Consider the following 57,671-nt stretch of genomic DNA (forward strand, 5'->3'; position numbering starts at 1 on the left):
GGGCGGGGCGGGAGTCCGGGGGAGTGGGGCCGGTGTTTCGGTGCGGGCCGGGGCTGGGTGGGGTGAGATGCGGAGTGCGGGTGTGGGCCGGGGCGTGGTCCGGGGACCGGCGCCCCCGCTCACCCCACGCTGTCCCGCCACGCCCGGTGCAGGTCGGCGAAGCGGCCGCGGTCGGATATCAGGGTGGTGGGGGTGCCGTCCTCCACGATCCGGCCGTCGGCCATCACCAGCACCCGGTCGGCGATCTCCACCGTCGACAAGCGGTGCGCGATCACCACCGCCGTCCGGCCGCGCAGCACGGTGTCCATCGCCCGCTGCACCGCCCGCTCGCCCGGGATGTCCAACGAACTGGTCGCCTCGTCCAGGATCAGCACGGCGGGGTCGGCGAGCAGCGCCCGCGCGAAGCCGACCAACTGCCGCTGGCCCGCGGAGATCCGGCCGCCCCGCTTACGGACATCGGTGTCGTACCCGTCCGGCAGCGCGGCGATGAAGTCGTGGGCGCCGATCGCCCGGGCGGCCTCCTCGATCTCCGCGCGGGTGGCGTCCGGCCGCCCCAGCGCGATGTTCTCGGCGACCGTCCCGGAGAAGAGGAACGCCTCCTGGGTGACCATCACCACGCCCCGGCGCAGCTCGGCGGCGGACAGCTCCCGCAGGTCCACCCCGTCCAGCAGGACCCGGCCCTCGGTCGGGTCGTAGAAGCGGGCCAGCAGCTTCGCCAGCGTCGACTTACCGGCGCCGGTCGAACCGACCACGGCGACCGTCTCGCCCGCGGCCAGCCGCAGCGCGAAACGGGGCAGCACCTCGCCGCCGGTCCGGTACGCGAACCGCACCCCCTCGAAGACGACCTCCCGGCCGGGCCGCCCGTCGGAGGCGGGTGGCAGCGACGCCGGGGCGGACGGCTCGGGGACCGACGGGCGCTGCGCCAGCAGACCGGCGATCTTCTCCAGCGAGGCGGCCGCCCCCTGGTAGGAGTTGAGGAACATCCCGAGCCGGTCGATCGGGTCGTACAGCCGCCGCAGATACAGCACCGCGGCGGCCAGGACGCCCAGCTCCAGCGCGCCGGTCGCCACGCGGTAGGCGCTCCACAGCACGATCGCGGCGACCGCGAAGTTGGCCACCAGCCGCGACCCGACGACATACCGGGCCATCTCCAGCAAGGTGTCGCCGTTGACACCCTCATGGGTGCGGTTCAGTGCGGCGAACGCCGCGTCGTTGGGCCGCTCCCGGCGGAACGCCTGCACCGGGCGGATGCCGTTGACCGTCTCGGTGAACTTCACGATGACGGCAGCGACCGCCGACGACTTGCTGCTGAACACCCGGATCGAACGCCGCTGGTAGGAGCGGATCAGCAGGGCCAGCGGCCCGGTGGAGGCGAGCGCCGCGACGCCGGTGCGCCAGTCCAGGTAGAGCAGCATCACGGTGATCGAGACCGTGGAGAGCACGAAGGAGATCAGCTCCTCCAGGCCCTCGTCGAGGAGTTCGCGCAGCGCCTCGACGTCCGTGGTGGCCCGCGAGATCAGCCGACCCGAGGTGTACCGCTCGTGGAAATCGAGGCTGAGCGCCTGGGCATGCCGGAAGATCCGGCCGCGCAGCTCCAGCAGCACGTCCTGGCTGATCCGCGCCGAGCACCGGATGAAGAGGTACTTCAGCCCGCCCGACGCCACCGCGCACAGCGCCGCCCCGGCCGCCACGGCGACCAGCGGACCGTGGTCCCCGGCGCGCAGCGCGGGCACCGCGCGGTCCAGCGCGAACGCCACCAGCAGCGGTCCGGCCTGCACCGCGGCCTGTTGGAGCAGGAGCATCACGGCGGAGAGCGTCACCCAGCGGGCGTGCGGCGCCAGCAGCGACCGCAGCAGCCGCCGCGACGCTCCGGGCGGCGCCGGGAGGACGTCCCGGGCGAAGGCGTCCCCGTCACCGGGCGGCGGCCCGGGCGCGGGCGGATCGGCGGGTACGGCGCCCGGTGCGGGGGCGGTCGTCATCGGGTGCCTCCGGAGGCGTCGCGGGGCCGGGGCGCGGGCCCCGCCGGGACGGGGTCGGTGCCGGACATCAGCCCGGCGTACTCGGCGTTGTCGCGCAGCAGTTGCTGGTGGGTGCCGACGGCGGCTATCCGGCCGCCGGAGAGCAGCGCCACCCGGTCGGCCAGCAGGACCGTGGACGGGCGGTGCGCGACGACCAGCGCGGTGGTGGTCGCCAGGACCTGCCGCAGCGCCGCTTCGACCAGCGCCTCGGTGTGGACGTCGAGGGCGGAGAGCGGATCGTCGAGGATCAGGAAACGCGGCCGTCCGGCGACCGCGCGGGCCAGCGCGAGCCGCTGCCGCTGGCCGCCCGACAGACTCATGCCCTGCTCCCCGACCTGGGTGTGCACCCCCTGGGGCAGCGCGGCGACGAAACCGTCGGCCTGCGCCACCTCCAACGCCCGCCGCAGGTCCGCCTCCTGGAGGTCCACGCCGCCCATCAGGACGTTCTCGGCGACGCTCGCGGAGAACAGCGTCGGCTCCTCGAAGGCGACCGACACCAGACCGCGCACCTCGTCCCGGGAGAGCGCGGTGAGGTCGCGGCCGTCCAGGGTGATCCGGCCACCGGTCGGGTCGTACAGCCGCGGGACCAGCGCGGTGAGCGTCGTCTTCCCGCTGCCCGTGGCCCCCACCAGCGCCATCGTCTCCCCGGACGCGATACGCAGATCGACACCGCGCAGCGTCGGCGGGGCGTCCGCGGACGCGTCGGGGTAACGGAACGCGACACCGGAGAAGACGAGTCCGCCGCAGACGCCCGGGCGGTCGGACGAATCGGAGCGGTCCGACGAATCGGAGCGGGCGGGCGAATCGGAGCCGTTGGACGCGCCGGGGCGGTCGGACGGTCCGGGGCGGTCGGCGGCGTCGGTACGGCCTGCGCCGGAGCCGTCGCCGGGACCGCCACCCGAGACGACGTCGGCGGCGTCGTCGGCAGCCGCCCGCGGCCCGGGGAGCAGGGCCGCGGCCGCCGCCTGCCCCGGCAGGGCCTGCGCCTCCTCCGCCGTCGGTGCGTCCAGCACCTCGAAGTACCGGTCGGTGGCCATCGCCGCCTCGTAGCTCATCGCCAGCAGGAAGCCGATGGAGTCCACCGGCCAGCGCAGCGCGAGCGCCGTCGACAGGAAGGCGACCAGCGTCCCGGCCGAGAGCGCGCCGTCCGCCACCTGGAGGGTGCCCAGCACCAGCGCGGCGCCGATCGCCAGCTCCGGCAGCACGGTGATGGCGGCCCAGAGCACCGCGAGGTACCGGGCCTTGCGCAGCTCGGTGGTGCGCAGCTCATGGGTGAGCCGACGGAACATCCGGGCCTGACTGCGGTGGCGGCCGAAGCCCTTCACGATCCGGATACCGAGGACCGACTCCTCGATCACCGTCGTCAGATCGCCGACCTGGTCCAGCGCCCGGCGGGCGGCCAGCGCGTACTTCGCCTCGAAGACCGAGCAGAGGACCATCAGCGGCAGCACCGGCGCCAGCAGCACCAGCCCCAGCGAGAAGCGCTGGCTCAGCAGGATTGCGCAGCCCACCACGATGGTCGCGCCGTTGACCAGCAGGAACGTCAGCGGGAACGCCAGGAACATCCGGAGCAGCTGGAGATCGGTGGTGGCGCGGGAGAGCAACTGGCCCGACGCCCAGCGGTCGTGGAAGGCGACCGGCAGCCGCTGGAGGCGGGTGTAGAGCCGCTCCCGCAGAGCCGCCTCGACGCCCGCCAGCGGCCGGGCGACCAGCCAGCGCCGCAGCCCGAACAGCCCCGCCTCGGCCACCCCGAGGGCCAGGAGGAACCCGCCGCCCAGCCAGACGCCGCCGGGCGCGCCCGCGGCGACCGGACCGTCCACGATCCACTTGAGCACCAGCGGGATGACGAGGCTGATGCAGGACGCGACCACGGCGACGACCGCGGCGGTGAACAGCCGCGCCCGCACCGGCCGGACGAACGGCCACAGGCGCAGCAGCGACCGTACGGCGGAGTGCCGCGGGGGCTCGGAGGACGGTGGACGGGCGGGTGTGCTCGCGGTGGCATCCATCACAGGCGAGAGTAAGGGCGGCCACCGACAACGCTCATGTCCTTTTCCCGTCGCACGGCCCACCGCCCGACCGCCCGCCGCGCCCCCACCCCCGCTGACCTGCGCCTCCACCCGCCCGGCGGTACTTCGGAGCCACACCGTCTCCCCCAAGGGGCGCCCGGGCCGCCGCCCGACCGCCCATCACCCGCGCGGCCCGGCCCGCTCCCGCGCCGCCCCGCACTCCGCCGCTCGGCCCGGCGGACGCCCTCGGCCGCCCCCGTACCACCGCAACGCCGTATCCCGTACGGGACACGGACCTGCCGGGCCGTCACTTCCGGGGCGACAACCGTCGCATCCGTCACAATGCGCCACATGTCCGGTGATGAGAAGGACCGCACCCCCCGTCCGCCGGCCCGCCGCCCCGTGCGGCTCCGGCGCCTCCTCCGTCTCGCCCTGGTGCCGGTGTGCGCTCTGACCGCGGCGACCGGCTGCGCCGTCCCCGACCTCTTCGGCAGCGACAAGCCGCCCGGCGCGGAACGCGGCATCGACGTCGAGCCCGGCGACGGCGCCCGCGATGTGAGCGAGAGCGGACGGCTCCTCATCCGGGTGCCCGACGGGCGCCTCCAGCGGGTGACGGTGCGGCGTACCGGCGACGGCGGCGCGGCGCAGGTCCCGGGCCGGATCTCCCGGGACGGCCTGACCTGGCGGCCCACCGCGCACCGGCTGGAGGCGGCGGCGACGTACACCGTGGACGCGGTGGCGATGGACGGCGAGGGCGACCGCAGGACCCGCCACACCACGTTCACCACCGGCCCCGCCAAGCTGGCCGCCGGTTTCCTCCCGGAGGACGGCGCGACCGTCGGCACCGGCATGATCGTCTCGCTCCAGTTCAACCACCCGATCCCCGACCTCGCCGCCGTCCAGCGGGCCGTCCGGGTCACCGCCGATCCGGACGTCGAACTGGCCCCCCACTGGTTCGGCGACCAGCGGCTGGACTTCCGCCCGAAGGAGCGCTGGCGGCCCGGCACCGAGGTCACCGTCGAGGTCCGGCTGGACGGCGTCCGGGCCGGTCCCCGCACCTTCGGCACCCAGAGCGAGACCGTCCGCTTCCGGATCGGCAGGGACCAGACGAGCGTCATCGACGCGGCCCGGCACAGCCTGACGGTCACCCGCCAGGGGGAGAAGCCGGTGACGCTGCCGGTCACCGCGGGCGACGAGAAGAACCCCACGTACAACGGGAAGATGGTGATCCTGGAGCGGCTGCCGAAGACGCGGATGGACGCCCGGACCGTCGGCTTCGGCCGCGCCTACGACATCCCCGACGTGCCGCACGCGATGCGCCTGACGACCTCCGGGACCTTCCTGCACGGCAACTACTGGGCCGACCCCGACATCTTCGGCGACGAGAACACCAGCCACGGCTGCGTCGGGCTGCTCGACAACAAGGGCGGCAAGGGCGCCACCCCGGCCGGTTGGTTCTACGCCCAGTCGCTCATCGGCGACATCGTGGAGGTCGTCCACTCCCGGGACCGCGTCGTCGCCGCGGACAACGGTCTCGGCGGCTGGAACATGCCCTGGGAGCAGTGGCGGGCGGGGACGGCCCTGTAGCGGCCCGGTGGCCGTCCGGCCCTCGGCGAGTGCGCCGGGCCGGACGGACCCGGTGTCCGGTGCGGGGCGCTCCCCAGCACCCCGTACCGGACGGAGCGTCAACGTCCATACGTATCAATCGATTTGACGCCCGTTTCTTCTGCCCCGTCCCGTCCCGCTTTCCCTGTTTCTGTCCGTCCCGGGGGCGCCGTGGTGTGCGCCCCGAGCCGCCCTTGCCGGGCAGCCCGCTGTCCTACCCATGTGGTTATCTACACGCAGGACGCGGCCGCCCGGCGGTGCCGCGTCGTACGGCGGTGTTCCGTACGCAGGGGAGTGCGTGCGGGGCGAGGGGAAGAGGGGCCAAGGGATGCACCAGGCGATATCCGCAGAGCCGAGACGGCGGTCGGCGCCTCCGCGGGCGATACGGCGGCGGGCCCGGCGCGGCGCCGTCGTCGCCCTGGCGCTCGGCTCCGTCCTGCTCGCCGCGGGCTGCGGGGACGGTCCGGACGCGAAGGGCGCGGCCGACCGGGCGCGCGCCGCGCACGGCCCCTCGAAAGCCGTCGTGACGATCGCCCCCAAGGACGGCGAGAACTCCGTCGCCACCCGCGGCGCCCTCGCGGTGACGGCCCGGTGGGGCAAGCTCCGCTCCGTCACGGTCAAGGACGCGAAGGGCAAGGAGATACCGGGCCGCATATCCGGCGGCGGCACCGGCTGGCAGCCCACCGGACACCTCGGGACGGCGACCACGTACACCGTGACGGCCGAAGCCGCCGACGCGGAGGGCCGGAAGGTCACCCGCCACGCCCGCTTCACCACGCTCAGGCCCGAGGCGACGTTCACCACGACGTACACACCGGACGGCGGGGAGAAGGTCGGCGTCGGGATGCCGGTCTCGCTGCGCTTCAGCCGCGGCATCACCGACCCCGCCGCCGTGGAGAAGGCCGTCCGGGTCACCGCGGAGCCCGCCGTTCCCGTCGAGAGCCACTGGTTCGGCAACGACCGGCTGGACTTCCGCCCCGAGAAGTACTGGGCCCCCGGCACCAAGGTCACCCTCCGGCTCGCCCTCGACGGCGTCGAGGGCCGCCCCGGCGTCTACGGCACCCAGTCCCGGAAGGTGTCGTTCACCGTCGGGCGCAGCCAGATCAGCACCGTCGACGCCCGGTCGAAGAAGATGACGGTGGTCCGCGACGGCAAGAAGATCAAGACCATCCCGATCTCCGCCGGGGCGCCGGGCACCGAGACGTACAACGGCCGGATGGTCATCAGCGAGAAGCTCCGGGTGACCCGGATGAACGGCGCGACCGTCGGCTTCGACGGCCAGTACGACATCGAGGACGTCCCGCACGCCATGCGGCTGAGCACCTCCGGCACCTTCATCCACGGCAACTACTGGTCGGGGCAGGGCGCGTTCGGCAACCGCAACGCCAGCCACGGCTGTGTGGGCCTCTTCGACCGGCGCGGCGGCGGCGATCCGGCCACCCCCGCCGCCTGGTTCTTCCGCAACTCCCTCGTCGGTGACGTGGTCGTCGTCAAGAACTCCCACGACGAGACGATCCGGCCGGACAACGGCTTCAGCGACTGGAACCTCTCCTGGAAGGAGTGGAAGGACCGACGGCGCTGACGCGGCGGCACCCGGTCCGGGGTGGCGCGGGGCACGTCGGCGTACCGTACCCAGCGCCGTTAACGACGGCTAACCTTCGCGGTATGACTGTGAACTTCGAGATCGCCGACGGTGTCGGGACCATCCAGCTCGACCGCCCGCCGATGAACGCGTTGGACATCGCCACCCAGGACCGGCTGCGGGAGCTGGGCGAGGAGGCCACCCGCCGGGACGACGTCCGCGCGGTCGTGGTGCGCGGCAGTGAGAAGGTGTTCGCCGCCGGGGCGGACATCAAGGAGATGCAGCGGATGGACCACGCCGCCATGGTGGTGCGGTCCAAGGCGCTGCAGGATTCGTTCAGTGCCATCGCGCGCATCCCCAAGCCGGTGGTCGCCGCGGTCACCGGCTACGCCCTCGGCGGCGGCTGCGAGCTGGCGCTCTGCGCGGACTTCCGGATCGCGGCGGAGAACGCCAAGCTCGGCCAGCCGGAGATCCTGCTCGGCGTCATCCCGGGCGCCGGCGGCACCCAGCGGCTGGCGCGGCTGGTCGGCCCGTCCAAGGCCAAGGACCTGATCTTCACCGGGCGCCATGTGCGGGCCGACGAGGCGCTGGCCATCGGTCTGGTCGACCGGGTGGTCCCGGCGGCCGAGGTCTTCGAGGCGGCGCACGCCTGGGCGGCGCAGCTGGCGAAGGGCCCGGCGCTCGCCCTGCGCGCCGCCAAGGAAGCCGTCGACGCCGGTCTGGAGACGGACCTCGAAACCGGCCTGGCCATCGAACGCTCCGTGTTCGCCGGGCTGTTCGCGACCGAGGACCGCGAGATCGGGATGCGCAGCTTCGTCGAGGACGGCCCGGGGAAGGCCAAGTTCCGCCGCTGAGAAGGTGGTTGGCGGGGCGGGTGGGCGGCCGGTGTGCGGTGCCCCGTGCGGGGGAATCGCGCCGATCCGGCCCCGTACGCGCCCGCCCCGCGCCGCCGCTCCGGCGGGCGCCGCCCGGCACCGTCGCACCGCAGCTCAGGCAGGTGACAGTGGTGTCATGAACGCCGCCGGAACGGCCTTTGCGGTGACCGGAATCCGGTGTCCGCCAGGGTGGGATTCCGCCGGATCCGGTCCCGTGGTGGTGGCGCAACGGCCATGATGGGGGCATGGCGGGCCTGGAGGAGTCGGAGCAGTCGCAGCCGCTGTGCGGCACGGCTGCCACCTGCCGGGGAGTCCCCGGCGCAGCGGAGAGCGGCGGAGCGGCGCCGGACGCCCCGGGACCCCTGGTGCTCGATCTGCTCGGCGACCCTTCCGTGGACGAGGTCCCGTTCCCCTCGCGGCCGGAATCCGCCGGTGCCGCCCGCCGTCTGACCCACCGGGTCCTCCATGAACAGTGGGGTCTGCCCCCGCACCTCACCGAGAACGCCGTTCTGCTGGTGTCGGAGCTGGTCGGCAACGCCGTACGGCACACCGGCGCGCGGCGGTTCGGGCTGCGGATGCTGCGGCGGCGCGGCTGGATCCGGATCGAGGTGCGCGACCCCTCGCGCGGACTGCCGTGTCTGATGCCGGTCCGGGAGCTGGACATCAGTGGCCGGGGTCTCTTCCTCGTCGAGACGCTCTCCGACCGCTGGGGCGTCGATCTGCTGCCGCGCGGCAAGACCACCTGGTTCGAGATGCGCACCGGCGACCGCTGACCCGCGGCGCCCGCCCCCGGATACGCGACTGGGGCCTCCCGCAGGGTTGTGCGGGTGAGGCCCCAGTGTCGCCCCTCGGCGGACGGAAGGGGTGTGTCCGCGGGGGTGGAACGACCTGGCCCGGGTCAATGGGGGTCGTTGCGAACGACTATGACAGGTCCGGCCTCCGATGCCAAAAGTGCATTGCGGACAATATGGGTCAGTGAGGGAGGAAGTCCTGGGGGATCCCAGGTGAGGTACGCCACCGACCTTGTAAACGACGGTTCGTTAACCGGTTGCCTCGATAAATATGCGGCGTTGCCGCGGTCGCTCCGCCCGGTGCCGCGGCCTCTCGCGCCGTCCCGCGCCGGGGGCCGTACCGGGCCCGCGGACCTGGTCGCGCCGCGCCGGGCGCCCGGCGCCGTGTCTCCTCCGGATGGCGGTCCGTGCTCGGGAGGCGGCGCCACGGTCCGTAGGATGGGGCCCGCCCGCGGACGGTGAGTGCCTCGCCGCGCGGGCCGACCGCGACGGCGGTGTGCGCCGGGCCCCGCGCACGCCGGGACGAGGAAGGAGGGCCATGACCACCACCCGCCGACCGGCGGCCGTGATCTGGCTGCTCCTCCTCGCCGTGACCTTCGGCCCGCTGCTCTGCCGCACCGGCGGCGACCAGTCCTGGCGGGCCGCACCGACCGCCGCCACGACCGCCCTCCCGGCCGCCGCCGACGCACCGACCGCCCCCGCCCCGCGCACCGCCGCGACCACGGCGGACGCGGACACCGCCCCCTCGGCGGACGCGGACGCCGCCGGGCCCCGCGCCGACGGCGCCCCCGACCCCGCCCACCGGCTCACCGCGCGGACCGACCTCGTCGACGTCCCCCGGCGCTGTTCGGGGCGGCATGCGCCGGGGCCCGACGAGTCCGCGCCGCTGCCCGCCCCGCACCGCGGGGAACCCCTCGCCCCGAGCGTCGCGGTGCCCGTCACGACCGCCGCCGCGCCCCTCGGACGGCCCGTCCCGGTGCGCTCCGGCACCGGACCCGCGGGGCCCGCCGACCCCGCCACCCTCCTGCCCGTACTGCGGATTTAGCGGCGCCCCACGGGAGCGCCGCCGTGCCCCCGTGTGCCCGTGTCCGGACCGGCCCGCCGCCGTCCGGCCCTTCCGCCATCCCGGTACGACTGGAGAAACTGTGTCCACCACCCTCAGCTCACCCCGCCGCAAGCTCGCCGCCGTCGGCGCGATCATCGCGCTGCTCGTCGCCGTCGTCGCCATCGGCATCGCCGCCGGACGGGCCGTCGAGGACGGCCGCGCCCCCAACGAACCGCAGGGCGCCGCCCAGGCTGCCGGGGAGGACCCGGAGCAGCAGCGCGTCTACGACAAGCTCGCCGAGCGCACCAGCCGCCGCGAGGCCGATGACGCGCTGGCCGTCGGCAAGAAGGACGCCCCGGTGGTCCTCGTCGAGTACGCCGACTACCAGTGCTCGTTCTGCGGCCGCTTCACCCGCGAGACCCAGCCCGAACTGATCAAGAAGTACGTCGACGCGGGCACCCTGCGCATCGAGTTCCGCAACTTCACCCTCTACGGCGCCGACTCCGAACGCGCCGCCCGCGCCTCCTGGGCCGCCGGACGCCAGGGCCGCTTCTGGCAGCTGCACGACGAGCTGTACGCCAAGACCCGTAAGGGCGACGCGCTCGCCGAGGAGAAGCTCGTCGCGATGGCCCGTACCGCCGGGGTCCCCGACCTCGACAAGTTCCGCACCGACCTCGACAGCGAAGCCGCCCGCAGCGCCCTGAAGAAGGACCAGGAGGAGGGGTACGAACTGGGCGTGCAGTCCACGCCGTCCTTCCTGGTCAACGGCCGCCCGGTGTCCGGCGCCCAGCCCACCGCCGTCTTCGCCGACGCGATCGAGACCGCCGCGAAGGCGGCCCAGGAGAAGAAGGGCGGCGGCAAGTGACGGACATCGGGTACCTCGCGGCGTTCCTCGGCGGCGCCCTCGCGCTGGTCAGCCCGTGCAGCGCGCTGCTGCTCCCGGCGTTCTTCGCGTACTCGCTCTCCCACCCCGGACGGCTGCTCGCCCGCACCGGCGTCTTCTACCTGGGGCTCGCCACCACGCTGGTGCCGCTCGGCGTCGCCTCCACCGCCGCCAGCCGGCTCTTCAACGGCCACCGCGACCTGCTGATCACCGTCGGCGGCTGGGTGGTCATCGCCATGGGGCTCGCGCAGCTCCTCGGCCTCGGCTTCGCCTCCCGCCGCGCCCAGGCCGCCGCCGCCCGGATCACCCCCCGCTCGGCCGTCTCCACCTTCCTGCTGGGCTGCGTCTACGGGCTGGCCGGGTTCTGCGCCGGGCCGATCCTCGGCGCCGTCCTCACCGTCACCGCGGTCAGCGGCTCGCCGGTCTACGGCGCGTCGATGCTCGCCGTCTACGCGCTGGGCATGGCGCTGCCGCTGTTCGTCCTCGCCCTGCTCTGGGACCGCTTCCGGCTGGGCAGCCGCGGCTGGCTGCGCGGCCGGGAACTGCGCCTGGGCAGGCTGCGGCTGCACACCACCTCGCTCCTGTCCGGCCTCTTCTTCATCGCCATCGGCGTGCTCTTCCTCCGCTACAACGGGACCAGCGCCCTGCCCGGCGTCCTCGACGCGGAGTCGGAGTTCCGGGTCGAGGAGTGGGTGGCGTCGATCGGCAACGCCGTGCCGGACTACCTCCTGATCGCGCTGGGCGCCCTCGCCGTCGCCGTGGTCCTCGGCCGGATCGCGCTGCGCCCGGAGAAGGCGAAGACGCCGCAGCCCCGGCCGGAGCAGGAGCGGGAGCGGGAGGGCGCCTCGGAGTGACACCGCCGTCGGCGGGGACGGCACCCGGAGGCCCCGGATCGGCGCGCGGAGGCGTCGGCCCGGGGCCTCGGCGCATCACCGCGGCCCCCGGAGCCCCGGCCCGGCCTACGCGCTGCGCCGCCGACCCGGCTGCGGGCGGCGCTGGTGCAGCCGGATCGGGGCGTCGGCGCGTCTGCGGCGGTCGTTGCAGAGCAGGCACTTGCCGTACCCGGGCGGCAGCGGGTCCTCCGGGTCGCCGTGGAGGGGATCGACCGCGCCGTGCGGATGGAGCGCGCAGCCGGTCGGGCCGGTGGCCTCGCCGAGCGAACCGGCGGCGGTCAGCGCCCGGCGGAGCGCGTCGACGAGCTGGTCGGCGTCCCGCCGGGTCGGCGTGGCCCGCAGGGACGAGGCGATGTCGGAGGCGGTGGTCAGCGCGGTGCGGAGTTCGCGCAGCTGTGCGTAACCCATGCCTCGGAGCGTAGGCGCCCCCACTGACAGTGGATCTTCCGCGCGTGCTTCGTGGTCTCCCATGGCCGCATCCCTGCCCGCCGCGGCCGACGTCTTAGCCCCCGCGACCTTGCTGTCGCCTTACCGGCGCATGACAGCTCCGCGACCGCCCGGACCGCGCGGACGGACACAGCGAAGGGCCCGCCGGATCCCCTCCGGCGGGCCCTTCGCCCCGTACGCGGTCCGTCACGGTGCGAGCGGCAGCTCCCGCTTGTGGGCGGTGAAGCGGTAGCGGCGGACGATGGCCTCGCGCACCACCTCGTCCATCGGCCGACCCTCCAGGAAGTCGTCGATCTGGTCGTACGTCACACCCAGCGCGACCTCGTCCGGCTTGCCCGGGTCCAGCGTCTCCAGGTCCGCCGTCGGCACCTTCACGACCAGCTCCTCCGGGGCGCCCAGGGCCGCGGCGACCGCGCGCACCCGCCGCTTGGTCAGACCGGTCAGCGGGACCACGTCGGCGGCGCCGTCACCGAACTTGGTGAAGAAGCCGGAGACCGCCTCGGCCGCGTGGTCGGTGCCCACGACCAGACCGTCCTGGGCACCCGCCACCGCGTACTGCGCGATCATGCGCTGCCGGGCCTTGATGTTGCCCTGGACGAAGTCCTGGTGGGCGGCGTCGCGGAACTCCAGCCCACCGGCGACCGCCGACGCCAGCGCGGCGTCGCTGGCCGGGCGGACGTCCACCGTCAGCAGCCGGTCGGGCCGGATGAAGTCCAGCGCCCGCTGCGCGTCCTTCTCGTCGGCCTGGACGCCGTACGGCAGCCGCATCGCGAAGAACGTCGCGTCGTGGCCCGCCTCCCGGGCGCGCTCCACGGCCAGCTGGCACAACCGGCCCGCGGCCGTGGAGTCCACGCCGCCGCTGATGCCGAGCACCAGGGAGCGCAGGCCCGTGGTGGTCAGCCGTTCCGCGAGGAACGCGACCCGGCGCTCGATCTCGTGCCCGGCGTCGAAGGACGCGCTCACCTGGAGATCCCGGGCGATCTCCTGCTGGGCCATGGACGCCGGGTCACTCACGGCTGCTCCTCGTACTGTCGGAATCCGTCGGCCGGGGAAACGACCGGCCTGCGGAAACCTTATGCCGGGTGCGCCCACTTCTTGAGGGCGGCCTTGCTCGCGAAGTCCGCGACGTCCTTGTCGAGCGGCCGGTCGGTGTACTGGTGGATCCGCCACTTCGCCTTGATCCGCGGATGCCCGGCCTGTACGTAGTCGGCGACCCACAGACCGTCACCGGCGTACGAGGTGGTGTCGTGGTTCAGCCAGAAGCTGCGGTTGCAGTAGAGCATCACCCGGTGCGTGGGGCGGAGCTTCTTCACCTCTTTGATGAACTGGTCCTTCTGCGCGTTGCTCGCGTAGGTGCCGCTGCCGGTGGTCTCCCAGTCGGCGGCGAGGATGTCCCCGCCGACCGAGGCGCACTTCTCGACGAAGTACCGCGCCTGCGCCGCGATGTTCCCCGGCCACAGGAAGTGGTAGAACCCGACCACACACCCGGCCTTGCGCGCCTTCGCCGCCTGCGCCGACTGGTGGGGGTTGATGTACGAGCGGCCCTCGGTGGCCTTGATGATCACGAAGTCCAGCCCGTCGGTCGAGAACGACGTGTTGTACGAGCTGACATCGACACCGTGCAGCATGAGCGGCCTCCCGCCGTTGCGACCTGCTTCTCCGAACCGTCCACTGCGTTCCAGCAGTTCAGCACGTTCACCGAGGAAGACGCCAGATCACTACCGAGAAGTTCCGCAGCGTGACGAGCAGTTGACACGGAGGAGGGGAACCCCGGCGGCGTGCGGCGGTTGGGGCGGGGGAGTCGAAAGGGTGACCGGGGATCAGGTGCTGGGCTGCGTGGGGTGGCGCAGTTGTTCGGCGGCGTCCGAGACGCGGTGCAGCAGCTCGACGAAGAGGGTCTGCTCGGACGGTGCCAGCGGGGAGAGGAAGAGCTGGTTCATCCGCGCGGAGCGGACCGCGAGCTTGCGGTGGACGCGGACGCCCTCGTCGGTGGCGCGCAGCGCCGCGCGGCGGCCGTCCCGGGGATCGCGGATCTTGTCGACCATCCCGCGCACCACCAGCCGCCGGATCACCTCGGCGATGGTGGAGCGGTCCAGACCGACCCGCTCACCGACCGTGCGCTGATCCAGTCCGTCCTCACCGACCAGGGAGTTGAGGACCGCGAACTGCGGGGAGGTGACCTCCTCGGAGACCATGGTCGTCCACAGCAGGGTGTGGGCCTGCTGGAACCGCCTGGCCAGGGGGCCCGGATGGCTGCTGAGGTCGAGCGTGGTCACGCCGCCCCTCCTTCCCGGTCGAAGCTCGGGCCCGTACGCACTGCGCGTCCGGAGCGGCACTCATTGTAGCGGCGCGCCGGGCCGTGGATGAGCGCTTTGACCAGGGGGGATGTGATACCGAAACCCGGTTCGCGGGTAGGTTTCCGCCCGCCCCGCGGGGCGGGCGGCGGGTGGTGCGGCGGTGGCCCCGGACCGCCGCGCGCGGCACCGGTCCGGGGCCGTCGCTCAGCACTCGATGATGTTCACCGCGAGCCCGCCGCGCGCGGTCTCCTTGTACTTCACCGACATGTCCGCGCCGGTGTCCTTCATCGTCTTGATGACCTTGTCCAGCGAGACATGGTGGCGCCCGTCGCCGCGCAGCGACATCCGGGCGGCGGTGACGGCCTTGACGGACGCCATGCCGTTCCGCTCGATGCACGGGATCTGCACCAGACCGCCGATCGGGTCGCAGGTCAGGCCGAGGTTGTGCTCCATGCCGATCTCCGCGGCGTTCTCCACCTTCTCCGGGGTGGCGCCGAGGACCTCGGCGAGCCCGCCCGCCGCCATCGAGCAGGCCGAGCCGACCTCGCCCTGGCAGCCGACCTCCGCGCCCGAGATGGAGGCGTTCTCCTTGAAGAGCATGCCGATCGCACCGGCGGCCAGCAGGAAGCGGACCACACCGTCCTCGTCGGCGCCGGGCACGAAGTTCACGTAGTAGTGCAGGACCGCGGGGATGATCCCGGCCGCGCCGTTGGTGGGGGCGGTCACCACCCGGCCGCCGGCCGCGTTCTCCTCGTTGACGGCCATCGCGTAGAGGGTGATCCACTCCATGGCGTGCGCCTGGGCGTCGCCCTCGGCGCGCAGCGCGCGGGCGGCGTTGGCGGCCCGGCGGCGGACCTTCAGACCGCCCGGCAGGATGCCCTCCCGGGTCATGCCGCGCTCCACGCACGCCTGCATCACCCGCCAGATCTCCAGCAGCCCGGCGCGGATCTCCTCCTCGGTGCGCCACGCCTTCTCGTTCTCCAGCATCAGCGCGGAGATGGAGAGCCCGGTCTCCTGCGTCAGCCGCAGCAGTTCGTCGCCGGTGCGGAAGGGGTGCGTCAGGACGGTGTCGTCGAGCTTGATCCGGTCCTCGGCCGCCGCGTCCTCGTCGACGACGAAGCCGCCGCCCACCGAGTAGTACGTCTTCTCCAGCAGCGGCGCGCCGTGCTCGTCGTAGGCGAAGAGGGTCATGCCGTTGGCGTGGTACGGCAGCGAGCGGCGGCGGTGCAGGATCAGCTGGGTCGCCTCGTCGAAGTCGATCTCGTGGGCGTCCCCTATCTCGGCGGCCAGCAGGCGCAGCCGCCCGCTCTCGCGGATCTCGGCGACCCGGGTGTCGGCGTTCTCCACGTCGACGGTGCGCGGGGAGTGGCCCTCCAGGCCGAGCAGGACGGCCTTGGGGGTGCCGTGGCCGTGGCCGGTGGCGCCGAGCGAGCCGAAGAGTTCCGCGCGCACCGAGACGGTCTGGGCGAGCAGCCCGTCCTTCTTGAGGCGTCCGGCGAACATCCGGGCCGCACGCATGGGGCCCACCGTGTGGGAGCTGGAGGGGCCGATGCCGATGGAGAAGAGGTCGAAGACGGAGATGGCCACGGTGGCGGACTCCCTTGTCTGCTCGTGAGGGGCGGTGCGGGCGGAGAGGGGGTGATCGGGAGGTTGGTGCGGGTTTCGGGGTGTATCGGTGCCGACGAACGAGCGTAACCCGGACACGGTGCGGGCCGTCGCCCACGGCCCTACGGGCGGCCGTCGGCCGGAGGAACGGCGGGTGCCGGGGCGGTGACGCACCGCGGGGACGGCCGCACGGAGCGGTCGGCGCGGGGCCCCGCCGTCGGTGTACGCGGCCGGTGCCGTACCCGTTCTGCGGCCTTCCCACCGGATCGTTCCGTGTCGGAGGGCAGGCAGACGGCGAGCCCGGGACCCGGGGCCCCGGGCTCGTGGCCCGTACCGCCCCCGGGCACCGCGTGGTGCGGCGCCCGGAGGCCACGGCGCGCGGCGGTGCGCCGCGCGCCCCCTCTCAGAGCGAGGGGTAGAGCGGGTGCTTCGCGGCGAGGGTGGCGACCCGCGCCTTGAGCGACTCGACGTCGTACGACGGCTTCAGCGCCTCGGCGATGACGTCGGCGACCTCGCGGAAGTCGTCGGCGTCGAAACCGCGGGTGGCCAGTGCCGGGGTGCCGATCCGCAGACCCGAGGTGACCATCGGGGGCCGCGGGTCGTTCGGGATGGCGTTGCGGTTGACCGTGATGCCGACCTCGTGGAGACGGTCCTCGGCCTGCTGGCCGTCCAGCTCGCTGTGGCGCAGGTCCACCAGGACGAGGTGGACGTCGGTGCCGCCGGACAGGACCGAGACGCCCGCCTCGGTGACGTCCGGCTGGATCAGGCGCTCGGCCAGGATGCGGGCGCCGTCCAGGGTGCGCTGCTGGCGCTCCTTGAACTCCTCGGACGCCGCGACCTTGAAGGAGACCGCCTTGGCCGCGATGACGTGCTCCAGCGGACCGCCCTGCTGACCGGGGAAGACCGCGGAGTTGATCTTCTTGGCCAGCTCCTGGGTGGAGAGGATCACGCCGCCGCGCGGACCGCCCAGGGTCTTGTGGGTGGTGGTGGTGACGACGTGGGCGTGCGGCACCGGGTTGGGGTGCAGCCCCGCGGCGACCAGACCGGCGAAGTGCGCCATGTCGACCATCAGGTACGCGCCGACCTCGTCCGCGATCTTGCGGAAGGCGGCGAAGTCGAGCTGACGCGGGTAGGCGGACCAGCCCGCGACGATCAGCTTCGGGCGGTGCTCACGGGCGAGGCGCTCGACCTCTGCCATGTCGACCAGGTTGGTCTTCTCGTCGACGTGGTAGGGCACCACGTTGTAGAGCTTGCCGGAGAAGTTGATCTTCATGCCGTGGGTGAGGTGACCACCGTGGGCGAGGTTCAGGCCCAGGATGGTGTCGCCCGGCTTGATCAGCGCGAACATCGCGGCGGCGTTGGCCTGCGCACCGGAGTGCGGCTGGACGTTGGCCGCCTCCGCGCCGAAGAGCTCCTTGATGCGGTCGATCGCGATCCGCTCGACCACGTCGACGTGCTCGCAGCCGCCGTAGTAACGACGGCCGGGGTAGCCCTCGGCGTACTTGTTGGTGAGAACCGAGCCCTGCGCCTCCATGACCGCGACCGGAGCGAAGTTCTCCGAGGCGATCATTTCGAGGGTGGACTGCTGACGGTGCAGCTCGGCATCGACGGCGGCGGCGACGTCGGGGTCGAGCTCGTGGAGGGAGCTGTCGAGAAGCGACATGGATCTTCTCCTGGAGGGTCAGGGGGCGCGGAGCGCTTCCGGTACGGGCGGCGGCCGAGCGGCGGACTCAGCCGGCGGTGAAGGCGGTGTACTCGTCCGCGGAGAGCAGGTCGTCCGGCACCGCGGTGACCTTCACCTTGAACAGCCAGCCGCCCTCGAACGGGGCGGTGTTCACCAGCGAGGGGTCGTCGGTGACACCCTCGTTGACCTCGGTGATCTCGCCGTCCACCGGCGCGTAGAGATCGCTGACCGACTTGGTCGACTCCAGCTCGCCGCAGGTCTCGCCCGCGGTGATGGTGTCGCCGACCTTCGGCAGGTCCACGTAGACGACATCGCCGAGCGCGTTCGCCGCGTGCTCGGTGATGCCGACCGTCGAGACGCCGCCCTCGGCGTCCGACAGCCACTCGTGCTCCTTGCTGTAACGCAGGTGCTGGGGGTTGTCCATGGGTCGATTCTCCTGTACGCGAGGGTGTGGTGGTGAAAGGGGTCTTGCACAGTGAGACACACCGGTGGCGGCCGGGCCGCACCGGCCCGGCGCGGCGGTCCCACCGGTGGTGAGGTGTCCCGCTACGGGCTACTTCGCCCGCCGGGAACGCGGGCTACTTCTCCCGCTTGTAGAAGGGCAGCGCCACGACCTCGTACGGCTCGTGGCTGCCACGGATGTCGACCTTGACGCCCTCGGTGCCCGGGGCGGCGTGCGCGGCGTCGACGTACGCCATCGCCACCGGCCTGCCCAGCGTCGGCGACGGCGCGCCGGAGGTCACCTCACCGATCACGGTGCCCGCGGCGTCGACCACCGTGTAGCCCGCGCGCGGCACCCGGCGGCCCTCGGCGATCAGACCGACGAGCTTGCGCGGCGGCCGCTCCTCGGCGCGGGCGGCGGCCGCCTCCAGCGCGGCGCGGCCGACGAAGGCGCCGCCGTTGGAGGTCTTCTCGAACTTCACGACCCGGCCCAGACCCGCGTCGAACGGCGTGGTCGCCGTCGTCAGCTCGTGGCCGTAGAGCGGCATGCCCGCCTCCAGGCGCAGCGTGTCGCGGCAGGACAGACCGCACGGCACCAGACCCACGCCCTCGCCCGCCGCCAGCAGCGCCGCCCAGAGCGCGGGCGCGTCGTCCGGCCGGACGAACAGCTCGAAGCCGTCCTCGCCGGTGTATCCCGTACGGGCGATGAGCGCGTCGACCCCGGCGACCGTGCCGGGCAGTCCGGCGTAGTACTTCAGCCCGTCCAGGTCGGCGTCGGTGACGGACTTGAGGATGCCGGGGGACTCCGGGCCCTGCACGGCCAGCAGCGCGTAGGCGTCGCGGTCGTCGCGGATCGCGGCGTCGAAGCCACCGGCCCGGGCGGTCAGCGCGTCCAGGACGGTCTGCGCGTTGGAGGCGTTGGCGACGACCATGTACTCCGTCTCGCCCAGGCGGTAGACGATCAGGTCGTCGAGGATGCCGCCGTCCTCCTGGCAGATCATGGTGTAGCGGGCGCGGCCCGGCTTCACGGAGCCGATGTTGCCGACCAGCGCGTGGTCGAGGAGGTCGGCCGCCTGCGGGCCGGTGACGGTGATCTCGCCCATGTGGGAGAGGTCGAAGAGACCGGCGCGGGTGCGGACGGCGACGTGCTCGTCGCGCTCGCTGGCGTAGCGCAGCGGCATGTCCCAGCCCGCGAAGTCGGTCATGGTCGCGCCCAGCGCGCGGTGGACGGCGTCGAGCGCGGTGCGGCGGGGGGCATCGGTCATGGTGGGCTCCCGGACAGGATGAGAGGACATGTCTCCCCATCTGTCATCGGAACCTGAGAGGTTCACCGGAATCCCGCGAACGGGCCGGTTTGCACCTTGGGTGGAACCGCCTCCCGGACCGGGCCGCGGCTCGCTTTTCAGATCTGCCTCGCCCGCGCGGTATAGGGGCCTGAGAGATTCAAGGGAGGACTTGCTCCTTCGGCGCCCCGGCGCACGGCCGGGGACTCTCCCGCGCGGATTCAAGCGGCCGGTATGCAGTTGACCGTGCACGGCGGAACACCGAAGTGCACGTGGCGCCGACATCATTGCACGGGAACGCCGCACGTAGGAGCCCCGGTCCGGAACCCGCCCGGCCGACCGGACGGAGCACCTCCGTACGACCCCTGCCGCACCGGGCCCCGGCACCGGAACACCCCACGCCTTGAAGCGCATTACCTTTCCTTGACACTGTGCGGGGAGGGGACGGGGCGCCGCCCGGACCCGCCGAGGGGGAGGGGCGATCACGGTGCAGAGCGAAGCCATGCGCACGGCCATGCCGGGGACCGGGGGCACCGCGCCCCCCGGCCTCGTACCCGCGCCCCGCACACCCCGGGAACCGCGCGGGACGCGGCCACGGCGCCCGGACGGCCCACCGGCCCCGGCCCGCGCCGCCGCCCCGGACCGCTCCGCCGTCACCGATCTGCGCTCCCGCCCCGCCGCCGCGCTCCCGGCCGAACTCCGGTTCCCGGCGGGCGCGGTCGTCGTCGTCTCCGGGCTGCCCGGCAGCGGCAAGAGCACCCTGATGCACCGCGCCGTCCCGGCGGCCGACGACGGCGGGGCGCCCGTCCACCGCGTCGACTCCCAGGACGTGCGCGAACGCTGGGAGCGCGGCCGGTTGCGCCGGGTGCCGTACGTCCTCTACCGGCCACTCGTCCGGGTGGCGCACTACCTCGGGCTGCGCCGGGTGCTGCGTTCGGGACGGGGCGCGGTGGTGCACGACTGCGGGACGCAGCGCTGGGTACGCCGCTGGATCGCCCGCGCCGCGCGCCGCGGCGGACGCCGTCCGCATCTGCTGCTGCTCGACGTCCCGCCGCAGGTGGCCCGGTGCGGCCAGCGCTCGCGCGGGCGCGGGGTGTCCGGCTACGCCTTCGCCCGGCACCGCGCGGCCGCCCGGCGGCTGATCGGGGACGCGGCGGCGGGCCGCCCGCCCCGGGGTTTCGCCTCCGCCGTGCTGCTGGACCGGGCCGCGGTGGACCGGCTGCGCGCGCTCCGTTTCGGCGGTGGCGGTCCCGCGGCCCGGGCGGCGGACGCGGCGCCGCCGTCACTCGTCTAGGGTCGGTCGTCACACCCCCGTGCCCGCCCTCCGGGCGACGGCGGGGGTGTGACGACAGGCCCTAGGCTCGTCGGCCGGAGTGCGCGGTACGGAAGCGGATGGATGGACATGAACTTTCCCGAGCAGGGGATCGAGCAGGGAATACCGCGGCTGGCGTGGCCCGCCAACGAACTGGAGGAGGTCCTCTCGGCCTCGGTCGGCCACCCCGGTGCGGGCGCCCGGATCGTGGAGGTGCTGGGCCGCAGCCGCCTGTGGGTGCCGCTGCCCAACGGCGGCGGCCCGGACGCCGCGGGCCCCGGCGGCCGGGGTCTTGACCTGCCCACCGTCGTGATCGACGACGTGGCGTACGTCCCGGTGTTCAGCTCCGAGGAGGAGTTCCTGCGGACCGTCGGCGCGCACATGTCCTTCGCCGTCGCCCCGGCGCAGGAGTTCGCGCGCGGGCTGCCGCCGCTGCTCGGTATCGCCGTCAACCCCGGCGGCACGGTCGGCACCACGCTGCCCGCGCCCGCGGTGGCCGAACTGTGCCGGGAGACCGGGACCGGGGCGCCCGCGCCCGTCGGCGGCCGGGTGCGGCTCTTCGAGCCGGACTGGCAGGAGGAGCCGGTGGACTTCCTCGCGGCCGCCGGGCTGGAGTTCTCCGCCGTCGGAATTGTCCGAACTGCCCGACGTGCCCTGGCCAGTGTGGAGGGCGACACGCCCGCACTCTTCGTCGGAGTCGAGATCGACGCCACCCTCGCCGACCCCTACGACGACACCACCCGCGAGGCGGCCGTCGCGGCCCTGGGGCGCGCGCTCGGCACGGTACCGGTGGCCTGGCCCGTCCAGTTGGTGCTGCTGGACGTCGCCCAGGGCGACCCGGTCGCCGACTGGATGGGCGCGCGCGTACGGCCCTTCTACTCCCGCGACCACTCGTAAGCTGGACGGACGACGGGCGGACGTACCCCACGCGGCCGCCGGAGAAGGGACGGACCACGTGAGCGCGGGTGCGCATCAGGGAGCGGCGGCAGGCCGGGTCGAGCAGATGCTGGGGCAGGTCACGCCCGGTCGCTACGACGCCTACGAAGCGCTGCTGCACGCGCTCGCCGCCGGTCAGGTCTGGATGCTGCTCTGGCACGGCCGCGCCGGGATGCCCGACGCGCAGTACGGGAACATGGAGGTCGACGGCCTGGGCTACGCGCCCTGCGTCACCTCCGCCCCCGAACTGGCCGCCTCCGGCTGGAACCGTGACCACGAGTTGGTCACCGGTGTCGAGATCGCCTCCGCCCTCTTCCCCGACCGCTGGGGCCTCTGGCTGAATCCGCACGCCCCCGGTGGCGGCGTCGGCATCCCCTGGCTGGATCTGCGCCGGATCGCCGGGGGCCTCGACCGGCTGCCCGCCGGACCGCTGCGGATCACCGAACCGGTCATCGACCTCCCGCAGTTCTACGCCCTGCTCGCACAGAACGCCCACCGCACGCCCGCCGTACGGTCGTTGCGCCGCGCCTGGGTGCAGCCCGCCCTCGGCGCCCCGTACCTCGCCCTCGGTCTGGACCTCTACGACGCGGGCCAACAGGGCGTGGAGGCCGCCCGGTTGATGGCCCAGCAGGCCATGGGCGCGGTCCCCGACGGGCTGCCCGTCTCGACCGTCGCGATGCACGACGAGTACGACCCGGTCGCCATGTGGATGCGGGCCTGCGCCCGCCCCTTCTTCGACCGCGAGGGCTACGGCGTCCCGGCGCAGCCGCCCGCCCCCGGGTACGGCTACCCGCGCCCCTACTGACCCGGACGGCGTGCCCTCCGGGCCGCCCCCGGGTGCTCCGTCGTCCTGGACACGGCGCCGCAAATCACCCTGTTCGCCCGCGAGTTGACGGGCGTTTTCCCGCCACCGAATTCTCCGCTCAGACGCCCGTTGCGTCCGGATAGCGGAGGCTTGTGGACCAGATCACAGTTGCGCATCCATTCACCTTGGGGGCTGGTGAGTGATCGCGAATCGGATGAAGACTCCGGCAGCAGGGCATCGGCCCTGTGTACGAACACCATCCGGACACCTGCCAGGTGAACGCGCAGCGTTTCGTGTTGCGAACGTTCCGTGGCAACCCGTACCAGGCGTGCGGCGGCGATGGGGACCAGGCCGCGAGTGCGGCGGGGTGTGAGGCCGGCCACCGTCGGCCGAGAGGGGTCAAAAGCACTGTGACCGCACCGATCGAGACAACCGGCGCGGCTGCCCAGACGCAGCCGGAAGCGGTGCTGAAGGGCGTGGAGGGCAAGCGGATCGAAGGCCGTTCGCTCGGCCGTATCGCACTGCTGCGCTTCCGGCGCGACAAGGTCGCGGTGGCCGGTGCCATCGTTGTCATCCTGCTGATCGCCGTCGCCGCGCTCTCCCGCCCGCTCCAGGCGCTGCTCGGTCTCGACCCGGACAGCCCCAACCAGTCGCTGATCGACCCCAACACCACGCTCCCCAAGGGCGATCTGGGCGGGATGAGCGGTGCCCATCCGCTGGGCGTGGACCCGAAGTTCGGCCGCGATCTGCTCGCCCGGGTGCTGGAGGGCTCCTGGGTCTCGCTGATCGTCGCCTTCGGCGCCACCCTGCTGTCCGTGGCGATCGGCACGGTCATGGGTGTGATCGCCGGTTTCTACCGCGGTCGGGTCGACGCGGTGATCAGCCGGCTGATGGATGTCTTCCTGGCGTTCCCGCTGTTGCTGTTCGCCATCGCGATTTCCGCCTCGCTCCAGGGAGGCGCTTTCGGCCTCACCGGACTGCCGCTCCACCTCTCCGTACTGATCTTCGTCATCGGCTTCTTCAACTGGCCGTACATGGGCCGGATCGTGCGGGCACAGACTCTGTCGCTGCGGGAGCGGGAGTTCGTCGACGCGGCGCGCGGTATGGGCGCGCGCGGTCCGTTCATCCTCTTCCGCGAACTGCTGCCCAACCTCGTCGGCCCGATCGTCGTCTACTCGACGCTGCTGATCCCCTCCAACATCCTCTTCGAGGCGGCGCTGAGCTTCCTGGGCGTCGGCATCCAGCCGCCCCAGGCGTCCTGGGGCGGCATGCTCAACCAGGCGGTCAAGTACTACGAGGTCGACCCGCAGTACATGCTCGTCCCCGGTCTCGCCATCTTCGTCACCGTGCTCGCGTTCAACCTGCTCGGTGACGGTCTGCGGGACGCACTGGACCCCCGCGGCGGCCGCTGAGCCGGCCCCCCGCCCGCCGCACCGCGTCCGGTCGTTCCGAAGTTTTCCGAAGTCATCTCTCGAAGTGTTCGACGATTGAAGGGGAGCGCCACCAACATGCGAAGGTCAGTTCCGGTCGCGGCGATAGCGGCCATCACCAGCGCGGGCCTGCTGGCAGGCTGCACGGGGGGCGCCGGATCCACCGCCTCCGGCAAGGCGAACGCCGCCACCGAGGGCATCGTCAACGCCTCGGACGCGAAGGGTGGCACGGTCACCTACGCGATGAGCGACGCCCCGGAGTCCTTCGACCCCGGCAACACCTACTACGCGTTCGTGTACAACTTCAGCCGCCTCTACGCGCGTTCCCTGACGACCTTCAAGCCGGCTCCCGGCCCCAAGGGCAACGAGATCGTCCCGGACCTCGCCGAGTCGATGGGCAAGTCCTCCGACGGCGGCAAGACCTGGACGTACAAGCTCCGCAAGGGGGTGAAGTTCGACGACGGCACCGCCGTCACCTCGCAGGACGTCAAGTACGCCGTCGAGCGCTCCAACTTCGCCCGCGACACGCTCTCCCTGGGGCCGAACTACTTCCAGCAGTTCCTCAAGGACAACGACGGCGACGGCTACAAGGGTCCGTACAAGGACAAGAGCAAGGCCGGTCTGAAGTCCATCGAGACGCCGGACGACCACACCATCGTCTTCCATCTGAAGAAGGCGTTCGCGGAGTTCGACCAGCTGGTCAGCGCCCCGCAGACGGCGCCGGTCCCGCAGGCCAAGGACAAGGGCGCCGACTACACCAGATCCGTGGTCTCCACCGGCTCGTACAAGTTCCAGGACTACCAGGAGGGCAAGCAGCTCACCCTCGTCCGCAACCCGTACTGGTCGGCCAAGACGGACCCGCTGCGCAAGCAGCTGCCGGAGAAGATCGTCCTGAAGCTGAAGGTGGCGCAGTCCACCATCGACAAGGACCTCCTCGCCGGGAACACCATGGTCGACATGGCGGGCAAGGGCGTCGACGCGCAGACCCAGGCGCAGTTGCTGACCGACTCCAAGGAGAAGGGCAACACCGACAACGCCCTCGGCCAGCGGCTCAACTACCTGGCGATCAACACCAAGGTGAAGCCGTTCGACAAGCTCGAATGCCGCCAGGCGATCGAGTACGCCGTCGACAAGAAGGCCGTCCAGACCTCCCTCGGCGGCCCGATCCGCGGCGACATCGCCTCCACCGTCCTGCCGACGGACATCCCCGGCTACCAGAAGTTCGACCAGTACCCGCAGAAGTACTCGGGCGACAACCTCGACCTCGGCGACGCCAAGAAGAAGTGGGCCGACTGCGGTGCCGGGAACGTCTCCACCACCATCCTCGCCCGCAGTGACCGGCAGGAGGAGGTGGACGCGGCGACCTCCGTCATCTCCTCGCTGAAGAAGATCGGCGTCAACGCCAAGATCCAGCAGTACCCGAGCAGCAAGTACTTCTCGGACTACGCGGGCGTGCCGTCCTTCAACAAGAAGAACGACGTCGGTCTGATGATGATGCAGTGGGGCGCCGACTTCCCGACCGGCTACGGCTACCTCCAGCAGATCCTCAACGGCAAGGCGATCTCCCAGTCCGGCAACACCAACCTCTCGGAGACGGACGACCCGGAGATCAACAAGCTCCTCGACTCCGCCGTCGCCGACCCGGACAAGGCCGGGCGCGAGAAGGCGTACGCCGAGATCGACAAGAAGGCGATGAGCCAGGCCCTGATGGTCCCGCTCACCTACTTCAAGGTCCTGAACTACCGCTCCCCGAAGGCCACGAACATGGTGGCCACCTCGGCCTACAGCGGGCAGTACGACTACCTCAACATCGGCGTCAAGAAGTAAGTCCCGGAAGGCAGGTGAAGGCATTGGTGCCCGCGGCCGGCCCCCTCGGCCCCGCGGGCACCGACGCCGCATCCCCGTGTTCTCGTACCTCATCCGCAGGGTGATCAGCGCGGTGATCCTGCTGCTGATCGTCAGCGCGGTCACCTTCGGCATCTTCTTCCTGTTGCCGAAGATCGCCGGGCAGACCACCGACCAGCTCGCGCAGCAGTACATCGGCAAGTCGCCGACGCCCGCCGACATCGCGGCGGTGAAGAGGAACCTCGGCCTGGACAAGCCCGTGTACGAACAGTACTGGGAGTTCCTCAAGGGCATCTTCACCGGCGTCGACTACAAGTTCGGCCCCGAGGCGGCGCGGTGCCACGTCCCGTGCTTCGGCTACTCCTTCAAGACCCATATCGAGGTCTGGCCGGAGATCCGGTCCCGCCTGCCGGTCACCCTGTCGCTCGCCGTCGGCGCGGCCGTCGTCTGGCTCGTCTCCGGCATCACCACCGGCGTCATCTCCGCGCTCCGCCCCGGCTCGCTCTTCGACCGGCTGTCGATGGGCGTCGCCCTGGCCGGGGTGTCGCTGCCGATGTTCTTCACCGGAGCCATCGCGCTGGCGCTCTTCACCTACCAGTGGCCGATCTTCGAACGCAGCGATTACGTCCCGCTCTTCGACAACCCGTTCCTGTGGGCCAGAACGCTGGTCCTGCCCTGGGTGACGCTGGCGTTCCTCTACTCGGCGCTCTACGCCCGGCTGACCAGGGCGGGCATGCTGGAGACGCTGAGCGAGGACTACATCCGCACCGCGCGCGCCAAGGGTCTGGGGGAGCGCACCGTCGTCGTCCGGCACGGGCTGCGCGCCGCGCTGACCCCGCTCATCACCGTGTTCGGCATGGACCTGGGGCTGCTGCTGGGCGGTGCGCTCATCACCGAACAGGTCTTCTCGCTCCAGGGCGTGGGCGCCTTCGCCGTCCAGGCGATCACCGCCAACGACCTGCCCAACATCCTCGGCGTCACCCTGCTCGCCGCGTTCTTCATCGTCCTGTGCAACCTGGTGGTGGACGTCCTGTACGCCGCCGTCGACCCGCGCGTGAGGCTCTCGTGACCGACTCCGACGACACCGCATCCGGCGCCCCGAAGCCGCCCGGCGAGGGCGCCCCCTTCCTCGACGTCCGCGATCTGAAGGTGCACTTCCCGACCGACGACGGCCTGGTCAAGTCCGTCGACGGCCTCTCCTTCACGCTGGAGAAGGGCAAGACCCTCGGCATCGTCGGCGAGTCCGGCTCGGGCAAGTCCGTCACCTCGCTCGCCGTGATGGGGCTGCACCGCGCGTCGCGGCGGCAGCGCGCCACGGTCCGGATGTCCGGCGAGATCCGGCTGGACGGCCAGGAGCTGATCGGCGCCGACCCGGACGAGGTACGCCGGTTGCGTGGCCGCCGGATGGCGATGATCTTCCAGGACCCGCTCTCCGCGCTGCACCCCTATTACACGGTCGGCAAGCAGATCGTGGAGGCGTACCGCGTCCACCACGACGTCGACAAGAAGACGGCGCGCAAGCGGGCGATCGAGATGCTGGACCGGGTCGGCATCCCGCAGCCGGACAAGCGGGTGGACGACCATCCGCACCAGTTCTCCGGCGGGATGCGCCAGCGCGCGATGATCGCGATGGCACTGGTCAACAACCCCGAACTGCTCATCGCGGACGAGCCGACCACCGCGCTGGACGTCACCGTCCAGGCGCAGATCCTCGATCTGATCCGCGATCTGCAGAAGGAGTTCGGCTCCGCCGTCATCGTGATCACCCACGATCTGGGCGTGGTGGCCGAACTCGCGGACGACCTGCTGGTCATGTACGGCGGCCGGTGCGTCGAGCGCGGCCCCGCCGACAAGATCTTCGAGGCGCCGCAGCACCCTTACACCTGGGGTCTGCTGGGCTCCATGCCGCGCATCGACCGGGACCACACCGACCGGCTGATTCCGGTCAAGGGCTCGCCGCCCAGCCTGATCAACGTCCCCTCCGGGTGCGCCTTCAACCCGCGCTGCCCGTACGCGGACGTGCCCAAGGACGACCTCACCCGTACGGTCCGCCCCGAACTCACCGAGGCCACGACCGGCCACTTCTCCGCGTGCCACATGGCCCCGGCGGAGCGGAAGCGGATCTGGACCGAAGAGATTGCGCCGAAGCTGTGAGCGAGAACGCGAAGAAGAAGTCCGGGAAGGCCGGGGAACCGGCGGAGACCGAGCAGACCCGGGAGCCCGCGGAGGCCGGGGCGGCTGCGGAGGCCCAGGAATCTGCGGAGGCCGGGGCGGCTGAAGAGGCGGGTAAGGGGGGCGAGTCCGCGGAGTCTGCCGAGCCCGACGGGGCCGACGTGCCCGACGGCGCTGCATCCGCCGAGTCCGAGCAGCCTGCCGAGGCCGCCGAGGCCGCCGAGGACGCGGAACCTGCGGAGCCCGCCGAGGCCGTAGACGAGAAGCCCGCCGCGCCCGTGGCGTCCGCCGCGGCCGTGCCCGCGCCCCGGTCCGACGCCGACGGAGTGCGTACCCCGCTGCTGCGGGTACGCGGGCTGACCCGGCACTTCCCGATCACCAAGGGGCTGCTCAAGCGGCAGGTCGGCGCGGTCCAGGCGGTCGACGGTATCGACTTCGACGTCTACCCGGGCGAGACGCTGGGCGTGGTCGGCGAGTCCGGCTGCGGCAAGTCGACCATGGGTCGGCTCATCACCCGGCTCGACGAACCCACCGGCGGTACCGTCGAGTTCGAGGGGCAGGACATCACCCACCTCTCCCCGGGCAAGCTCCGCCCGATGCGCCGCGACGTCCAGATGATCTTCCAGGACCCGTACGGGTCGCTGAACCCGCGGCACACCATCGGCGGCATCGTCTCCACCCCCTTCCGCCTCCAGGGCGTCGAGCCCGAGGGCGGTGTGAAGAAGGAGGTCCAGCGGCTGCTGGAGCTGGTGGGCCTGAGCCCGGAGCACTACAACCGCTATCCGCACGAGTTCTCCGGCGGCCAGCGCCAGCGCATCGGCATCGCCCGCGCCCTCGCCCTCAAGCCGAAGCTGGTCGTCGCGGACGAACCGGTCTCCGCGCTGGACGTCTCCATCCAGGCGCAGGTCGTCAACCTCATGGACGACCTCCAGGACGAACTGGGCCTGACGTATGTGATCATCGCGCACGACCTGTCCGTCATCCGGCACGTCTCGGACCGGATCGTGGTCATGTACCTCGGCAAGATCGTCGAACTGGCCGACCGCACCTCGCTCTACACCACGCCGATGCACCCCTACACCAAGGCGCTGATGTCGGCGGTGCCGGTGCCCGACACGAAGCGGCGCACCGAACGCGACCGCATCCTGCTCAAGGGCGACGTACCGTCCCCGATCAACCCGCCGTCCGGCTGCCGGTTCCGTACCCGCTGCTGGAAGGCGACCGAGACCTGCACGACGACTGAACCGCCGCTGGTCTCGCTCAAGGACGGACACAAGGTGGCCTGCCACCACCCGGAGAACGCCCCCGGACCCGGGACGGCGTGACGGCCGTGCCCCGGCGGTGACCGGGGCACGGGAGACAGACGTGCCTCGGGGCGTCGGCAGCGGATGCCGACGCCCCGAAGTCTCTCCGCATTCCCTGCAACCCGCGGTGTCCGGCCGGTGTTCCTTCTGTGAGACGGGACGGCGGACGCTCCCGCGGCGCCGGTGGCGCCGCGCACGGCCGACGCCCTCCCGCGGTCCGGAGAGACGGGAGGGCGTCCGGTCATGACCACCGACACCACGGCCGGGAAGACGGCCGCAGCCGAGCGGGACGGCGCCGGGCCGCGGTCCGGTCAGCCGCTCTGCCCGCAGCCCGGTGGCCCGACGATGCTGCTGGTCCTGCCCCTGCTCGCCGTGGCGGCGCCGACTGCGCCCCCGGCTCCGGCGGCCCTGATCCCGATCCTCCTCCTCGGCCCGTTCCTGCTGCTCAGGCACGTGGTTCCGGCTCCGGTACCCCGGTCCGGAGCCGGTGACCCGCTGCGGCACGGCCCGCCGCCCGTCTGCCGATCGGCCCGCCCGCCCGGCCACCGTCCGCCGCGCCTACGGCCCGCACGGCGCGGCAGCCGTAGCGCACCACGCCACCCCACGGAAGAGAGAAGCCGCACCATGTCCCTCGACGCCCCGGCCGTCCGGCACCCCGACGGCGGCTACCACCACGTCAACGGCCACCGCCTGTGGGTGGAGAGCGAGGGACAGGGCGATCCCGTCCTGCTGCTCGCCGGGCTCGGCCCGGCCGGATCCCATGTCGTCTTCCACCCACACTTCGACGCACTCGCCTCCGACCACCGCGTCCTCTACGTCGACCTGCACGGACGCGGCCGCTCCGACGCGCCCGACGACCTCACGGAAGTGACCTTCGCCCGCGATGTCGCCGACATCGCCGCCCTCCTCACCACCCTCGACCTGGGCCCGGTCCACCTCTACGGCTTCTCCTACGGCGGGCTGATCGGGCAGGCCCTGGCGCTCGACCACCCGGAGACGGTGCGCACCCTCACCCTCGCCAACAGCCTGCACAGCCCGGAGATGTGGCAGCTCAACCACGAGAACATCAACCGCGAGCTGGCGTTGCAGTTCCCGGAGGTGTGGGAGCGGATCACCGCCCTGCGGGAGCGGGGGGTGCCCTCCACGGATCCGCGGATGCAGGCCGAGTTCGCCGCCGCGGCGAGACTGGTCCGCTTCCACCACCCCGACCACGCCGCGCTGCTCGCCACCGAACCGGGCGCCCGCAACCTCGCGCTCTACCCCCTCTTCTGCGGCGCCGACGTCGACTTCACCGTCGGCGGCGAAATCCTCCACATCCCCGACTTCCGGCCGCGGCTCGCGGAGATCGAGGCACCCCTGATGGTGCTGGCCGGACGGTACGACCGGGCGCTCTACCCGGCCCTGCAACGGGAGTTCGTCCACCGGGCACCGCGCACCCGCTTCGAAATACTGGAGCGCAGCGGCTCGTTCGGCCATGTCGAGGAGCCCGAGACGGTCCACGCCCTGCTGCGCGCGTTCTGGAAGGAGCACTGACCGTGCCGGGCACCGGCGCCAAGTCCCCTTCCAATCCGCCCACGACGCCCGCCGTGCCAGACACCGGCCGGGCCGGATACCGACCATGCCGGTCCTGCCGACGCTCACCAGCTGAGGGGCGCGGGCCCGCTCCGCCGGGCGCCCCGGTGGCGGCAAGTGGCCGTCCCGCATGACGAGTTGGCAAAGTTCCGCGCCGGGAGCGGCGGCGCCGTGCAGAGTCGGCCCGCTGGAACCCCAGCATCCGTGTGTTCGAAGAGATGGGCTCACCATGGCACTCTCCGTATCCGCACTCCGCCGCCCCCGGCTGCTCGCCCTGGCCGCCGCCTGCACCGTCGTCGCCACGATCTGCGGTGTGGCCACCGCCCCCGGCAGCGTCGCCGCGCCGCCCGTCGGCACCCCGGGCGCACCCGGCGCCGGCGACACCTACTTCCCGAACCTCGGCAACGGCGGCTACGACGCCCTCCACTACGACCTGGGCGTCAGCTACCACCCCTCCTCCGGCCGCCTCGACGGCCGCACCACGCTCACCGCCCGCGCCACCCAGAATCTGAGCGCCTTCGACCTCGACCTCCAGAAGCTCGATGTCGCCGCCGTCCGGGTCGACGGCCGCCCGGCGCGTTTCAGCAGATCCGGCGACGAGATCACGGTCCGGCCCGCGCGGATGCTGCGGGACGGCCGCACCTTCAAGGTGACCGTCACCTACAGCGGTGTGCCCCGGCCGCTCAGCGGGCCGATCGTCTTCGGCTCCCAGTACGGCTGGATGAAGACGAAGGACGGCGTCTTCGTGGCGTGCGAGCCGAACGCCGCCTCCACCTGGTTCCCCTCCAGTGACCACCCCGGCGACAAGGCGACGTACGACATCCGTATCGACGCGCCCAAGGGGCTGACCGGTGTCTCCAACGGGCGGCTGATCGCATCCGGTGAGCGCGGCGGCCGCTCGTACGCCCACTGGCGCGAGAGCCGCCCGATGGCGACGTACCTGGCCACCGCCACCATCGGGAAGTTCGACGTCCGCACCGGCACCACCCCCGGCGGCACCCCGATCTACGTCGCCACCGATCCGACGCTGCCCGCCGGGAAGATCGACGTCTACGGCGTCACCGCGGCGGCCACGGACTACTGGTCGAAGGTGTTCGGGCCGTACCCCTTCGAGGAGACCGGCGCCATCGTCGACGACATGCCGCAGGCGGGCTTCTCCCTGGAGGTGCAGTCCAAGCCCGCCTACTCGGCGGTCCGCAGCGAGTCCACCATCGTCCACGAGCTGGCCCACCAGTGGTTCGGCGACTCCGTCTCCGTCAAGGACTGGCAGCACATCTGGCTCAACGAGGGCTTCGCGAGCTACGCGCAGTGGCTGTGGGACGAGCACAAGGGCACCAAGAGCGCCCACGACGCGTTCCGTGAGGCGTACGCGTCGGTGCCCGCCGACGACCCGTTCTGGAAGATCAAGATCGCCGACCCGCAGCGGGACACGATGTTCTCCGCCGCGGTCTACGACCGGGGCGCGATGACCCTCCAGGCGCTGCGCGAACGCATCGGTGACCCCGCGTTCTTCAAGCTGCTGCCCGCCTGGACCGCGGCCCACCGCTACGGCAACGCCGAGACCTCGCAGTTCATCGCGCTGGCCGAGAAGATATCCGGTCAGCGGCTGGGCGACCTCTTCGACGCCTGGCTGAACACCGGCTCCCGCCCGCCGCTGCCGAAGCCGTAGGGCCGCCGCCCCGGCCGGATCAGCCGTCCGAGCCCTCCCGGCTCGGCGACCGGTGCGGCCGGGGCAGGTGCAGCCCGAAGTAGACCGCGCCCATCCGCAGCGCGAAGACCAGCCCGGCGGAGGCGGCGGTGACCGCGGTGCCGCCGATGCCGAGATGGTGCAGGATCAGCAGCAGGGCGGCACCGGCCAACGCGGCGATCGCGTAGACGTCCTCGCGCAGCAGCAGCGGCGGGAACTCCCCGCACAGCACATCGCGGATGACCTCACCGGCGACGCCCGTCAACACCGCCAGGATGATCACCGCGAGCGGGGTGGCGCCCGCGTCGATGGCGGCGCGCGCCCCGATCACGGTGACGACGGAGAGCCCGACCGCGTCGACGACCAGCAGGGATTTCCGCGGCAGCGTCCAGAAGCGGAGATAGACCATGGTGGCGACGCCGACGCAGATGATCACCGTCAGCAGGACCCAGTCGTGTGTCCAGTACAGCGGATGCCGGTTGAGGATCAGATCGCGCAGCGTGCCGCCGGAGATCGAGGCGGCGAAGGCGAGGACCAGACCGCCGAAGGGGTCCATGTTCGCGCGGTAGGCGGCGAGCACCCCGCTCGCGGCGAACGCGGAGACACCGATCAGGTAGAGCATGTGGAGCATCCCGGAATCATCCCAGGCCGCGACGGTGCGGCGGTCCGCCGGGCGCCACGAATTGACACTACCGGTCGGTAACTTTTCGGTGTAGCGTTCCGGCCATGGCACAGGTGACCCTTGGTAACAGCGAGTTCGACCGGGACACGGCCGTGGTGCGCCGCGCCCCGGGGCAGTACGACGCGGAGCTCTCCGCGGGCTGGACGATCATTCAGGCAGTCAACGGCGGCTATCTCCTCGCCCTCATGGGCCGCGCCCTCGGCGACGCCCTGCCGCACCCCGACCCGTTCTCGGTCACCGCGCACTACCTGACCGCATCCGCCCCCGGCCCCGCCACCATCCGCACCGAGGTGGTCCGCACCGGCCGCACCATGTCGACCGGCACTGCCACCCTCGTCCAGACCGCACCGGACGGCACCGAGGTCGAGCGGATGCGGGTGCTCGCCTCCTACGGCGACCTCGGCGCGCTCCCCGACGACGTCCGCACCACCGCCAAGCCCCCGGCGCTGCCCCCGTACGCCCACTGCCTGGGCACCGACAGCGCCCCCGATGGCGGCGCGGCGATACCGGGCAGCACCGCCATCGCCGACCGGCTCGACCTCCGCCTCGACCCGGCCACCGCGGGCTGGGCCGTCGGCGCGCCCTCCGGCAAGGGCGAGATGCGCGGCTGGTTCGGCCTCGCCGACGGCCGCGACCCGGACCCGCTCTCCCTGCTGCTGACCGTCGACGCCATGCCCCCCACCGCCTTCGACCTGGGCCTGGCCGGCTGGGTGCCGACCGTCGAGCTGACCTGCCACATCCGCTGCCGCCCGGCGCCGGGACCGCTGCGCGTCGCCATCGCCACCCGCAACCTCGCCGGTGGCTTCCTGGAGGAGGACGCCGAGGTCTGGGACTCCGCCGACCGCCTCGTCGCCCAGTCCCGCCAGTTGGCCCGCGCACCGCTCGGCGGCTGACGGTCCGCACCGGGGCGGGCCGCTCACGCCCCGGTGTCCGCCCCCGCCGCCAGGAATTCCATCAGCGCCGCGGTCAGCTCGGCCGGGGCGTCCTCCTGGACGAGATGGCCCGCGCCCTCGATCAGCCGGAGCCGGGCGCCGGGGATGCGGGAGGCGAGGTCGCGGCCGCGCTCCGGCGGGATCCAGGTGTCGCGCGTACCCCAGCACACCAGCGTCGGCAGCGTGATCTCGCCGTACCGGCCCTCGACCGCGTCCGTCATCCGCCGGTCGTTCGCCGCGATCTGCCGGTGGAAGGCGGCCCGCCCCTCGGCCGTGCACCACGGCTCCACCAGGCGTTCCAGGACCTCGGGGCGCAGCCCGGTGGCGCTCGCCGAGGCGACGTACTCGCGCACCAGCGCCCGGTGCAGCGCGGGCGGCAGCTGTGTGAAGACCTCCGCGTGCCGCCCCAGCAGCCGGTACGCCGGGGACCCCCAGGGCGCCAGCGCCACCGGGTCCACCAGCGCCAGCCGGGAATACCGCGCCCCGTGCAGCAGATGCGCCCGCAGCGCCACGCAACCCCCGAAGTCATGGGCCACCACGGCCGGTTCGGTCAGTCCCCAGTGGTCCAGCAGCTCGGTGAGGACCACCGCCTGCGCGGCCAGCGAGACGTCCTGCCCGGCGCGCATCTCCGAGGCGCCGTACCCCGGCATGTCCCAGACGAGGACCCGCCGCCGCCCGGCCAGCGCCCGGGCCACCGAACGCCAGACATACGACGAGAACGGCGTCCCGTGCAGCAGGACGACCGGCGGCTCGGCGCTCTCCGCCGGGCCGAGCGCGGCCCAGCGCACCTCACCGGTCGAGGCGGCGAACGTCCGGTCCAGCCGCCAGGGCGCCTCATACGTGGTGGATGTCATGAGCGTCAGGCTAGTGACTCCTTACGAGGGCGTCGAGAGGTCCGGCGGCGGGTCCCTCGGCGGCCCGGCGCGGCGGCGCCCCCGCGCGCCGGACATGCGCCCCCGAGGGCCCGGACGGCCGCCCGTAGAATCGGGGCACCATGGTTTACCTCGACCACGCGGCCACCACGCCGATGCTCCCCGAAGCGGTGCAGGCGATGACCGCTCAGCTGACCGTCACCGGAAACGCGTCCTCGCTGCACGCCGCCGGGCGGCGGGCCCGGCGCACCGTCGAGGAGGCCCGCGAATCCCTCGCCGCCGCCCTCGGCGCCCGCCCCAGCGAGATCGTCTTCACGGCCGGTGGCACGGAGGCCGACAACCTCGCGGTCAAGGGCCTCTACTGGTCCCGCCGGGCCGCCGACCCGGCCCGTGTCCGCGTGCTCGCCAGCCCCGTCGAGCACCACGCCGTCCTGGACGCCGTGGAGTGGCTCGCCACCCACGAGGGCGCCCACGTCGAGTGGCTGCCGGTCGACTCCTACGGGCGGGTGCACCCCGACGCGCTGCGCGAGGCCGTCCTCCGTAACCCCGCCGATGTCGCGCTGGCCACCGTCATGTGGGCCAACAACGAGATCGGCACCCTCCAGCCGGTCCGCGAACTCGCCGACGTGGCCCAGGAGTTCGGCATTCCGCTGCACTCCGACGCGGTGCAGGCGGTCGGCCAGACCGAGGTCGACTTCGCCGCCTCCCGGCTCGCCGCCATGACCGTCTCCGGCCACAAGCTCGGCGGCCCGTACGGCATCGGCGCGCTGGTGCTGGGCCGGGAGTGGGCGCCGGTGCCCGTGCTGCACGGCGGCGGCCAGGAGCGCCAGGTCCGCTCCGGCACCCTCGACACCCCCGCGATCGTGGCGTTCGCCGCCGCCGCCCGCCACGCCGTGGAGCACCGCGAGGAGTTCGCCCGCGAGATCGGCGGCCTCCGCGACGACCTGATCAAGGCGGTACGCGCCGCCGCGCCCGACGCCGTCCTCGGCGGCGACCCGGACCCGGCCGGTCGCCTCCCCGCCAACGCCCACTTCTCCTTCCCCGGCTGCGAGGGCGACTCCCTGCTGCTGCTCCTCGACGCCCGGGGCATCGCCTGCTCCACCGGCTCCGCCTGCACCGCCGGGGTCGCCCAGCCCAGCCATGTCGTGCTCGCCACCGGCACCTCGCCCGAGCTGGCCCGCGGCACGCTCCGCTTCTCCCTGGGGCACACCTCGACCGCCGAGGACGTCGCGGCGCTCGCCGAGGCCATCGGCCCGGTGGTCGAACGCGCCCGGCAGGCCGGACTGAGCTGACCGGAGCCGTACGGGGCCGCGCGCCCGGGGCGGTCCGTTACGCGGCGCCCTTGGGCGGGGTCTTCCTCCGCAGCTCGCCGCGGACCAGCCGCAGATAGCCGTCCCAGTCCCAGTGCGGCCCCGGGTCGGTGTGGTCGGCGCCGGGCACCTCGGAGTGGCCCACTATGTGCTCCCGGTCGGCGGGGAAGCCGTAGCGGCGGCATATCCCGGCGGTCAGCCGCGCCGAGGCGGCGTACATCGCCGTCGTGAAGGACTCCGGGCGGTCCACGAACCCCTCGTGCTCGATGCCGACGCTGCGCTCGTTGTACGCGCGGTTGCCCGCGTGGAACGCGACGTCCAGCTCCCGCACGACCTGCGCGATATGGCCGTCCTTACGCACCACGTAGTGCGAGGCGGCGGCGTGGAGCGGGTTCTGGAAGACCTTCAGCGCCGTCGCGTAGCTGCCCTGGACGACATGGATCACCACCCGGTCTATGCGGTAGTCGTCCGGGCGCTCGGCGCGCCGCCAGTTCGCCGAGGACGCCGCGACCCACTCCACGCCCGGCTGATCGACGGCGCCGGGCGTCCGCGGCTTCGCCGGGCCCGGCAGCCCGCCGCGGGACGCGACGACCCCGGAACCGACGACGACCGCCGCGGCGCCGCCGATCCACAGCGCACGCCGTCTGCTGAGGGCGGACCCGGTCCGCTCCGTCTTCCCCATGCGCTGGACAACGCGTACGGGACTGTCGGTGGTTCCGTCTACTCTGGAGAAGTTATGACTGACGCACCCCGCCTGCGCGTACTCGCCGCCATGTCCGGCGGTGTCGACTCCGCCGTCGCCGCCGCCCGCGCCGCCGAGGCCGGCCACGACGTGACCGGCGTGCACCTCGCGCTGTCCGAGAATCCGAAATCGTTCCGGACCGGTGCCCGCGGCTGCTGCACCATCGAGGACTCCCACGACGCCCGCCGCGCCGCCGACGTCATCGGCATCCCCTTCTACGTCTGGGATCTCGCCGAGCGCTTCCGCGAGGACGTCGTCGAGGACTTCGTCGCCGAGTACGAGGCGGGCCGCACCCCCAACCCCTGCCTGCGCTGCAACGAGAAGATCAAGTTCGCCGCGCTGCTCGACAAGGCCCTCGCCCTCGGCTTCGACGCCGTCTGCACCGGCCACTACGCCACCGTCGTGCTGCGCGAGGACGGCAGCCGCGAGCTGCACCGCGCCTCCGACATGGCCAAGGACCAGTCCTACGTCCTCGGCGTGCTCGACGACCGGCAGCTGGCGCACGCGATGTTCCCGCTGGGTGACACCCGCACCACCAAGACGGAGATCCGCGAGGAGGCCGCCCGGCGCGGTCTGTTCGTCGCCAAGAAGCCGGACAGCCACGACATCTGCTTCATCGCCGACGGCGACACCCAGGGCTTCCTCGCCAAGCGGCTGGGCACCGCCGAGGGCGCCATCGTCGACGAGTCCGGCAACCGCCTCGGCAGCCACGACGGCGCCTACGGCTTCACCATCGGCCAGCGCAAGGGCCTGCGCATCGGCACCCCCGCCGCCGACGGCAAGCCGCGCTACGTCCTCGACATCTCCCCGGTCGACAACACCGTCACCGTCGGCCCCGCCGCCTCCCTCGACGTCACCGGCCTCACCGCGATACGCCCCCGCTGGTGCGGCCGCCCCCCGGCCGCCGGTACGGCCACGTACACCGCCCAGCTGCGCGCCCACGGCGGTGAGACGGAGGTCAGCGCCGAGCTGACCGACGCCGGGGAGCTGCACCTCACCTTCACCGAACCGGTCCGCGGCGTCGCCCCCGGCCAGGCCGTAGTCCTCTACGACGGCACCCGCGTCGTCGGCTCCGCCACCATCGCCACCACCCGCCGACGCGCGGCGGCGGAGGCGTAGGGCCCGCGCCGCGACGGGAGAGGTTCCGTAGCGGCGCACCGGCGCCCTTACGGCTGTGTGGGTTGGCCGTTCTGGCCTTTCTGGAGGCACCGCCCAGGCCCATCACTGCGCCGGTGCCGCGGTCACTGGAAGCCGAGTGAAGCATCAGGCAGTGCATGAACCGTATGCGCGCCGTCTTGGGGCAGGCCACGCTCGTGAGGTGGTGGAGGCCATCAGCCGGACTGAGCGCTTGCACCGCGCGCACGCCTTCCGATTGCCTGCACATCCTGGGACGACGTCTTTTGTACGGGAGTTCAGCGCGTTACCGAAGACCGACCTTGGGCTGTGGATGCTTCACAGCGTCGGACAGATCGCTCGTAGCGGTCTATAGCGGATCCGCTGGATGCTGGCTGAAATATGCCAGAACTTGAAGTGATCTTTGTAAGGTGAGTCACAGAGAGTAATTGGCGGCGACGCCTTGTATGGGGGGAGAGGGTTTTGTCATTCACCGAGACAGAGATCGATGATCCTGCGATGTTGCGCAAGGCGGGCCAAGGAGCCCTCGATCTCGCCGGGGAAACGAAGAAGCTAGGGAGCCGACCGCTCGACGAGACACGTGCTGCGGCCAAGGGGTTCTCGGGCGCTGATTGGGACGGGGGTCTAGGTAAGGCGCTGGGCGAGCTTTCCGAAACCTGGGGTCGGCAGGTCGGCTCACTACAGGCGGAATGTGTCCTACTGGGGGCGCAGTGCGTCGATACGGGCAACGCATACTCCTCTGTTGAGTCCAAGAACTCATCCCTGATGGGGCACGTTGATCAGGGGATGGACTCGCCGTTCGGGTGAAATATTTCACTGATCGAAGGTCAGGGAATATTTGGTTTAGTCAAATCAATGGGGGTTCTTTTGCTGACGTACCGCAGTCTCTACCACATTAATCTCTCAAGCCTCAAGGCGGCAGCGGACGCCTGGGCTGGTGTTCCCAGAGATTTCTCCGGGCTATTCGAAATGTACGGAGATTCCGTAGAGCGGCCATTCAATTCTTCCGGCTGGGTCGGTCCCGTGATTACAGTCCAATCGGCGCGCGCGAGATTGGCTTCTTCCAAGAAGGAATACGGAAATGCGGTCGTCGAGGCCAAGGGGATTCATGGAATCCTGGCCGATGTGTACTCCGAGCTGAAAGAAGCCAAGGAAGAACTGCACCGCCTTGCTGACGTAACCGCGCCATCTAAAGGGCTCCATGTGAGTGAATCAGGGGTGGTTTCGGCCCGCCATCCAGTACGGCCTGAGGGGACTTCCCCCCTGGACCCGCAAGCGTCACCAGAAGGAAAGAAGGCGGTTGAGCAGGACCGGCAGATTTCGGAGCTCGAAGAGAGTATCAAGAAAGTCTTGACGCGGGCATGGGAGGCTGATCAATCAGCTTGCTGGGCGCTGCGGAAGGATGCCGGGGGCAAGAAAGCCCTTGGGTTCAATGAGAAGGGGGTGACGACGAGTCTGGAGTCCGCCGATGCGCAACATGCAGTAGACCTCATGCGTCATGGCGGAAAGATGACAGATCGGCAGATGGATGAGCTACAGCACATCATGCATCGCAATCGAAACGACCCGGAGTTCACCACCGACTTCTACAAGAAGCTTGGGCCAAAGGCCACGCTGGAAACCATCACGAAGCTCTCGCGTGATATGCCTGAATCCGATGATCATCGGCAGAATGTCTACAAGAGCCTCAAGAAGGAAATGGGTGTATCGCTGGCCACGGCGACAGATCCTGGTAATAAACCGCATCTGAGTGATGAGTGGAATTCGCAGCTGCGCAAGGCGGGGTCGGAGCGCATCGGGGGGCAAGTGGATGGTGAGGAGGTGTCCAATTATGGCTACCAGGCACTTGGCGAAATCCTGAAGGAAGGGGAGTACGACCCCCATTTCTTGGTGCCAGTTGCCGAACATGTCACTCAGTTGCAGGAAAAGCATCCCGGTGCTATCCCGAACACTGGGGTTCTGGAGGCGTTGGGGCACAGTCCGAAAGCATCCACGGACTTCTTCAACGGGCCGATGCACGCGTACAGCGAAAATGGTGAGGAGCTTCACGGCAAGCCTGAACTCGGCAAGGGATCCAATGGAAAGCCGATACAGAGCTATTTGGACTACTTCACTGACAAGGGCTACGAATGGGTCCCTGAGTCCACTCCGGAAACCCCGGACACTGCTTTCGGTGACTGGGACAAGCACGACAAGGCGCTGGAAAAAGAGATGGCTAAGGGGCCCGATGCGTTGGGCCATGCTCTGGAGGCCGCGGTCTCGGGGCGGGCATACGACGACGAGGGCGCCGGCCATGTCAAGCACACCGAGGAACAGGCGGGTCTCATGCACAAGGTGGTTGAGAAGTTCGGGAGTCATCCTGAACTCATCGATGCCAAGAAGCATGCGAGCTTGGCGCCTATGGCTGACAGCCTCGGGAACATGACCGCTGATTACATGTTGGACGTCCAACGCGCGATGGGTGGGGAATCAGGAAGCGGGGGAGTATTCCCTTCGACGGGAGCGGATGCGCACCTTTCCGAGCTGAACAACGGCAAGCTTACCGACTTCATCGGCGCCGTCGGCAAGGATCCTCATGCTTACGGTGCGATTTCTCAGGCACAGCAGGCAGCTACCTCGGAAGCTGTTAAGCATGTTATTGCTGAAGGCGGAGGAGAAGTGGTGAAGCGCACGGGGGATGTTGTGCAGCCAGGAGCCGCCGTGGATGGAATTCTTGCCGAGTCGCGCGCTACCGCCACGTATGACGAGAAGATCGCAGACGACAAGGCTTTCAACGATGGTCTGAAGACCGGTGACAAGTGGGCAGGCCGGATCATCGGTATGGCTACCTCGAAGATCCCGGTAGGTGGTGATGCACTTCAATGGGCCATCGAGGACTGTCGCGGTGCGGCCGTCGACAGCTTTACGCATGACTCAAAGAATGCGGCCAAGGAGACTGCTGACTCATACGTCGAGGAGAATCGAGAGAACTCTGCTCAGGCGGCTCGCCGGGCGGCTCTCAACGCGGCTCGGCAGGCGGGGCTTTCCAAGGCCGAGAGTGAGAGGCTTGCGCTTTCGGCCTACAACCAGGCGAATCTGGCCTACGGTGACGGAAGGAACCGTGAGCACGGCATCGGTCGTGACTGAGGAGCGTGATGTGGGATGAAGCGGACGAGAAAAAAAGCCCTCCTGGTGGCAGCGCCTTTGGTGTTGCTGGCAGTAGCGTTGTGTTGGTGGTTCGTGAGGGATACCAGCGAGGGAAAGGAGCGCATAGCATTTCCTGGTTCGGTGTGTGGCGGAGTGCTGAAGGGATCCGACGTCGCATCTCTCCTTCCGGCCGAAGGGGAAGCCTTCTCGGACAGCCGGAAATCTTTCGGAAAATCAGGGAATGCTGAGACGTGTTCTTTTTCGGCAGGCGGGCGAGAGGTGGAGCTCAAGCTTTACTACTATCTTCCGTCCCCTTCGGCCGCCAAGAGGGCTGAAAATGATACAGACTGGTCGACCGGCCATGAGCGGGTGAGTATCAAGCTCGGCGACTCTTCCGGGTACATGGGGGACCACTTCGCCAAGCTCTACATGAACTGCACCAGCCTCCTGGGTGAGAAGTCCGTGATAGGGGTCTGGGCTAATTACTACGGTGAGGCCGCGGAATCCGTCCCGCCCGGCAAGAGAGCACACTTCGGTGACGTTGCAGCAAACGCACTGCGGTATGTCTCCGGCCACGAAGGGCAGGCATGCAAGGAAGCGGCTTCCCTTCCTCAGGGTCCGCCGATCAAGAGCTGACTTCCGGTGGGGGCGCCCTGTAAGGACTCGCAGTGGCAAGAGTCCGGCCTCCGGTGTGAGCCGTCCGCAGTTCCTCGGTGTGTGACGTCCCGTTGTGATCCGGGGTGGCACCGCCGGAGGCGGGTCGGTGCGGCGTTGCATGGTGAGCAGGAGTGCGTTGCCGAGTCCGAACCCTGAAGGTGCCCGATCCGTGGGCCGACGCCCATGGATCGGCACTCGAGAGTGTTCTCAGTGGCTTCTGGGCCCCGGGCGCACGGAGCTGATGTCGGACGGCGCGCTCGAAGCCCAAGGGGCGCCCCGAGCTTCCGGGGGACTGGCCCTGTCCGAGGCGGACCCGGTCGGCCGAAGCAGGATGCACGAGCAGTTGTGACATGAACCCTCGGGGGCCCACTGTCGATGAGGCGACGCAGGGCCATAGTCTCGGTACCGCGACAGGACGTTCAGTGAGCCGCCGCCCCTTTCGATTTCGGATGGAATCGGGGCGCGGGCGGCTTTTCGTCGGTCATGAAGGGATCCGAAAGCATGTCGATTGTTCAGTCCGAGGGCCGTTCCGGGGTTCACCCGGGGTGGCACGAGGCCCTGCACGCGGAGCTGGTCCGGCGGAATCCCGGGGAGCCGGAATTCCACCAGGCGGCGCTGGAGGTGCTGGAGACGCTGGCCCCGGTGCTCGCGGCGCGTCCGGAGTTCGCCGAGGCCAGGATCGTGGAGCGGATCTGTGAGCCCGAGCGGCAGATCATCTTCCGGGTGCCGTGGCAGGACGATTCCGGGGCGATCCGCGTCAACCGGGGCTTCCGGGTGGAATTCAACAGCGCGCTCGGTCCGTACAAGGGCGGACTGCGGTTTCATTCCTCGGTCAATCTCGGGATCGTGAAGTTCCTCGGTTTCGAGCAGATCTTCAAGAATTCCCTCACCGGCCTCAATATCGGAGGCGGTAAGGGCGGCAGCGACTTCGACCCGCACGGCCGGTCCGACGCCGAGGTCATGCGGTTCTGCCAGTCGTTCATGACGGAGCTGTACCGGCATCTGGGCGAGCACACCGACGTACCGGCCGGAGACATCGGCGTCGGCGGCCGCGAGATCGGCTATCTCTTCGGCCAGTACCGGCGGATCACCAACCGCTGGGAGGCCGGGGTGCTCACCGGCAAGGGCCTCGACTGGGGCGGCTCCAAGGCGCGTACGGAGGCCACCGGCTACGGCAACGTCCTCTTCACCGAGGAGATGCTCAAGCGGCGCGGCGAGGAGTTCGACGGCCGTCAGGTCACCGTCTCCGGCTCCGGCAATGTCGCCATCTACACCATCGAGAAGGCCCAGGCACTCGGCGCACACGTCCTGACCTGCTCGGACTCCGGCGGCTACGTCGTCGACGAGAAGGGCATCGACCTGCCGCTGCTCCAGGAGATCAAGGAGGTCGAGCGCGGCCGGATCTCCGAGTACGCCGAGCGGCGCGGCAGTTCGGCCCGGTATGTCGCGGGCGGCAGCGTCTGGGACGTCCCCTGCGACGTCGCGCTCCCGTCGGCCACCCAGAACGAGCTGGGCGCGGACGCCGCCCGGACGCTGGTCCGCAACGGCGTCAAGGCCGTCTCGGAGGGCGCCAACATGCCGGCCACCCCGGAGGCGGTGACGCTGCTGAAGGAGGCGGGCGTCGCGTTCGGGCCGGGCAAGGCGGCCAACGCGGGTGGCGTCGCCACCAGCGCGCTGGAGATGCGGCAGAACTCCGCGCGCGAGGCGTGGAGCTTCGAGCGGGCCGAGGGCGAACTCGCCGCGATCATGCGGAACATCCACGACACCTGCTACGAGACGGCCGAACGCTTCGGCCTGCCGGGCGACTATGTCGCGGGCGCGAACATCGCGGGCTTCGAGCGGGTCGCGGACGCGATGCTCGCCCAGGGCCTGATCTGACGCGTCCGGCGGCCCCGCCCAACGACGTGCGGGGCCGACGGTGCCGGTCACAGATCCGGCACCCGCACCGCGGCCACCCGGGGAGCGCCACGCCCCGGCTCGTAAGCTGGCGCGTATGAACATCTGTGTCTTCTGCTCCGCCGCCGACCTCGACGACCGCTACACCACCCCCGCCCGCCAGTTCGCCGAGCTGATCGGCAAGGGCGGCCACTCCCTGGTGTGGGGTGGCTCCGACACCGGCCTGATGAAGGTCATGGCGGACGGCGTCCAGGAGACCGGCGGACGGCTGATCGGCGTCTCCGTGGAATTCCTGGCGCACAAGGCGCGCGCCGGTGCCGACGAGATGGTCGTCACCCGGGACCTCGCCGAACGCAAGGCACAGCTGCTGGAGCGGGCCGACGCGGTCGTGATCATGGTCGGCGGGACCGGCACCCTCGACGAGGCCACCGAGATCCTGGAGCTGCGCAAGCACGGGATGCACACCAAGCCGGTCGTCCTGCTGAACACCGCGGGCTTCTACGACGGCCTCAAGGAGCAGTTCCAGCGCATGGAGACCGAGGGTTTCCTGCCGCTGCCCCTGACCGAACTGGTCTTCTTCGCCGAGGACGGCGTGGGCGCCCTGGCGTACCTGGAGGAGCAGGCGGGCATCACCGCCTGACCCGGCCGCTCACGCCATACGCCCAGGTCACCGGCTGTCCGGCGGGATGCGACCCGCGCCGGGGCGGGCGGCGGGCGCGCCCGGTGGCTCGTTAGGATCGAGGTATGGGTACGCACTTGATCACGGGCGCAGGGTCGGGCATCGGAGCGGCGGTCGCACGGCGGCTGGCGGAGCGCGGGGAGGACCTGTGGCTGCTGGCCCGGGACGCCGGACGCGCCAAGGAACTGGCCGCGCGGTACCCGGGCGCCCGGACGCTCGTCGGCGACCTCGCCACCCCGGAGAAGCTGGACTGGGCGCTGGGCAAGCAGCCGCTGCCCGAACGCCTCGACTCGCTGATGCACATCGCCGGTGTCCTCGAACTGGGCGCCATCGGTGACCTGGGCGCCAAGTCGTGGCAGCGGCAGCTCGCCGCCAACCTCGTCTCGCCCGCCGAGCTGACCCGGCTGCTGCTGCCGTTGGTCCGCGTCGCCCAGGGCCATGTGGTCTTCGTCAACTCCGGCGCCGGGCTGCGCGCCAACCCGGAGTGGGGCGCGTACGCGGCGAGCAAGCACGGTCTGAAGGCGCTCGCCGACGCGCTGCGCGGCGAGGAGCACGGCAACGGCGTGCGGGTCACCTCCGTCTACCCGGGGCGCACCGCCACGCCGATGCAGGCCAGCACGCACCAGCAGGAGGGCAAGGAGTACGACCCGGCGCGCTGGATCGACCCCGAGTCGGTCGCGACGGCCATCCTCACCGCCGTCGACCTGCCGCGGGACGCCGAGATCAACGACCTCTCGGTCCGCCCGGGGCGCTGAGCCCCGCCCGCCCCGGAGGGCGCCCGCCGCCCGGCGGCGCCCCCGGGCGGGCCGCCCGCCACCGGGGGACGCGCCGCGTCATACGCTTCCGGGGTGAGCGAGAACAGCACGAGTGAGCGCAGCGGCACGGACGGGCGGGGCGGCGCGCGCCCCTGGGGCGCGGGGGCGGCGACCGCCGTGGGCTCGATGCCCGGCGGCGACGCGCGCGAGGCGGTCAAGACCGTCACCGGTTCGCTGGAGACCTTCCCGCACCTGCCGGAACTGCCCGCCCGCGGCCCCGGCGCCGACATGATCGGCCGGACCTGCGGCCTCCTCGTCGAGCTGTACGCCCATGTGGAGCCCAGCGGCTGGCGGATCAGCGACCGCCCCGGGCGCGACACCCGCCGCGCCCGCGCCTGGCTCGGCGAGGACCTCGACGCCCTGGAGGAGTTCACCCAGGGGTACGAGGGCCCGCTGAAGGTCTCCGCCGTCGGCCCGTGGACCCTCGCCGCCGCCCTGGAGCTGCGCGGCGGCGAGGCGGCGGTCAGCGACCCCGGCGCCTGCCGCGACCTGACCGCCTCGCTGGCCGAGGGCGTCCGGGCCCACCTCGCGGACCTGCGGCGCCGGGTTCCCGGTGCGCAGCCGGTCCTCCAGCTCGACGAGCCCTCGCTCACCGCCGTGCTCCAGGGCCGCGTCAAGTCCGCCAGCGGCTACCGCACCCACCCGGCCGTCGACCGCGCCGACGTCGAGGGCGCGCTGCGGAGCCTCGTCGAGGCTGCGGACGGCGTGCCCGTCGTCGTCCATTCGTGCGCGCCCGCCGTCCCGTTCGCGCTGCTGCGCCGGGCCGGTGCCGCGGGCATCTCGTTCGATTTCTCCCTGCTCACCGAGCGTGAGGAGGAGGCGATCGGCGAGGCCGTGGAGGGCGGCACCACACTCTTCGCCGGAGTGGTGCCCGGCGCGCGCGGCCGATTGTCAGACCCTGCCGGTAGCGTCATGGGGGTCAGGACGCTGTGGCGCAGGCTGGGGCTGACGCCGGGGACTCTCTCCGAGTCCGTGGTCATCACCCCGTCGTGCGGGCTCGCGGGCGCTTCGCCCGCATACGCCCGCTCCGTGCTCGCCCATGTCGTCCGGGCCGCGACCTCGCTCGCAGACAACCCTGAGTGACGACCACTCACGGAACACGGGAGGACAACACGGTGGCTGGCGAACAGCACGCAGCGGCATCAGAGGTGCCCGCGGCGGCGCGGGAGGAGCACGCGCAGCTCGCTGAGCAGATCGAGGAGCACCGCTTCCGGTACTACGTGAAGGACGCGCCGGTCGTCAGCGACGCGGAGTTCGACCGGTTGCTGCGCTCCCTGGAGGCGCTGGAGGAGCGGTACCCCGAGCTGCGCACCCCGGATTCCCCGACCCAGAAGGTCGCCGGTGCGTACGCCACGGAATTCACCGAGGTCGAGCACCGCGAGCGGATGCTCTCCCTCGACAACGCCTTCGACGACGAGGAGTTGGCCGCCTGGGCCGAGCGGCTCGCCGGGGAGCTGGGCGGCGACCCGAAGAGCGCCGGTTACCACTTCCTGTGCGAGCTGAAGGTGGACGGCCTCGCCGTCAACCTCACCTACGAGCACGGCCGCCTCACCCGCGCCGCCACCCGCGGCGACGGCCGCACCGGCGAGGACATCACCCCCAACGTCCGCACCATCGCCGAGATCCCGCACCGCCTCACCGGCGAGCGGATCCCGGAGCTGGTCGAGGTCCGCGGGGAGGTGTACTTCCCCATGGAGAAGTTCCTGGAGCTCAACGAACGCCTCGTCGCCGACGGCAAGCCCCCGTTCGCCAACCCGCGCAACGCCGCCGCCGGATCGCTCCGCCAGAAGGACCCCAAGGTCACCGCCACCCGGCCGCTGCACATGGTCGTCCACGGCGTCGGCGCCCGGCAGGGCTTCGACATCGACTGCCAGTCGCACGCCTACGACCTGCTGCGCGAATGGGGCCTGCCGACCGCCACGCACAACCGCGTCGTCGACTCCCTCGCCGCCGTCCGCGAGTTCATCGCCCGCTACGGCGACGCCGAGACCCGCCGCACCGCCGTGGAGCACGAGATCGACGGGGTGGTCGTCAAGCTCGACGAGATCCCGCTCCAGGGGCGGCTGGGCTCCACCTCCCGCGCCCCGCGCTGGGCCATCGCCTGGAAGTACCCGCCGGAGGAGGTCAATACCGAGCTCGTCGACATCCGCGTCGGCGTCGGCCGCACCGGCCGGGTCACGCCGTACGCCGTCGTCGAGCCGGTGACCGTCGCCGGATCCGAGGTCGAGTTCGCCACGCTCCACAACCAGGACGTGGTCAAGGCCAAGGGCGTCCTCATCGGCGACACCGTCGTCATCCGCAAGGCGGGCGACGTCATCCCGGAGATCCTCGGCCCGGTCGTCGATCTGCGTGACGGCGGCGAGCGGGAGTTCGTCATGCCCGCCGACTGCCCCGAGTGCGGTACGCCGCTGCAGCCGGCCAAGGAGGGCGACATCGACCTGCGGTGTCCCAACGCCCGCTCCTGCCCCGCCCAGATCCGCGAGCGGCTCTTCTACCTCGCCGGGCGCAAGTGCCTCGACATCGAGAACTTCGGCTATGTCGCCGCCACCGCGCTCAGCCAGCCGCTGGAGCCCGCCGAGCCGCCGCTCACGGACGAAGGGGATCTTTTCGGCCTCTCCATCGAGCAGCTGCTGCCCATCAAGTCCTACGTCCTGGACCCGGATTCCGGCCTCCCCAAGCGGGACCCGAAGACCGGCGAAGAGAAGATCGTGACGTTCTTCGCCAACCAGAAGGGCGAGCCGAAGAAGAACACCCTGGCCATGCTGGAGAACATCCAGGCGGCCAAGGAGCGCCCGCTGGCCCGGATCATCACCGGCCTGTCCATCCGTCATGTCGGCCCGGTGGCCGCCGAGGCGTTGGCCCGCGAATTCCGCTCCCTCGACCGGATCCGCGAGGCCGACGAGGCGGAGCTGGCCGCCGTGGAGGGCGTCGGGCCCACCATCGCCGCCTCCCTCAAGCGGTGGTTCGAGGTCGACTGGCACCGCCAGATCATCGAGAGCTGGCGCGCGGCCGGTGTCCGGATGGAGGAGGAGCAGCCGGACGACGAGGGCCCGCGCCCCCTGGAGGGCGTCACCGTCGTCGTCACCGGCACCCTGGCGTCCCACACCAGAGATGGCGCGAAAGAGGCCCTGCAGAGTCTCGGCGCGAAGGTGACCGGTTCCGTTTCCAAGAAGACCGGATTCGTCGTCGTGGGTGACAACCCCGGTTCCAAGTACGACAAAGCGATGCAGCTGAAGGTGCCCGTTCTGGACGACGACGGCTTCGCGGTGCTGTTGGAGCAAGGGCCCGACGCGGCACGTGAGGTGGCGGTCACGCCGCCCGAGGAGGAGTGACAGGCCCGCCCCTTCGGCGCATACCAGAGTGATCGGGATGGCCGGGTCGCATTCGGGCAACCGCTGCCGATCGCTGCCCGTAGGGGCCCTTCGCGTCCTACTGTTGAGGGGTGCGCCTGCCGTGGCGCGGGCACAGCCGGCTGTGAGAGGGATCGGAATGAAACCGACCGACAGCGCCGCTCCGGCGCCGCGGCTCCGCCGGCTTGTCGTGCCGGCGCTGCCCGCCGCCTTCACCGTCCTCGCGGCTCTCACCCTGCTGACCGGGGTGATCTGGACGCTGGGCGAGCGGCGGGCGCTGTTCCCCTCGGGCACCGTCGGCTGGTCGCTGGCGGTGCTCACCGGCATCATCGTCGGTCATCTCGTCGCCCTCGGCCGGGACCGCTGGTGGGGCGGCACCGGCTCCGGCGCCGCCCTCGCCCTCGCCGTCGTCCTGCTCTACGGCTGGATGCCCGCGGTCCTGGTCAGCCTCTCCGTCGTCGTCCTCGTCGGCGCCGCCCGCCGTCACCGCTGGCGGCAGGCGGTGCTGCACGGCGCGGTCGACCTGCTGGGCGTGGGGGCCGCCGCGCTCGGCAGCGCGGCCCTCGGCAGCACCGCCACGGTCCGCCGCCCCTGGCACCCCGAGGTCTGGGACCTCTCCGTGCTGCCGCAGGTCGTCGCGGCCGCCGCCTGCTATCTCCTCGTCACCCGCGGCCTGCTGTGGTGCACCCTGCTGCCGCGCGGCGGCGGACTGCCCACCGTCACCCGCACCGCGCTGACCCGTCAGATGCTCGTCGGCGTCGCGCTGTTCGGCATCGCCCCGCTGATCGCCGTCACCGCCGACCACGCCCCGCTGCTGCTGCCGTTCTACGCCGTCCCGCTCATCGCCCTCGACTCCACCCTCTGGATCGCCCGCGCCCGCGCCGAGGAGCAGCTGCGCGATCCGCTCACCGGGCTCCCCAACCGCCAGTGGCTGCTGGAGCGCACCTGGTCCGCGCTGGACGAGGCGGAGCGGATCGAGGCCCGGTGCGCCCTGGTCCTGATCGACCTCGACCGTTTCCGCTCGGTCAACGACACGCTCGGGCACCTCGCCGGTGACCGTCTGCTGCTGCAGATCGCCGACCGGCTGCGCGACGCCCTGCCGCGCGGCGCCGAGGCGGCCCGGCTCGGCGGGGACGAATTCGCCGTCCTGCTCCCCACCGCGGACTCCCTCACCAGTGCCCAGCGGGTGGCCCGGAACCTCGTCGCCACCCTGGGGTCCCCCCTCGACCTCGACGGTCTGACCCTCGTGCTCGAAGCGAGCGCGGGGGTCGCCGTCTTCCCGGACCACGCACTGGACGCCGAGGGCCTGCTGCGCCGCGCCGACGTCGCGATGTACCAGGCCAAGCGGGACCGCAGCGGCGTCGAGGTCTACGAGGCCCGGCGCGACGGCAACACCCCCGACCGCCTCGGTCTCCTCGGCGATCTGCGGCGCGCCCTCGACGCCGGGGACGTCGAGCTGCACTACCAGCCGAAGGTCGGCTTCGACGGTCAGGTCGCGGGCCTGGAGGCGCTGGTGCGCTGGGTGCACCCGGACCGCGGGCGGGTCCCTCCCGACGAGTTCATCGCCATCGCCGAGACCTCCGGCCTGATGCCCCGGCTGACGGAGTACGTCCTGGAGACCGCGCTCGCCCAGGTGGCGCGGTGGCGGGCGATGGGTCTGGAGGTGCCGGTCGCGGTCAATGTCTCACCGCGCGACGTGCACTCCCCGGGCTTCGCGGGCGCGGTCGCCGCCCGCCTCGCCCGGCACCGCGTGCCACCCGGCGCCCTCCAGCTGGAGATCACCGAGCATGTGCTGCTGGAGGACCCGCAGCGGGCCGCCGACACCCTCGCCGGGCTGACCGGCCACGGCGTCAAGATGTCCCTCGACGACTTCGGCACCGGCTACTCCTCCCTGGTCCATCTGCGGCGGCTGCCGGTCAGCGAGCTGAAGATCGACCGTTCCTTCGTCGCCCGGCTCGCGGTCGACAACGAGGACGCCGAGATCGTCCGCTGCACCCTCGACCTCGCCCACTCCCTCGGGCTGCTGGTCGTCGCCGAGGGTGTGGAGGACGACGAGACCTGGGAGCGCCTGCGCGACCTCGGGTGCGACGCCGTGCAGGGCTGGCTGGTGGCGGCGGCGATGCCACCGGACGAGACCACCGCCTGGCTGCGCGCCCGCGGCAAGAGCGGTTGGCACCGTGAATCGGAGACGGCCGCCCTGGCGGCGGAGAAGGCGGCAGACCGCCCTTCGGGACAGGTCCTGAACTGAGGACCCGGCCACCGGCCGTCCCACCTCCCCGCTCCGATCACCCCACCCGCCCGGCGCCCGACGCGTCCCCCGCGCCCGGGGAAGCCCCTGCACTCGGGGAAGCCCCCGCGCCCGGAGAAGCCCCCGCGCCGGACGCCTCCGGCACCCCGCGGCCGTCCGGCGATCCCGCGTCCGCCGGGCCCGACGGCCCCGCCCCGTCCGGCGGACCGGCCCCGCCCGGCGAGCCCGGGGCCCCGCCCGCCGGGGACCGCTGACCCGCGCCGGGCGCCACCGCGCCCCGGCCCGCCGGTGCCGCCCGCCCGGCCCGCGGGAACGCAGGCGCGCCGCCGCACGCCGGGGCCATAGGATTGGGCCGTACAGATTCACGTAGATCTCTGACAGATATCCGGCAGACACTTGCCGGATCCCCGTCGGATCCCTGTTCACGTAGAACTCCGAGAACCAGCAGAGGAACGCTGCATGCCTGGCATCACGCGCGAGGAGGTCTCCCACCTCGCCCGGCTGGCGCGTCTGGAGCTGAAGGACGAAGAGCTCGAACACTTCGCCGGACAGCTCGACGACATCATCGGCGCGGTCGCCCGCGTCTCCGAGGTCGCCGACCAAGACGTACCGCCGACCTCCCACCCGCTGCCCCTGACCAACGTCATGCGGGCGGACGAGGTCCGTCCGTCGCTCACTCCCGAGCAGGCGCTCTCCGGCGCCCCCGCCCAGGAGCAGCAGCGTTTCAAGGTGCCGCAGATCCTGGGGGAGGAGTGACCGACATGGCAGACCTGATCAAGCTCACCGCCGCCGAGACCGCGGCGAAGATCGCGTCCGGCGAGGTCACCGCCGTCGAGGTGACCGAGGCACACCTGGCCCGTATCGAGGCCGTGGACGAGAAGGTGCACGCCTACCTCCACGTCGACCGCGAGGGCGCGCTGGCCCAGGCCCGCGCCGTCGACGAGAAGCGTGCCCGCGGCGAGAAGCTCGGCCCGTTGGCCGGTGTCCCGCTCGCCCTGAAGGACATCTTCACCACGCAGACGATGCCCACCACCGTCGGCTCGAAGATCCTCGAAGGCTGGATCCCGCCGTACGACGCGACGCTCACCAAGCGCCTCAAGGACGCCGACGTCGTCATCCTCGGCAAGACCAACATGGACGAGTTCGCCATGGGGTCCTCCACCGAGAACAGCGCCTACGGCCCGACCGGCAACCCCTGGGACCTCACCAAGATCCCCGGCGGCTCCGGCGGCGGCTCCTCCGCCGCCCTCGCCTCCTTCCAGGCGCCGCTCGCCATCGGCACGGACACCGGCGGCTCCATCCGCCAGCCCGCCGCCGTCACCGGCACCGTCGGCGTCAAGCCCACCTACGGCGCGGTCTCCCGCTACGGCATGGTGGCCTTCTCCTCCTCCCTCGACCAGGGCGGTCCCTGCGCCCGTACGGTCCTGGACGCGGCGCTGCTGCACGAGGCGATCGCCGGTCACGACGCGCTGGACTCCACCTCCATCGACGCGCCGGTCCCGCCGGTCGTCGAGGCGGCCCGCAACGGCAGCGTCCAGGGGATGCGCGTCGGTGTCGTCAAGCAGTTCCGCGGCGAGGGCTACCAGGCCGGTGTCGTGCAGCGCTTCGACGAGTCCGTCGAGCTGCTCAAGAGCCTGGGCGCCGAGATCGTCGAGCTGGACTGCCCCTCCTTCGACCTGGCGCTCTCCGCGTACTACCTGATCGCGCCGTCCGAGTGCTCCTCGAACCTCGCCCGGTTCGACGCGATGCGCTACGGCCTGCGCGTCGGCGACGACGGCACCAAGTCCGCCGAGGAGGTCACCGCCCTCACCCGTGAGGCCGGTTTCGGCGACGAGGTCAAGCGCCGCATCATCCTCGGCACCTACGCGCTCAGCTCCGGCTACTACGACGCCTACTACGGCTCGGCGCAGAAGGTCCGCACGCTGATCACCCAGGACTTCGCGAAGTCCTTCGAGCAGGTCGACGTCATCGTCTCCCCGACGACGCCCACCACCGCTTTCCCGATCGGTGAGCGCGCCGACGACCCGATGGCGATGTACCTCGCCGACCTGTGCACCATCCCGACGAACCTCGCCGGTAACGCCGCCATGTCGCTGCCCTGCGGCCTGGCTCCGGAGGACGGCCTGCCCGTCGGACTGCAGATCATCGCCCCCGCCATGAAGGACGACCGGCTGTACCAGGTCGGAGCCGCCGTCGAGGCCGCCTTCGTGGAAAAGTGGGGCCACCCGCTGCTCGAGGAGGCACCGTCACTGTGAGCAACATCGGCAAGAAGGCCAAGAACTTCAAGAAGTCGAAGTCCGGCGTGTACCTGTCGATCGGCACCACCGCGTTCGGTGCCTTCGGCGTGCTCAAGCAGGCCCGCGAGGCCCGCAGCGAGCACGACACGCTGCGGCTGATCGACGCCGGCGTCTCCGCCGCGGCGATCGTCACCGGCCTGGCGATCCTCTACCGCGAACTGAAGCGCCTGGGCGACGACGACGTCCTGCTGGGCTGAGAGGGAAAGTTTCACCGTGACAGTCACTGACCTGGTGTCGTACGAGGACGCCCTCGCGTCCTACGACCCCGTCATGGGCCTGGAGGTCCATGTCGAGCTCGGCACCAAGACCAAGATGTTCTGCGGCTGCGCCACCACGCTGGGTGCCGACGCCAACGCGCAGACCTGCCCCACCTGCCTGGGCCTGCCCGGCTCCCTCCCGGTCGTCAACGCGATCGGTGTCGAGTCGGCGATCAAGATCGGCCTGGCGCTGAACTGCTCCATCGCCGAGTGGTGCCGCTTCGCCCGGAAGAACTACTTCTATCCGGACATGCCGAAGAACTTCCAGACCTCCCAGTACGACGAGCCGATCGCCTTCGACGGTTACCTCGACGTACAGCTGGAGGACGGCGAGGTCTTCCGCGTGCAGATCGAGCGCGCCCACATGGAGGAGGACACCGGCAAGTCGACGCACGTCGGCGGCGCCACCGGCCGTATCCACGGCGCGTCCCACTCCCTGCTGGACTACAACCGCGCCGGTATCCCCCTCATCGAGATCGTCACCAAGCCGATCGAGGGCGCCGGTGAGCGGGCCCCCGAGGTCGCCAAGGCGTACGTCGCCGAGCTGCGGGAGCTGATCAAGGCCCTGGGCGTCTCCGAGGCGCGCATGGAGATGGGCCAGATGCGCTGCGACGTCAACCTCTCGCTGCGCCCCAACGGCACCGAGACCTTCGGTACCCGCTCGGAGACGAAGAACGTCAACTCGCTGCGCTCCGTGGAGCGGGCGGCGCGCTTCGAGATCCAGCGGCACGCGGCGGTCCTCTCCTCGGGCGGCACCATCGTCCAGGAGACCCGGCACTTCCACGAGGAGGACGGCTCCACCACGGCCGGTCGCATCAAGGACAACGCCGAGGACTACCGCTACTTCCCCGAGCCGGACCTGGTGCCGGTGGCCCCCGCGCGCGCGTGGGTCGAGGAGCTGCGGGCGGCCCTGCCGGAGCTGCCGCGGGTGCGCCGTAACCGACTGCGCGAGGAGTGGGGCGTCACCGCCCACGACATGCAGTCGATCCTCAACGCCGGTGCGGTCGACCTGATCGTCGCCACCATCGACGCGGGTGCCGGTTCCGCCGCCGCCCGTAAGTGGTGGATGGGCGAGCTGGCCCGCCGCGCCAACGAGGACGGCGTCGAGCTGTCCGCGCTGGCGATCACCCCGGCGCAGGTCGCCCGGGTCGCCGCGCTGGTCGACGAGGGTTCCCTCAACGACAAGCTGGCCCGGCAGACCATCGAGGGTGTGCTCGCCGGTGAGGGCGACCCGGACACCGTCGTCGAGAAGCGCGGCCTGAAGGTCGTCTCGGACGAGGGCGCGCTCGGCGCCGCCGTCGACGAGGCCATCGCGGGCAACGCCGCCATCGCCGACAAGATCCGCGGCGGCAAGGTCGCCGCGGCGGGCGCTCTGGTCGGCGCGGTCATGAAGGCCACCCGCGGCCAGGCCGACGCGGCCCGCGTCCGCGAGTTGATCCTCGAGAAGCTGGGCGTCGAGGGCTGACACCACCCGGCACGCACAGCGGCGGCCGTCCCCCCCCGGAACTTCCGGGGAGGCGGCCGCCGTTCGCGTACCGTCCGCGTGCGAATCGCCCGTCCGATCAAGGAATGCCGGGCGGCCAGGGGACGCTGTAGAGCGCACGGAACGGGACGCGGACGTCCCCTGACCCTTCTGGAGGAACGGTGTCCCAGCACGCTCTCGCCCCGCGGATCGGCCGGGTCGGTGTCTGGCACGGCGGCCTCGGCCGACTCCCGGCGGCGGTCGCCCGCCGGGCCGCCGCCGAGATCGAACGCCTCGGCTACGGCGCCCTGTGGGTGGGGGAGGGGCCCACCACGAAGGAGGCGTTCACCCACGCCGGGCTGCTGCTCGCCGCCACCGGACGGCTCACCGTCGCCACCGGCATCGCCAACATCTGGGCCCGTGACGCCGCCGCTGCCCAGGCCGCCACCCGCACCCTCGCCGAGGCGTACGACGGCCGTTTTCTGCTCGGGCTCGGCGCCAGCCACGCCCCGCTCGTCGGCGCGCGCGGCCACACCTACGCCAAGCCGCTGGCCGCGATGCGCGGTTACCTCGACGCGATGGACGGCGCGGCGTACGAGGGCCCGGCGCCCGCGGCGGAGCCCGGCCGGGTGCTGGCGGCGCTCGGCCCGAAGATGCTGGAGCTGGCCCGGGACCGGGCGTCCGGCGCCCACCCGTACTTCGTGCCGGTGGCGCACACCGCCCGCGCCCGTGAGGTCCTCGGCGACGGTCCGCTGCTCGCGCCCGAGCAGGCGGTGCTGCTGGAGAGCGACCCGGCGACGGCCCGCGCGCTCGCCCGCGAGCACCATGTGAGCCGCTATCTGACGCTGTCGAACTATGTGGGCAATCTGCGCCGGTTCGGCTTCGACGACGAGGACTTCGCGGGCGGCGGCAGCGACCGGCTGGTCGATGCGCTGGTGGCCTGGGGCGATGTGGACGCGATCCGGCGCCGGGTGCGTGACCACCTCGACGCGGGCGCCGACCATGTCGCCGTCCAGCCGCTGACGGCGGAGGCGACGGACGCCGGGCTCGGTCAGCTCACGGAGCTGGCACCGGCGCTGCTCGCGGACTGAGCCGCCCCGGGCACGTAAGCCGTCCGGTCCGCCCCGGGCCCCGTCGGGCCGTCCGGTCCCCGACGGGGCACGGCACCATTTTCGGTCACGTGTTCCCAAAGTTGTCACCTCGATACCTGTCGCCGGTCACACCACGCCACTAGCGTCCCGGTCGCACCCTCGACGGTCTGGCCGAAGGCCGTCGGCTGTCGACTGGGAGGTCGGGCGTGGCACCGGAGGTATCTCGTAGGCGGGTCCTGGGCGTGGGCGCCGCGGCGGCGGGCGTGGCGGCCGTGGGGTCGCTGCTCCCGCCGTCGCTGCAGCAGGCGCTGGCCGCCGATGCGGCGCGGCCCGGGCGGCGCGGCGGGGAGCTGGGCGACATCCGGCACGTCGTCGTGCTGATGCAGGAGAACCGGTCGTTCGACCACTACTTCGGCACCCTGCGCGGCGTCCGCGGCTACGCCGACCGCAACGCCGTCGAACTCCCCGGCGGCCGCTCCGTCTTCGAGCAGCCGGGGCCGCTCGGCGTCGGCACCGTGCTGCCCTTCCCGGTGCGCGAGGCGGCCGCAGCCCAGCACAAGGACCTGCAGTACATCGGCGCGCTGAACCACGAGTGGGACGGCGGCGCCAAGGCGTGGAACGACGGCTGGATGAACAACTGGGTCACCGCCAAGACCGCCGCCACCATGGCCCATTACGACCGCCGCGACGTGCCGCTCCACCACGAGCTGGCCGACACCTTCACCGTCTGCGACGCGTACCACTCCGCCATCCACTCCTCCACCAGCCCCAACCGCAACCACCTGGTCAGCGGCTGGACGGGCTTCGAGCCGGGCAGCGGCAGGCGCGCCGTCGGCAACGACGCCTACGACGAGGACAACCACCCCGGCTACACCTGGACGACGTACCCGGAGCGGCTGGAGAAGGCCGGTCACAGCTGGCGCGTCTACCAGGAGTGGGACAACTTCACCGACAACAACCTGGAGTTCTACGCGAGCTTCAAGGCGGTCGCGAAGAAGGCGCTGGCGAAGGTGGACGGCGCGCAGAACATGACCGCCTTCTACGGGAAGGTGGCCGCCGCCGACGGCGCCGGGCGCAAGAAGCTGCTGGCGCAGCTGGAGGAGGGCGTCCAGGCGCTCGGCGCGGGCGACCGCAGCCTCTTCGAGCGGGCGCTGCGCCGCGGGGAGCCGGACTCCACCGCCACCGCGTTCGCCGCCGACGTGGCGAGCGGGAAGCTGCCCGAGGTGTCGTACCTCGTCCCGTCCGCCGCCGACTCCGAGCACCCCGGCTCCTCCTCGCCGGTCGCCAGCGCCACCATCGTCTACAAGGTCCTCGACGCCCTCGGCCGCAACCCGGACGTCTGGCGGCACACCGCGCTCTTCCTGACGTACGACGAGAACGACGGGTTCTTCGACCACGTACCGCCGCCGGTGCCGCCGCCCGGGACCGACGGGGAGTTCTGGGACGGCAGGCCGACGGGTCTGGGCATGCGGGTGCCGATGCTGGTCATCTCGCCGTGGACGGTGGGCGGTTACGCCTGCTCGCAGGTGTTCGACCACACCTCGATCACCCGGTTCCTGGAGAAGTGGACGGGGGTGCGGGAGCCCAACATCAGCGCCTG

48 protein-coding genes and 1 riboswitch (1 of these 49 running past the window's edge) are annotated in these 57,671 nt (G+C 71.6%); of the genes, 35 read left to right on the top strand and 13 right to left on the bottom strand.

Annotated elements, in window-relative coordinates; genetic code table 11:
* Positions 1–119: 119 nt before the first annotated feature.
* Positions 120–1,979, bottom strand: a complete 1,860-nt coding sequence (locus tag IF23_RS0117730) for an ABC transporter ATP-binding protein (protein WP_030284774.1) — start codon at positions 1,977–1,979, stop codon at positions 120–122.
* Positions 1,976–4,027, bottom strand: coding sequence for an ABC transporter ATP-binding protein (locus tag IF23_RS0117735; RefSeq protein WP_051739673.1), 2,052 nt, complete (start codon positions 4,025–4,027; stop codon positions 1,976–1,978). Before IF23_RS0117735 ends, IF23_RS0117730 begins: the two co-directional genes overlap by 4 nt.
* A gap of 351 nt (positions 4,028–4,378) precedes the next feature.
* Here IF23_RS0117735 and IF23_RS0117740 point away from each other — a divergent pair, with 351 nt between their 5' ends.
* The 7 genes from IF23_RS0117740 (at position 4,379) to IF23_RS0117770 (ending at position 11,662) form a co-directional block, all read left to right on the top strand.
* Positions 4,379–5,614: a L,D-transpeptidase gene (locus IF23_RS0117740; RefSeq protein WP_030284778.1), complete on the top strand. Its 1,236-nt coding sequence runs from the start codon at positions 4,379–4,381 to the stop codon at positions 5,612–5,614.
* A 346-nt stretch (positions 5,615–5,960) separates the two neighbouring features.
* On the top strand, positions 5,961–7,214 hold the full coding sequence (locus IF23_RS0117745) for a L,D-transpeptidase (protein ID WP_078654056.1): 1,254 nt from the start codon (positions 5,961–5,963) through the stop codon (positions 7,212–7,214).
* 83 nt (positions 7,215–7,297) lie between these two features.
* A complete protein-coding gene (locus tag IF23_RS0117750) occupies positions 7,298–8,068 on the top strand; it encodes an enoyl-CoA hydratase/isomerase family protein (RefSeq protein WP_030284782.1) in 771 nt (256 codons plus the stop codon).
* Between the two features lie 266 nt (positions 8,069–8,334).
* On the top strand, positions 8,335–8,862 hold the full coding sequence (locus IF23_RS0117755) for an ATP-binding protein (protein ID WP_030284784.1): 528 nt from the start codon (positions 8,335–8,337) through the stop codon (positions 8,860–8,862).
* Between the two features lie 556 nt (positions 8,863–9,418).
* Positions 9,419–9,925, top strand: a complete 507-nt coding sequence (locus IF23_RS35000) for a hypothetical protein (protein ID WP_030284785.1) — start codon at positions 9,419–9,421, stop codon at positions 9,923–9,925.
* Positions 9,926–10,025: 100 nt separating this feature from the next.
* A complete protein-coding gene (locus IF23_RS0117765; RefSeq protein ID WP_030284787.1) occupies positions 10,026–10,790 on the top strand; it encodes a DsbA family protein in 765 nt (254 codons plus the stop codon).
* Positions 10,787–11,662, top strand: a complete 876-nt coding sequence (locus tag IF23_RS0117770) for a cytochrome c biogenesis CcdA family protein (protein ID WP_030284789.1) — start codon at positions 10,787–10,789, stop codon at positions 11,660–11,662. The genes IF23_RS0117765 and IF23_RS0117770 overlap by 4 nt, the downstream gene beginning before the upstream one ends.
* 105 nt (positions 11,663–11,767) lie before the next feature.
* Here the strand turns inward: IF23_RS0117770 and IF23_RS0117775 are convergent, their stop codons facing one another.
* The 8 genes from IF23_RS0117775 to gcvT all read right to left on the bottom strand — a co-directional run bounded on the left by IF23_RS0117775 (position 11,768) and on the right by gcvT (position 19,440).
* Positions 11,768–12,109, bottom strand: coding sequence for a hypothetical protein (locus IF23_RS0117775; RefSeq protein WP_030284791.1), 342 nt, complete (start codon positions 12,107–12,109; stop codon positions 11,768–11,770).
* Between the two features lie 225 nt (positions 12,110–12,334).
* The gene (gene nadE / locus IF23_RS0117780; protein ID WP_030284792.1) at positions 12,335–13,162 is read right to left on the bottom strand and encodes an ammonia-dependent NAD(+) synthetase; all 828 of its coding nucleotides are present in this window, start codon (positions 13,160–13,162) and stop codon (positions 12,335–12,337) included.
* A gap of 59 nt (positions 13,163–13,221) precedes the next feature.
* Positions 13,222–13,776, bottom strand: a complete 555-nt coding sequence (locus tag IF23_RS0117785; RefSeq protein ID WP_030284794.1) for a GH25 family lysozyme — start codon at positions 13,774–13,776, stop codon at positions 13,222–13,224.
* A 192-nt stretch (positions 13,777–13,968) separates the two neighbouring features.
* Positions 13,969–14,424, bottom strand: coding sequence for a MarR family winged helix-turn-helix transcriptional regulator (locus IF23_RS0117790; protein ID WP_030284796.1), 456 nt, complete (start codon positions 14,422–14,424; stop codon positions 13,969–13,971).
* Between the two features lie 225 nt (positions 14,425–14,649).
* A complete protein-coding gene (locus IF23_RS0117795) occupies positions 14,650–16,032 on the bottom strand; it encodes an L-serine ammonia-lyase (protein WP_030284798.1) in 1,383 nt (460 codons plus the stop codon).
* Positions 16,033–16,453: 421 nt separating this feature from the next.
* Positions 16,454–17,713 (bottom strand): serine hydroxymethyltransferase, encoded by a 1,260-nt coding sequence (glyA, locus tag IF23_RS0117800; protein WP_030284801.1) that lies wholly within the window; start codon positions 17,711–17,713, stop codon positions 16,454–16,456.
* A 67-nt stretch (positions 17,714–17,780) separates the two neighbouring features.
* Positions 17,781–18,158 carry a glycine cleavage system protein GcvH gene (gcvH, locus tag IF23_RS0117805; RefSeq protein WP_030284802.1) on the bottom strand — a complete coding sequence of 126 codons (378 nt, stop codon included), beginning with the start codon at positions 18,156–18,158 and terminating at the stop codon, positions 17,781–17,783.
* 154 nt (positions 18,159–18,312) lie between these two features.
* Positions 18,313–19,440 carry a glycine cleavage system aminomethyltransferase GcvT gene (gene gcvT, locus IF23_RS0117810; RefSeq protein WP_107126958.1) on the bottom strand — a complete coding sequence of 376 codons (1,128 nt, stop codon included), beginning with the start codon at positions 19,438–19,440 and terminating at the stop codon, positions 18,313–18,315.
* Between the two features lie 147 nt (positions 19,441–19,587).
* Positions 19,588–19,682: riboswitch (glycine riboswitch) on the bottom strand.
* 263 nt (positions 19,683–19,945) lie between these two features.
* Between gcvT and IF23_RS31330 the strand changes: the two genes are divergently transcribed.
* The 10 genes from IF23_RS31330 to IF23_RS0117860 all read left to right on the top strand — a co-directional run bounded on the left by IF23_RS31330 (position 19,946) and on the right by IF23_RS0117860 (position 32,503).
* Complete coding sequence (locus IF23_RS31330) at positions 19,946–20,752, top strand: AAA family ATPase (RefSeq protein ID WP_245655014.1); 807 nt, start codon at positions 19,946–19,948, stop codon at positions 20,750–20,752.
* A gap of 108 nt (positions 20,753–20,860) precedes the next feature.
* Entirely contained in the window at positions 20,861–21,667 is an 807-nt protein-coding gene (locus tag IF23_RS0117820) for an enhanced serine sensitivity protein SseB (RefSeq protein ID WP_030284808.1), read from the top strand.
* A 58-nt stretch (positions 21,668–21,725) separates the two neighbouring features.
* On the top strand, positions 21,726–22,511 hold the full coding sequence (locus IF23_RS0117825; RefSeq protein WP_030284810.1) for an enhanced serine sensitivity protein SseB C-terminal domain-containing protein: 786 nt from the start codon (positions 21,726–21,728) through the stop codon (positions 22,509–22,511).
* 410 nt (positions 22,512–22,921) lie between these two features.
* A complete protein-coding gene (locus IF23_RS0117830; protein ID WP_030284812.1) occupies positions 22,922–23,923 on the top strand; it encodes an ABC transporter permease in 1,002 nt (333 codons plus the stop codon).
* A gap of 96 nt (positions 23,924–24,019) precedes the next feature.
* Positions 24,020–25,768, top strand: a complete 1,749-nt coding sequence (locus IF23_RS0117835; protein ID WP_030284813.1) for an ABC transporter substrate-binding protein — start codon at positions 24,020–24,022, stop codon at positions 25,766–25,768.
* 76 nt (positions 25,769–25,844) lie between these two features.
* Positions 25,845–26,855, top strand: a complete 1,011-nt coding sequence (locus IF23_RS0117840; protein ID WP_030284815.1) for an ABC transporter permease — start codon at positions 25,845–25,847, stop codon at positions 26,853–26,855.
* On the top strand, positions 26,852–27,940 hold the full coding sequence (locus tag IF23_RS0117845; RefSeq protein ID WP_030284816.1) for an ABC transporter ATP-binding protein: 1,089 nt from the start codon (positions 26,852–26,854) through the stop codon (positions 27,938–27,940). The genes IF23_RS0117840 and IF23_RS0117845 overlap by 4 nt, the downstream gene beginning before the upstream one ends.
* A 296-nt stretch (positions 27,941–28,236) precedes the next feature.
* Positions 28,237–29,283, top strand: coding sequence for an ABC transporter ATP-binding protein (locus IF23_RS0117850; protein WP_051739678.1), 1,047 nt, complete (start codon positions 28,237–28,239; stop codon positions 29,281–29,283).
* A gap of 222 nt (positions 29,284–29,505) precedes the next feature.
* Complete coding sequence (locus tag IF23_RS34630; protein WP_211266167.1) at positions 29,506–30,795, top strand: alpha/beta fold hydrolase; 1,290 nt, start codon at positions 29,506–29,508, stop codon at positions 30,793–30,795.
* Positions 30,796–31,063: 268 nt separating this feature from the next.
* Positions 31,064–32,503, top strand: coding sequence for a M1 family metallopeptidase (locus IF23_RS0117860; RefSeq protein WP_030284821.1), 1,440 nt, complete (start codon positions 31,064–31,066; stop codon positions 32,501–32,503).
* A gap of 19 nt (positions 32,504–32,522) precedes the next feature.
* Here the strand turns inward: IF23_RS0117860 and IF23_RS0117865 are convergent, their stop codons facing one another.
* On the bottom strand, positions 32,523–33,152 hold the full coding sequence (locus IF23_RS0117865) for a trimeric intracellular cation channel family protein (RefSeq protein WP_030284823.1): 630 nt from the start codon (positions 33,150–33,152) through the stop codon (positions 32,523–32,525).
* A 95-nt stretch (positions 33,153–33,247) separates the two neighbouring features.
* Between IF23_RS0117865 and IF23_RS0117870 the strand changes: the two genes are divergently transcribed.
* Positions 33,248–34,096, top strand: coding sequence for a thioesterase family protein (locus tag IF23_RS0117870; protein ID WP_030284825.1), 849 nt, complete (start codon positions 33,248–33,250; stop codon positions 34,094–34,096).
* Positions 34,097–34,119: 23 nt separating this feature from the next.
* Here the strand turns inward: IF23_RS0117870 and IF23_RS0117875 are convergent, their stop codons facing one another.
* A complete protein-coding gene (locus IF23_RS0117875) occupies positions 34,120–34,989 on the bottom strand; it encodes an alpha/beta fold hydrolase (RefSeq protein ID WP_030284827.1) in 870 nt (289 codons plus the stop codon).
* A gap of 140 nt (positions 34,990–35,129) precedes the next feature.
* Between IF23_RS0117875 and IF23_RS0117880 the strand changes: the two genes are divergently transcribed.
* On the top strand, positions 35,130–36,299 hold the full coding sequence (locus IF23_RS0117880; RefSeq protein WP_030284829.1) for a cysteine desulfurase family protein: 1,170 nt from the start codon (positions 35,130–35,132) through the stop codon (positions 36,297–36,299).
* A gap of 37 nt (positions 36,300–36,336) precedes the next feature.
* Here IF23_RS0117880 and IF23_RS0117885 read toward each other — a convergent pair whose 3' ends face one another.
* Entirely contained in the window at positions 36,337–36,999 is a 663-nt protein-coding gene (locus IF23_RS0117885) for an N-acetylmuramoyl-L-alanine amidase (protein WP_037678560.1), read from the bottom strand.
* Positions 37,000–37,053: 54 nt separating this feature from the next.
* On the opposite strand from IF23_RS0117885, the gene mnmA reads away from it, so the two are divergent.
* The 16 genes from mnmA to IF23_RS0117960 all read left to right on the top strand — a co-directional run.
* On the top strand, positions 37,054–38,178 hold the full coding sequence (gene mnmA, locus IF23_RS0117890) for a tRNA 2-thiouridine(34) synthase MnmA (protein ID WP_030284832.1): 1,125 nt from the start codon (positions 37,054–37,056) through the stop codon (positions 38,176–38,178).
* 477 nt (positions 38,179–38,655) lie between these two features.
* A complete protein-coding gene (locus IF23_RS34050; RefSeq protein ID WP_157848025.1) occupies positions 38,656–39,000 on the top strand; it encodes a hypothetical protein in 345 nt (114 codons plus the stop codon).
* A gap of 48 nt (positions 39,001–39,048) precedes the next feature.
* Positions 39,049–41,319 (top strand): hypothetical protein, encoded by a 2,271-nt coding sequence (locus tag IF23_RS0117895; RefSeq protein ID WP_157848026.1) that lies wholly within the window; start codon positions 39,049–39,051, stop codon positions 41,317–41,319.
* 15 nt (positions 41,320–41,334) lie between these two features.
* Positions 41,335–41,955: a hypothetical protein gene (locus IF23_RS34055; RefSeq protein ID WP_157848027.1), complete on the top strand. Its 621-nt coding sequence runs from the start codon at positions 41,335–41,337 to the stop codon at positions 41,953–41,955.
* Positions 41,956–42,477: 522 nt separating this feature from the next.
* Positions 42,478–43,854, top strand: coding sequence for an NADP-specific glutamate dehydrogenase (gene gdhA / locus IF23_RS0117905; protein ID WP_030284834.1), 1,377 nt, complete (start codon positions 42,478–42,480; stop codon positions 43,852–43,854).
* Between the two features lie 115 nt (positions 43,855–43,969).
* Positions 43,970–44,512 carry an LOG family protein gene (locus IF23_RS0117910; protein WP_030284835.1) on the top strand — a complete coding sequence of 181 codons (543 nt, stop codon included), beginning with the start codon at positions 43,970–43,972 and terminating at the stop codon, positions 44,510–44,512.
* 104 nt (positions 44,513–44,616) lie between these two features.
* On the top strand, positions 44,617–45,306 hold the full coding sequence (locus IF23_RS0117915; RefSeq protein WP_030284836.1) for an SDR family oxidoreductase: 690 nt from the start codon (positions 44,617–44,619) through the stop codon (positions 45,304–45,306).
* A 93-nt stretch (positions 45,307–45,399) separates the two neighbouring features.
* Positions 45,400–46,449, top strand: coding sequence for a methionine synthase (locus IF23_RS0117920; RefSeq protein ID WP_030284837.1), 1,050 nt, complete (start codon positions 45,400–45,402; stop codon positions 46,447–46,449).
* 32 nt (positions 46,450–46,481) lie between these two features.
* Positions 46,482–48,698, top strand: a complete 2,217-nt coding sequence (ligA, locus tag IF23_RS0117925) for an NAD-dependent DNA ligase LigA (protein WP_030284838.1) — start codon at positions 46,482–46,484, stop codon at positions 48,696–48,698.
* Positions 48,699–48,855: 157 nt separating this feature from the next.
* Positions 48,856–50,964: a putative bifunctional diguanylate cyclase/phosphodiesterase gene (locus IF23_RS0117930; protein ID WP_030284839.1), complete on the top strand. Its 2,109-nt coding sequence runs from the start codon at positions 48,856–48,858 to the stop codon at positions 50,962–50,964.
* A 459-nt stretch (positions 50,965–51,423) separates the two neighbouring features.
* Positions 51,424–51,720, top strand: coding sequence for an Asp-tRNA(Asn)/Glu-tRNA(Gln) amidotransferase subunit GatC (gene gatC / locus IF23_RS0117935; protein ID WP_030284840.1), 297 nt, complete (start codon positions 51,424–51,426; stop codon positions 51,718–51,720).
* Between the two features lie 5 nt (positions 51,721–51,725).
* The gene (gene gatA / locus IF23_RS0117940; protein ID WP_030284841.1) at positions 51,726–53,219 is read left to right on the top strand and encodes an Asp-tRNA(Asn)/Glu-tRNA(Gln) amidotransferase subunit GatA; all 1,494 of its coding nucleotides are present in this window, start codon (positions 51,726–51,728) and stop codon (positions 53,217–53,219) included.
* A complete protein-coding gene (locus IF23_RS0117945; RefSeq protein WP_030284842.1) occupies positions 53,216–53,458 on the top strand; it encodes a hypothetical protein in 243 nt (80 codons plus the stop codon). The genes gatA and IF23_RS0117945 overlap by 4 nt, the downstream gene beginning before the upstream one ends.
* A gap of 16 nt (positions 53,459–53,474) precedes the next feature.
* On the top strand, positions 53,475–54,983 hold the full coding sequence (gene gatB / locus IF23_RS0117950) for an Asp-tRNA(Asn)/Glu-tRNA(Gln) amidotransferase subunit GatB (protein ID WP_030284845.1): 1,509 nt from the start codon (positions 53,475–53,477) through the stop codon (positions 54,981–54,983).
* A gap of 179 nt (positions 54,984–55,162) precedes the next feature.
* Positions 55,163–56,071 (top strand): TIGR03620 family F420-dependent LLM class oxidoreductase, encoded by a 909-nt coding sequence (locus tag IF23_RS0117955; protein WP_030284847.1) that lies wholly within the window; start codon positions 55,163–55,165, stop codon positions 56,069–56,071.
* A gap of 206 nt (positions 56,072–56,277) precedes the next feature.
* Positions 56,278–57,671, top strand: the 5' portion of a protein-coding gene (locus IF23_RS0117960) for a phosphocholine-specific phospholipase C (protein ID WP_037678562.1). 721 nt of this gene lie beyond the right edge of the window; 1,394 of the gene's 2,115 nt are visible here — the first part of the coding sequence; the start codon lies at positions 56,278–56,280; the stop codon falls past the right edge of the window.

Source organism: Streptomyces catenulae (assembly GCF_000718015.1).
Lineage (GTDB): Bacteria > Actinomycetota > Actinomycetes > Streptomycetales > Streptomycetaceae > Streptomyces > Streptomyces catenulae.

Coding starts and splice junctions, on each gene's coding strand:
- IF23_RS0117910 (WP_030284835.1), top strand. CDS start 43,970: ATGAACATCTGTGTCTTCTGCTCCGCCGCCGACCTCGACGACCGCTAC.
- IF23_RS0117740 (WP_030284778.1), top strand. CDS start 4,379: ATGTCCGGTGATGAGAAGGACCGCACCCCCCGTCCGCCGGCCCGCCGC.
- gdhA (WP_030284834.1), top strand. CDS start 42,478: ATGTCGATTGTTCAGTCCGAGGGCCGTTCCGGGGTTCACCCGGGGTGG.
- mnmA (WP_030284832.1), top strand. CDS start 37,054: ATGACTGACGCACCCCGCCTGCGCGTACTCGCCGCCATGTCCGGCGGT.
- IF23_RS0117880 (WP_030284829.1), top strand. CDS start 35,130: ATGGTTTACCTCGACCACGCGGCCACCACGCCGATGCTCCCCGAAGCG.
- gcvT (WP_107126958.1), bottom strand. CDS start 19,440: ATGACCGATGCCCCCCGCCGCACCGCGCTCGACGCCGTCCACCGCGCG.
- IF23_RS35000 (WP_030284785.1), top strand. CDS start 9,419: ATGACCACCACCCGCCGACCGGCGGCCGTGATCTGGCTGCTCCTCCTC.
- glyA (WP_030284801.1), bottom strand. CDS start 17,713: ATGTCGCTTCTCGACAGCTCCCTCCACGAGCTCGACCCCGACGTCGCC.
- IF23_RS0117915 (WP_030284836.1), top strand. CDS start 44,617: ATGGGTACGCACTTGATCACGGGCGCAGGGTCGGGCATCGGAGCGGCG.
- IF23_RS0117735 (WP_051739673.1), bottom strand. CDS start 4,027: ATGGATGCCACCGCGAGCACACCCGCCCGTCCACCGTCCTCCGAGCCC.
- gatC (WP_030284840.1), top strand. CDS start 51,424: ATGCCTGGCATCACGCGCGAGGAGGTCTCCCACCTCGCCCGGCTGGCG.
- IF23_RS0117895 (WP_157848026.1), top strand. CDS start 39,049: ATGGGGGTTCTTTTGCTGACGTACCGCAGTCTCTACCACATTAATCTC.
- gatA (WP_030284841.1), top strand. CDS start 51,726: ATGGCAGACCTGATCAAGCTCACCGCCGCCGAGACCGCGGCGAAGATC.
- IF23_RS0117750 (WP_030284782.1), top strand. CDS start 7,298: ATGACTGTGAACTTCGAGATCGCCGACGGTGTCGGGACCATCCAGCTC.
- IF23_RS0117875 (WP_030284827.1), bottom strand. CDS start 34,989: ATGACATCCACCACGTATGAGGCGCCCTGGCGGCTGGACCGGACGTTC.
- IF23_RS0117730 (WP_030284774.1), bottom strand. CDS start 1,979: ATGACGACCGCCCCCGCACCGGGCGCCGTACCCGCCGATCCGCCCGCG.
- IF23_RS0117865 (WP_030284823.1), bottom strand. CDS start 33,152: ATGCTCCACATGCTCTACCTGATCGGTGTCTCCGCGTTCGCCGCGAGC.
- IF23_RS0117775 (WP_030284791.1), bottom strand. CDS start 12,109: ATGGGTTACGCACAGCTGCGCGAACTCCGCACCGCGCTGACCACCGCC.
- IF23_RS34055 (WP_157848027.1), top strand. CDS start 41,335: ATGAAGCGGACGAGAAAAAAAGCCCTCCTGGTGGCAGCGCCTTTGGTG.
- IF23_RS0117835 (WP_030284813.1), top strand. CDS start 24,020: ATGCGAAGGTCAGTTCCGGTCGCGGCGATAGCGGCCATCACCAGCGCG.
- IF23_RS0117870 (WP_030284825.1), top strand. CDS start 33,248: ATGGCACAGGTGACCCTTGGTAACAGCGAGTTCGACCGGGACACGGCC.
- IF23_RS0117860 (WP_030284821.1), top strand. CDS start 31,064: ATGGCACTCTCCGTATCCGCACTCCGCCGCCCCCGGCTGCTCGCCCTG.
- IF23_RS0117930 (WP_030284839.1), top strand. CDS start 48,856: ATGAAACCGACCGACAGCGCCGCTCCGGCGCCGCGGCTCCGCCGGCTT.
- IF23_RS34630 (WP_211266167.1), top strand. CDS start 29,506: ATGACCACCGACACCACGGCCGGGAAGACGGCCGCAGCCGAGCGGGAC.
- IF23_RS0117785 (WP_030284794.1), bottom strand. CDS start 13,776: ATGCTGCACGGTGTCGATGTCAGCTCGTACAACACGTCGTTCTCGACC.
- gcvH (WP_030284802.1), bottom strand. CDS start 18,158: ATGGACAACCCCCAGCACCTGCGTTACAGCAAGGAGCACGAGTGGCTG.
- IF23_RS0117820 (WP_030284808.1), top strand. CDS start 20,861: ATGAACTTTCCCGAGCAGGGGATCGAGCAGGGAATACCGCGGCTGGCG.
- IF23_RS0117885 (WP_037678560.1), bottom strand. CDS start 36,999: ATGGGGAAGACGGAGCGGACCGGGTCCGCCCTCAGCAGACGGCGTGCG.
- IF23_RS0117745 (WP_078654056.1), top strand. CDS start 5,961: ATGCACCAGGCGATATCCGCAGAGCCGAGACGGCGGTCGGCGCCTCCG.
- IF23_RS0117755 (WP_030284784.1), top strand. CDS start 8,335: ATGGCGGGCCTGGAGGAGTCGGAGCAGTCGCAGCCGCTGTGCGGCACG.